General features: G+C 49.1%; 48 protein-coding genes and 2 tRNA genes. 46 read left to right on the forward strand and 4 right to left on the reverse strand.

Annotation, left to right across the window (positions count from 1 at the left end):
* The first annotated feature begins 29 nt into the window (after positions 1–29).
* From lgt to ACLTOH_RS00650, 10 genes are all read left to right on the forward strand, one after another.
* Positions 30–905 carry a prolipoprotein diacylglyceryl transferase gene (gene lgt, locus ACLTOH_RS00605; RefSeq protein WP_118668725.1) on the forward strand — a complete coding sequence of 292 codons (876 nt, stop codon included), beginning with the start codon at positions 30–32 and terminating at the stop codon, positions 903–905.
* A gap of 299 nt (positions 906–1204) precedes the next feature.
* The gene (gene mraZ / locus ACLTOH_RS00610; protein ID WP_178047695.1) at positions 1205–1636 is read left to right on the forward strand and encodes a division/cell wall cluster transcriptional repressor MraZ; all 432 of its coding nucleotides are present in this window, start codon (positions 1205–1207) and stop codon (positions 1634–1636) included.
* Positions 1637–1671: 35 nt separating this feature from the next.
* Entirely contained in the window at positions 1672–2601 is a 930-nt protein-coding gene (gene rsmH, locus ACLTOH_RS00615; protein WP_117464807.1) for a 16S rRNA (cytosine(1402)-N(4))-methyltransferase RsmH, read from the forward strand.
* A gap of 33 nt (positions 2602–2634) precedes the next feature.
* Complete coding sequence (locus tag ACLTOH_RS00620) at positions 2635–3090, forward strand: cell division protein FtsL (protein WP_117464753.1); 456 nt, start codon at positions 2635–2637, stop codon at positions 3088–3090.
* Between the two features lie 18 nt (positions 3091–3108).
* Positions 3109–5370: a penicillin-binding protein 2 gene (locus ACLTOH_RS00625; protein ID WP_337536575.1), complete on the forward strand. Its 2262-nt coding sequence runs from the start codon at positions 3109–3111 to the stop codon at positions 5368–5370.
* A 72-nt stretch (positions 5371–5442) separates the two neighbouring features.
* A complete protein-coding gene (locus tag ACLTOH_RS00630; RefSeq protein WP_412223089.1) occupies positions 5443–7242 on the forward strand; it encodes a peptidoglycan D,D-transpeptidase FtsI family protein in 1800 nt (599 codons plus the stop codon).
* Between the two features lie 124 nt (positions 7243–7366).
* Positions 7367–8275 (forward strand): sigma-E processing peptidase SpoIIGA, encoded by a 909-nt coding sequence (locus ACLTOH_RS00635; RefSeq protein ID WP_412223091.1) that lies wholly within the window; start codon positions 7367–7369, stop codon positions 8273–8275.
* Positions 8235–8972 carry an RNA polymerase sporulation sigma factor SigE gene (gene sigE, locus ACLTOH_RS00640; RefSeq protein ID WP_337417477.1) on the forward strand — a complete coding sequence of 246 codons (738 nt, stop codon included), beginning with the start codon at positions 8235–8237 and terminating at the stop codon, positions 8970–8972. The genes ACLTOH_RS00635 and sigE overlap by 41 nt, the downstream gene beginning before the upstream one ends.
* A 147-nt stretch (positions 8973–9119) precedes the next feature.
* On the forward strand, positions 9120–9428 hold the full coding sequence (locus ACLTOH_RS00645; RefSeq protein ID WP_412223093.1) for a hypothetical protein: 309 nt from the start codon (positions 9120–9122) through the stop codon (positions 9426–9428).
* 39 nt (positions 9429–9467) lie between these two features.
* The gene (locus tag ACLTOH_RS00650) at positions 9468–10016 is read left to right on the forward strand and encodes a VanZ family protein (protein ID WP_412223094.1); all 549 of its coding nucleotides are present in this window, start codon (positions 9468–9470) and stop codon (positions 10014–10016) included.
* On the opposite strand, the gene sigG is transcribed toward ACLTOH_RS00650, so the two are convergent.
* Positions 10006–10785, reverse strand: a complete 780-nt coding sequence (gene sigG, locus ACLTOH_RS00655; RefSeq protein WP_118502548.1) for an RNA polymerase sporulation sigma factor SigG — start codon at positions 10783–10785, stop codon at positions 10006–10008. The two genes, ACLTOH_RS00650 and sigG, sit on opposite strands and share 11 nt — an antisense overlap.
* Before the next feature lie 162 nt (positions 10786–10947).
* Between sigG and ACLTOH_RS00660 the strand changes: the two genes are divergently transcribed.
* Both ACLTOH_RS00660 and nrdR read left to right on the forward strand, forming a co-directional pair.
* Positions 10948–11181: a YlmC/YmxH family sporulation protein gene (locus tag ACLTOH_RS00660; protein WP_118546063.1), complete on the forward strand. Its 234-nt coding sequence runs from the start codon at positions 10948–10950 to the stop codon at positions 11179–11181.
* Between the two features lie 53 nt (positions 11182–11234).
* Positions 11235–11699, forward strand: coding sequence for a transcriptional regulator NrdR (nrdR, locus tag ACLTOH_RS00665; protein WP_022313475.1), 465 nt, complete (start codon positions 11235–11237; stop codon positions 11697–11699).
* Positions 11700–11788: 89 nt separating this feature from the next.
* Here the strand turns inward: nrdR and ACLTOH_RS00670 are convergent, their stop codons facing one another.
* Positions 11789–13129 carry an oligosaccharide flippase family protein gene (locus tag ACLTOH_RS00670; protein ID WP_412223096.1) on the reverse strand — a complete coding sequence of 447 codons (1341 nt, stop codon included), beginning with the start codon at positions 13127–13129 and terminating at the stop codon, positions 11789–11791.
* Positions 13130–13265: 136 nt separating this feature from the next.
* Here ACLTOH_RS00670 and nifS point away from each other — a divergent pair, with 136 nt between their 5' ends.
* From nifS to ACLTOH_RS00705, 7 genes are all read left to right on the forward strand, one after another.
* Positions 13266–14444, forward strand: a complete 1179-nt coding sequence (gene nifS / locus ACLTOH_RS00675; RefSeq protein WP_022313477.1) for a cysteine desulfurase NifS — start codon at positions 13266–13268, stop codon at positions 14442–14444.
* 26 nt (positions 14445–14470) lie between these two features.
* Positions 14471–14908, forward strand: coding sequence for a Fe-S cluster assembly scaffold protein NifU (nifU, locus tag ACLTOH_RS00680; protein ID WP_022154150.1), 438 nt, complete (start codon positions 14471–14473; stop codon positions 14906–14908).
* Between the two features lie 5 nt (positions 14909–14913).
* Positions 14914–15993 (forward strand): tRNA 2-thiouridine(34) synthase MnmA, encoded by a 1080-nt coding sequence (gene mnmA, locus ACLTOH_RS00685; RefSeq protein ID WP_022313478.1) that lies wholly within the window; start codon positions 14914–14916, stop codon positions 15991–15993.
* Positions 15994–16169: 176 nt separating this feature from the next.
* Positions 16170–16709 (forward strand): hypothetical protein, encoded by a 540-nt coding sequence (locus ACLTOH_RS00690; protein WP_022313479.1) that lies wholly within the window; start codon positions 16170–16172, stop codon positions 16707–16709.
* 374 nt (positions 16710–17083) lie between these two features.
* Entirely contained in the window at positions 17084–18664 is a 1581-nt protein-coding gene (gene cls / locus ACLTOH_RS00695; protein WP_412223127.1) for a cardiolipin synthase, read from the forward strand.
* A 31-nt stretch (positions 18665–18695) separates the two neighbouring features.
* Entirely contained in the window at positions 18696–19112 is a 417-nt protein-coding gene (locus ACLTOH_RS00700) for a DUF523 domain-containing protein (RefSeq protein WP_412223098.1), read from the forward strand.
* A complete protein-coding gene (locus ACLTOH_RS00705) occupies positions 19112–19480 on the forward strand; it encodes a DUF3783 domain-containing protein (protein ID WP_022154145.1) in 369 nt (122 codons plus the stop codon). Before ACLTOH_RS00700 ends, ACLTOH_RS00705 begins: the two co-directional genes overlap by 1 nt.
* Positions 19481–19493: 13 nt before the next feature.
* Here the strand turns inward: ACLTOH_RS00705 and ACLTOH_RS00710 are convergent, their stop codons facing one another.
* On the reverse strand, positions 19494–20315 hold the full coding sequence (locus tag ACLTOH_RS00710; protein ID WP_412223100.1) for a histidinol-phosphatase HisJ family protein: 822 nt from the start codon (positions 20313–20315) through the stop codon (positions 19494–19496).
* Between the two features lie 236 nt (positions 20316–20551).
* Between ACLTOH_RS00710 and gap the strand changes: the two genes are divergently transcribed.
* The 12 genes from gap to ACLTOH_RS00770 all read left to right on the forward strand — a co-directional run bounded on the left by gap (position 20552) and on the right by ACLTOH_RS00770 (position 36038).
* Positions 20552–21565: a type I glyceraldehyde-3-phosphate dehydrogenase gene (gap, locus tag ACLTOH_RS00715; protein WP_022154143.1), complete on the forward strand. Its 1014-nt coding sequence runs from the start codon at positions 20552–20554 to the stop codon at positions 21563–21565.
* A gap of 93 nt (positions 21566–21658) precedes the next feature.
* Positions 21659–22882: a phosphoglycerate kinase gene (locus tag ACLTOH_RS00720; RefSeq protein WP_337770101.1), complete on the forward strand. Its 1224-nt coding sequence runs from the start codon at positions 21659–21661 to the stop codon at positions 22880–22882.
* Between the two features lie 103 nt (positions 22883–22985).
* Positions 22986–23735, forward strand: coding sequence for a triose-phosphate isomerase (gene tpiA / locus ACLTOH_RS00725; RefSeq protein ID WP_022154141.1), 750 nt, complete (start codon positions 22986–22988; stop codon positions 23733–23735).
* 330 nt (positions 23736–24065) lie between these two features.
* Positions 24066–25367 (forward strand): amidohydrolase family protein, encoded by a 1302-nt coding sequence (locus tag ACLTOH_RS00730; protein WP_412223102.1) that lies wholly within the window; start codon positions 24066–24068, stop codon positions 25365–25367.
* A 144-nt stretch (positions 25368–25511) separates the two neighbouring features.
* A complete protein-coding gene (locus tag ACLTOH_RS00735) occupies positions 25512–26048 on the forward strand; it encodes a DUF3877 family protein (protein ID WP_412223103.1) in 537 nt (178 codons plus the stop codon).
* Between the two features lie 133 nt (positions 26049–26181).
* Complete coding sequence (locus ACLTOH_RS00740) at positions 26182–27276, forward strand: hypothetical protein (protein ID WP_262593362.1); 1095 nt, start codon at positions 26182–26184, stop codon at positions 27274–27276.
* A gap of 27 nt (positions 27277–27303) precedes the next feature.
* Complete coding sequence (locus tag ACLTOH_RS00745; protein ID WP_412223104.1) at positions 27304–28236, forward strand: TPM domain-containing protein; 933 nt, start codon at positions 27304–27306, stop codon at positions 28234–28236.
* Positions 28237–28455: 219 nt separating this feature from the next.
* Positions 28456–29499, forward strand: a complete 1044-nt coding sequence (locus ACLTOH_RS00750) for a C40 family peptidase (RefSeq protein ID WP_118668714.1) — start codon at positions 28456–28458, stop codon at positions 29497–29499.
* Positions 29500–29677: 178 nt separating this feature from the next.
* Positions 29678–31600, forward strand: a complete 1923-nt coding sequence (locus tag ACLTOH_RS00755; RefSeq protein ID WP_118668713.1) for a GGDEF domain-containing protein — start codon at positions 29678–29680, stop codon at positions 31598–31600.
* Between the two features lie 111 nt (positions 31601–31711).
* On the forward strand, positions 31712–33166 hold the full coding sequence (locus tag ACLTOH_RS00760; protein WP_118540114.1) for an ISLre2 family transposase: 1455 nt from the start codon (positions 31712–31714) through the stop codon (positions 33164–33166).
* Positions 33167–33399: 233 nt separating this feature from the next.
* On the forward strand, positions 33400–33666 hold the full coding sequence (rpsO, locus tag ACLTOH_RS00765) for a 30S ribosomal protein S15 (RefSeq protein WP_022311806.1): 267 nt from the start codon (positions 33400–33402) through the stop codon (positions 33664–33666).
* 281 nt (positions 33667–33947) lie between these two features.
* The gene (locus ACLTOH_RS00770) at positions 33948–36038 is read left to right on the forward strand and encodes a polyribonucleotide nucleotidyltransferase (protein ID WP_117464775.1); all 2091 of its coding nucleotides are present in this window, start codon (positions 33948–33950) and stop codon (positions 36036–36038) included.
* 330 nt (positions 36039–36368) lie between these two features.
* On the opposite strand, the gene rpsT is transcribed toward ACLTOH_RS00770, so the two are convergent.
* Positions 36369–36632: a 30S ribosomal protein S20 gene (gene rpsT / locus ACLTOH_RS00775; protein WP_022311808.1), complete on the reverse strand. Its 264-nt coding sequence runs from the start codon at positions 36630–36632 to the stop codon at positions 36369–36371.
* A gap of 188 nt (positions 36633–36820) precedes the next feature.
* Here rpsT and gpr point away from each other — a divergent pair, with 188 nt between their 5' ends.
* From gpr to codY, 15 genes are all read left to right on the forward strand, one after another.
* Positions 36821–37741, forward strand: coding sequence for a GPR endopeptidase (gpr, locus tag ACLTOH_RS00780; RefSeq protein WP_117464776.1), 921 nt, complete (start codon positions 36821–36823; stop codon positions 37739–37741).
* A 152-nt stretch (positions 37742–37893) separates the two neighbouring features.
* Positions 37894–39048: a stage II sporulation protein P gene (gene spoIIP / locus ACLTOH_RS00785; protein WP_412223107.1), complete on the forward strand. Its 1155-nt coding sequence runs from the start codon at positions 37894–37896 to the stop codon at positions 39046–39048.
* A 111-nt stretch (positions 39049–39159) separates the two neighbouring features.
* Positions 39160–40977 carry a translation elongation factor 4 gene (gene lepA, locus ACLTOH_RS00790; RefSeq protein ID WP_118502524.1) on the forward strand — a complete coding sequence of 606 codons (1818 nt, stop codon included), beginning with the start codon at positions 39160–39162 and terminating at the stop codon, positions 40975–40977.
* A 21-nt stretch (positions 40978–40998) separates the two neighbouring features.
* Positions 40999–42162 (forward strand): radical SAM family heme chaperone HemW, encoded by a 1164-nt coding sequence (gene hemW, locus ACLTOH_RS00795; RefSeq protein WP_022311812.1) that lies wholly within the window; start codon positions 40999–41001, stop codon positions 42160–42162.
* Positions 42163–42241: 79 nt separating this feature from the next.
* Positions 42242–42877 (forward strand): RNA polymerase sporulation sigma factor SigK, encoded by a 636-nt coding sequence (sigK, locus tag ACLTOH_RS00800; protein WP_022311813.1) that lies wholly within the window; start codon positions 42242–42244, stop codon positions 42875–42877.
* Positions 42878–42953: 76 nt separating this feature from the next.
* Positions 42954–44027, forward strand: a complete 1074-nt coding sequence (locus tag ACLTOH_RS00805) for an HD-GYP domain-containing protein (protein WP_412223108.1) — start codon at positions 42954–42956, stop codon at positions 44025–44027.
* Positions 44028–44039: 12 nt separating this feature from the next.
* Positions 44040–45092: a type IV pilus twitching motility protein PilT gene (locus ACLTOH_RS00810; RefSeq protein ID WP_022311815.1), complete on the forward strand. Its 1053-nt coding sequence runs from the start codon at positions 44040–44042 to the stop codon at positions 45090–45092.
* 309 nt (positions 45093–45401) lie between these two features.
* Positions 45402–46946 carry a YifB family Mg chelatase-like AAA ATPase gene (locus tag ACLTOH_RS00815; RefSeq protein ID WP_412223109.1) on the forward strand — a complete coding sequence of 515 codons (1545 nt, stop codon included), beginning with the start codon at positions 45402–45404 and terminating at the stop codon, positions 46944–46946.
* 105 nt (positions 46947–47051) lie between these two features.
* Complete coding sequence (dprA, locus tag ACLTOH_RS00820; protein WP_412223111.1) at positions 47052–48221, forward strand: DNA-processing protein DprA; 1170 nt, start codon at positions 47052–47054, stop codon at positions 48219–48221.
* 66 nt (positions 48222–48287) lie between these two features.
* On the forward strand, positions 48288–49355 hold the full coding sequence (gene ispG, locus ACLTOH_RS00825) for a flavodoxin-dependent (E)-4-hydroxy-3-methylbut-2-enyl-diphosphate synthase (protein ID WP_412194272.1): 1068 nt from the start codon (positions 48288–48290) through the stop codon (positions 49353–49355).
* Between the two features lie 5 nt (positions 49356–49360).
* Positions 49361–53962, forward strand: coding sequence for a PolC-type DNA polymerase III (locus ACLTOH_RS00830; protein WP_412223112.1), 4602 nt, complete (start codon positions 49361–49363; stop codon positions 53960–53962).
* Between the two features lie 240 nt (positions 53963–54202).
* A tRNA-Glu gene (locus ACLTOH_RS00835) sits at positions 54203–54274 on the forward strand.
* A gap of 88 nt (positions 54275–54362) precedes the next feature.
* Positions 54363–54434: transfer RNA gene (locus ACLTOH_RS00840), tRNA-Glu, on the forward strand.
* A 231-nt stretch (positions 54435–54665) separates the two neighbouring features.
* Positions 54666–56741: a type I DNA topoisomerase gene (topA, locus tag ACLTOH_RS00845; protein WP_118502677.1), complete on the forward strand. Its 2076-nt coding sequence runs from the start codon at positions 54666–54668 to the stop codon at positions 56739–56741.
* Between the two features lie 123 nt (positions 56742–56864).
* A complete protein-coding gene (gene codY / locus ACLTOH_RS00850; protein ID WP_022311840.1) occupies positions 56865–57653 on the forward strand; it encodes a GTP-sensing pleiotropic transcriptional regulator CodY in 789 nt (262 codons plus the stop codon).
* Positions 57654–57671 lie beyond the last annotated feature (18 nt).

Consider the following 57671-nt stretch of genomic DNA (forward strand, 5'->3'; position numbering starts at 1 on the left):
GGATAGTACCAAGAAAGGAAATAAATATTATGATGAATGCAGGAGATATTGCATTTCCCCATTTAGGCATTTACCTGGAGAATGTTCCCAGAAGCTTTTCCGTATTCGGTTTCGAAATCGCCTTTTACGGCCTGATCATCGGAATCGGGGTACTGGCAGGCATTCTGATGGCGGTGCATCAGGCAAAGGTGACAGGAGAAAATCCGGATACGATCTGGGATTTCGCCATTTATGCCGTGATCTTTTCCGTGATCGGAGCCAGAATCTATTACGTGGTCTTTGCCTGGGACTATTACAAGGACAATCTGTTAAGCATCTTCAATACCCGTAACGGCGGTATGGCGATCTACGGCGGTGTGATCGGAGCATTCCTGACACTGCTCATTTATTGCAGGATCAAGAAGATCAACCCGTTCCGGCTGGGAGATCTGTGTGTGCCGGGGTTGATCCTGGGACAGATCATCGGCCGCTGGGGTAACTTTATGAACCGTGAAGTATTCGGGGAATATACGGACAGTTTTCTGGCCATGCGGCTTCCTATCGAAGCTGTGCGCAGCCGGGATATTTCTGAGAATGTAGCAGCTCACATTATCGATGGGACCAATTACATTCAGGTACATCCCACTTTCCTCTACGAGAGCCTGTGGAATCTGATGATCCTGATCCTTATGCTGGTGTACCGCAAGCACAAAAAGTTCGAGGGTGAGATCTGTCTGCTGTACTTCGGAGGCTATGGTCTTGGCAGATTCTGGATCGAAGGTATCCGGACAGATACCCTGTTTATCCCCGGAACGACCCTCGCCGTATCACAGGTATTATCCTTGTGCATGGTGATCTTCGCAGTGGTGACGGACGTTGTGGTACGTATCCGCCTGGAAAAACAGCCGAAAGTGGAAAAATATTAAAAATTTTTAAAAATTTATTAAGAATATCGAAACAGGAGCAAATACATAGATATTGTGTTTGCTCTTATTTTTATACCAGATATTGTAGTAAAAAGCGCCTTTGCCGTATGACAAGGCGCTTTTTTGCGTGGTGCTGTCGAAAAAAGCCACTTGATTTCTCTTGTAAAATACCCTATTTTAGTATAAAATCATAATAAAAGTGGGAGAAAGTGGAGGTAAGTGCCACAAAGTGGTAGATTTTTAGAAAAATGACCTCCTTTTCGTGGCAGTCCCATTTTGGATGAATGGTGGTGAGTGCGATGTTTATGAGCGAGTACAACCATACGTTAGATACGAAAGGCAGGTTGATCATTCCGGCGAAATTCCGAGAAGTCTTAGGAGAGGAATTTGTGATTTCCAAGGGAATGGATGGCTGCTTATTTGTGTATGCCAACGATGACTGGAATGCTTTTGAACAGAAGCTGACCTCATTACCTCTGATCAATAAAGAAGCAAGACAATTTGCCCGTTTCTTCCTGGCCGGTGCAGCTACGGTAGAAGTGGACAAGCAGGGAAGAATCCTGTTGCCGGCACACTTGCGAGAATTCGCTGGACTGGAAAAGGACGTGGTACTGGTCGGCGTCGGCAGCCGTGTGGAGATCTGGAGCAAGGATAAGTGGGAGAACATGAACTCCGATGCCGATATGGATGAGATCACCAGTGCCATGGAAGGACTGGGACTGACCATTTAACGGGTGAAAAACGTGACCGAGAAAGGATGACCGTCGTGGAATTCAATCATTATTCTGTGATGTTGCATGAGACCATTGAACAACTGAATATTAACCCGGACGGCATCTATGTGGACGGAACTTTAGGTGGAGGAGGACATGCCTACGAAGTATGCAGCCGCCTGAAAAACGGACATTTCTACGGCATTGATCAGGATGATGCAGCAATCGCGGCAGCATCCGCAAGATTGCAGCCGTTTGGAGATAAAGTGACCGTGATCCGCAACAATTATGTGAATGCAGTGGAGGCCCTCAGAGAATATGGTGTCACCGGCGTGGACGGGATCGTGCTGGATCTGGGAGTATCTTCCTATCAGCTGGATACCGAAGACCGAGGATTTTCCTATCGGTTTGATGCCCCTCTTGACATGCGGATGGATCGCAGGCAGACCCTGACAGCGAGAGATATCGTCAACAATTATTCCGAGATGGAACTGTATCACATCATCCGGGATTACGGTGAAGATCCTTTTGCCAAGAATATAGCGAAACACATTGTGAAAAACAGGGCAGACAAGCCCATTGAGACCACCTTTGAATTAAATGAGATCATCAAAGCCGCAGTCCCGGCAAAGATGCGACAGAACGGACATCCTTCGAAGCAGACTTTCCAGGCAATCCGTATCGAATGTAATCAGGAACTGGAAGTACTGAAAAAGGCGCTGGACGAGCTGATCGATCTGTTGAATCCCGGCGGAAGGTTCTGCATTATTACCTTCCATTCCCTGGAGGACCGGATCGTGAAGAACGCATTCCGCAGGAATGAGAATCCCTGCACCTGTCCGCCGGAATTTCCGGTGTGCGTATGCGGTAAGGTCTCCAAGGGAAAGGTGATCACCAGAAAACCCATTCTTCCCAGTGTGGAAGAACTGGAAGTAAACAGCAGATCCAAGAGTGCAAAGCTCAGGGTATTTGAGAAAAAATAAAAGACTTTAGTAGTGAAAGTGGGGAGAAAGAGTATGGCACAGAGAAGAAGAGTAAGCAATACTCCTTACATATATGATAATACAGCAAGAGACTTACAGATCCGCAGGCAGATGGAGGAGCCCCGGAGACAGATGTCTCATGAGACGAGAAAAAACAGAGAAAAAGCAAGACATATGAGCATCGGCTACGTCACCTTTCTGATGGGAGCATTGATTGCCTGTGCCTTCTGTCTGGTAAATTATATCCAGATGCAGTCGGAGTTGACCACCAAGATCACTGAGGTGTCCAGAATGGAGAGTGAACTGAACTCTCTGAAGCTGTCAAACGATGAAGAGTACAGCCGGATTACCAGCAATATCAATCTGGAAGAAGTCAAGAGAATTGCCATCGGCGAACTTGGAATGACCTATGCTGCCGAAGGACAGGTAATCACCTACGCAAACAGCAGCAACGACTATATGCGTCAGGCGGATACCAGCCAGAACTAAGTCTGGGAGGCAGAAAGCGTGAAGGAACAGAAGCCTAAGAAATTTTCCATAAAGATGCAGAAAAAACTTTTATGCCTGTATGCCCTGATCATACTGGCATTTATTCTGCTGTCTGTCCGTCTGTCCTGGATTGTGAAAGCGGATGGAGCAACCTACGAAAAACAGGTTTTGTCACAGCAGAAATACGACTCCGTGACATTGCCGTTCCGCCGTGGAGACATCGTGGATACCAAGGGAACAAAACTGGCAGTCAGCGAGAAGGTATATAATCTGGTCATTGATTCCTATGTAATGTTAAGCCGTGAGACTTATCTGGAACCGACGATGGAGGCGCTGTCCGCAAATTTCCCGGATCTGGATATGACGGCAGTGAGACAGTATGTGATCAGTCATCCGGATTCTTCCTGGTATGTCCCTCTCAGAAGGCTGACCTATGATCAGATCAGCGGTTTTCAGGCGGCAGCACTGGAGGACAGCAAGATCAAGGGCGTCTGGTTCCAGGAAGAATACAAGAGAGTCTATCCCAATGGTTCCCTGGCGGCGGACGTGATCGGATTCTCCAGATCGGACAACGAAGGACAGTACGGACTGGAAGAGTATTACAATGATGTGCTGAACGGAACCACCGGAAGAGAGTATGGATATCTGAATGATGATGCCAACCTGGAGCGGACCATCAAACCGGCCGTGGACGGCAATACGATACACAGTACCATTGATGCCAATATCCAGGGTATTGTGGAGAAATATCTGAAGCAGTTTAACGAGGAACATAAGGATGCGGTACATCCCGGTAACGGTGCGGAAAATGTGGGCTGCATCATTATGGAGGTTAATACCGGTAATATTCTGGCCATGGCAAGTTATCCGACCTATGACCTGAACGATACCAGGAATACGGACGCCCTTTTGGGATCCCGTAAGATCGAGATGGTGACCAATGCCAACGGTTATGATGTTCTGACCAAGACAGATACCTATTTTACGCAGGAAGACATTGCTGCCTTAACGGATGACGAATTGCTGGACAACCTGAATTACCTGTGGAAGAATTATTGTATCTCCACTACTTACGAGCCGGGTTCCACAGCAAAACCGTTTACTGTGGCGGCAGCACTGGAGAGCGGTGCTATCACCGGCAACGAGCACTATCAGTGTAACGGATCTCTGGAAGTCGGCGGACATACGATCAAGTGTCACAGCTACCGTTCCGGCGGTGAAGGAGATGTATCCGTACAGGATTCCATTGCCTGGTCCTGCAACGTGGCGCTGATGAAGATTGCAGCTACTTTGGGAAAAGAAGAGTTTGCCAAATTTCAGCAAACCTTTAACTTTGGATTAAAGACTAACGTGGATCTGGCAGGAGAAGCGAGAACGGCAAGCCTCCTGTTCCCGGTGGATCAGATGGGCAGTGCCGATCTGGCTACCAACAGTTTCGGACAGAACTTTAATGTAACAATGATCCAGATGATCACGGGATTCTGTTCCCTGATCAACGGCGGTTACTATTATGAGCCTCATATGGTGGATAAGATCACCAATTCCAGTGGAGCTACGGTACAAAACATTGAGCCCAGAGTGTTACGGCAGACCATTTCTGAGAGTACCTCGGCGAAGATCAGACAGTACTGCCGGGCTACCGTAATGGAAGAGGGTGGTGACCGCAGAACCGGTAGAACCGCAAGACCTGCAGGTTATGCCATCGGTGGCAAGACCGGTACCGCAGAGACCATTCCCCGTAAAAACGGTGAGTATGTCGTATCCTTTATGGGATATGCACCGGCGGATGATCCCCAGATTGCTATCTATGTGGTCGTAGATCGTGCCAATGCATCACCGCAGGATGATGCGAAGTTCGCAACCGGTATTGTACGAAATGTTCTGACGGAAGTATTGCCGTACCTGAATATTTTCATGACGGAGGAGCTGTCTGAGAAGGAGATCCAGGAGCTGGCAGAAAAACAGATCGAGATCACCAATCAGTATACCCAGAAGCCCGAGGACGGTGAAGATCAGAATAACGGTGACGGAACCGGTGATGGACAGACCGGAGACGATCAGACGGGCAGTGGAGATGGAACCGGCGACGCTCAGGGCGGTGATAATACAACGCCTTCCGAGGATTGGAGAAATTATCCGGTGGATCCGGCCACCGGTTATCTGGTAAGCCCGATTGACGGTGGACTGATCGATCCTGTTACGGGAGCGGATGTCGGCGGCGATGATTCCCTGGGGGACAGCCCGGTCAACAATAATCTGCTGAACCAGCAGAATGAATAGTAAGGTAATCTGACGAATAGCCTCACAGCAAGAGCAATAAAATGTAAAAAGCTCTTGTTGTGAGGTTTTTTTATGGCAGATCATCAGAATCGTTTCTTTCATCGGAAGAAGATCATGACCATATTTTTCGTATGTGCGGCAGTGCTCTGCGGACTGTTGGGAAGACTATTGTATCTGATGGTATGGCGGGCGGAATATTATGAGGAAGCGGCCACAAGGCTGCACGAAAGAGAGCGCAGCATCAAGGCGGCGAGAGGACGGATTCTGGATCGCAACGGGGTCGTGCTGGCGGACAACAAGATGGTCTGTACGGTATCGGTGATCCACAATCAGATCGAGGAGCCGGAGCAGGTGATCGCCATACTGGTGAAGGAACTGGGAATCTCCGAGGAAGAGGCCAGAAAGCGGGTGGAGAAATATTCCTCCATCGAGCGGGTGAAAAGCAACGTGGATAAGACCGTGGGAGACCGGATCCGGGAATATGATCTGGCCGGGGTAAAAGTGGACGAAGATTACAAGAGATATTATCCTTACGGGGATCTGGCCAGCAAGGTGCTGGGTTTTACCGGAGGAGACAATCAGGGAATCATCGGACTGGAAGTGGTATATGAAGAGATCCTGCAGGGGGATCCGGGAATGATCCTGACGATCACGGACGCCAAGGGGATCGAGGTGGATACGGCAGGGGAGCGTCGGGTGGAACCGGTGCCGGGCATGGATCTTCGTATCAGCATCGACCGGAACATCCAGGAGTATGCTACACAGCTGGCGGCGCAGGCCTGTGCCACCAAGGAGGCGGACAGTGTTTATATAGTGGCTATGAATCCGCAGAACGGCGAGATCCTGGCTATGGTGAATTATCCGGAGTTTGATTTGAATGACCCTTATACCTTACCGGAGCTGACGGAAGTGAAGGAGGACGGCAGCATTGTGGCGGTGGACCCGGCCACACTGACGGCGGAACAGAAACAGGAAAAGCTGAATGCCATGTGGCGAAACGGCTGTATCAACGACACCTACGAACCGGGATCCACCTTCAAGATCATCACGGCCGCTGCGGGACTGGAGGCGGGAGTGGTGACCCCGGAAAGCACCTTTTCCTGCCCCGGATTTATCATCGTGGATGACCGTAAGATCCGCTGCCACAAGATTGCCGGACATGGCGGCCAGACTTTTGTACAGTGCATGGAGAACAGTTGTAACCCGGCATTGATTTCCGTAGGCCTGCGGCTCGGTGTGGACAATTACTACCATTATTTTGAACAGTTCGGCCTAAAACAGCGCACCGGCATCGACCTGCCGGGAGAAGCTGGGACTATCATGCATAAAAAAGAGGATATGGGAAATGTGGAGCTGGCTACCGTGGCTTTCGGGCAGTCTTTCCAGATCACAGCAATCCAGCTGCTGACCACGGCGTCCTCCATTATCAACGGCGGCAACCGGATCACCCCGCATTTCGGCATCGAGGCGTTGGATCGGGACGGGGAGGTGGAAGAGACCTTTTCCTATCCGGTGCAGACGGGGATCGTCTCGGAGGAGACTTCGGCCACCATGCGCTACATTCTGGAAATGGTAGTGGCGGAAGGCTCCGGCAGAAACGGTCAGGTACAGGGCTTCCGCGTCGGCGGCAAGACTGCAACCAGCCAGACCCTGCCCAGAGGAAGCGGACGTTACATATCTTCCTTTATCGGCTTCGCTCCGGCGGATGATCCCCAGGTCATCGCCATTGCTATTATCAATAATCCCCAGGGCATCTACTACGGGGGGCAGGTGGCAGCACCGATCATAAGGCAGCTGTACGAAAATATTCTGCCCTATCTGGGACTGGAGAAGACCGAAGAGCCGGAGGAGACAGCGGAGTCCGGGGAGTGATGGCGGTCGCAGACTTCCCCAGGGACGATGTCGAAAACGATGGAAAGAAAAAGGTTCCGGCGGATGAAAATTTGACAAAATCCGCTGATGCCACCCTTTATAATGTTTCTGAAGGAGGGGTGCGATGCATTATGAACTCTACTTAGACAGTCTGTTCCTCCTCAATTTCGGGATGAATCTGCTGCTGCTTTGCCTGGTGGATCACAGCATGGGCCACACTGCCACGTGGTACCGGCTGCTTGCGGGAGCCGTGGTCGGAGCGGCCTGGTATCTGTTTCCTTTTTTATGGAAAGGAACAGCCGCCGGGAAGCTGTTGCTTTGTTTTCTGCCGGGGACAATACTTATGCTGTATGTGACATTTCACATTCGCAGCCTTGGGACGTTGTGGAACTATTTCCGAAAACTGATGCTGTCCACCTTCCTGATCGGAGGCATTCTGGCGGCACTGCTTCGGGGATTCCCAATGGGAAGAAATTATCTGCCTGGGATCGGTATGACCCTGGGAGTCGGAGCATTCTCCGGCTGGATACTTGTGCGGGGGCGCAAAAAGGAAGCGGAACAAGCCTGCTATTGTGAGGTTGTGTTACAGGGAGCGGAGGGACCGTTGCGCATTCATGCATTGGTAGACTCCGGCAATACCCTGACCGAACCTATCAGCGGAGCACCGGTATCGGTGCTGGACGCACGGATATTTTATCGGCTGTGGCCGGAGGGACTGTCTGGATTCCGGGTGATTCCTTATCACAGTGTAGGGAAAAAGAGCGGGATCCTTAAGGGATATCCGGTGCCGCAGATGACGCTCATACAGCAGGGTGTGGAACGAGAATACAGAAATGTATACCTGGCAGTGAGTGAGGAGATCGCGGGAGAAGAGATCCCGATGCTGTTACCTCCTGCGCTGTTGCAGGAGACGAACAAAGCACGAAGGAAGAAGGAAAAAATAAAAGAGCCGGACGATCCGGCAAGGCACAATGTGGCAGATAGGAGTAAATATGGTCTTAAAGATAGCAATACCGGGAAAAATGCAGTTTAAAATGATGCGCAGGGAGCCTTATCTGCTGCACCGGAAAGGAGATGTCCACTATATCGGTGGCGCGGAGGTACTGCCGCCGCCCCTGCCCAGTGAGCAGGAGAATCAGGTGATCGGTGATCTGGGGACGGAATACGAGGATGAGGCGAAAGCCATCCTGATCGAACATAACCTGCGTCTGGTGGTCTACATAGCCAAAAAATTCGATAACACCGGTGTAGGGGTGGAGGATCTGATCTCCATTGGCACCATCGGACTGATCAAGTCTATCAACACCTTCAATCCGGAGAAGAATATCAAGCTGGCAACCTATGCTTCCCGGTGCATTGAAAATGAGATACTGATGTATCTGCGCCGGAATAACAAGACGAAAATGGAAGTCTCGATTGACGAGCCGTTGAATGTAGACTGGGACGGCAACGAGCTGCTGTTGTCGGATATTCTGGGGACGGATGAGGATGTGATCTATCGCGGTATAGAGAATGAGGTGGAGCGGAAGCTTCTCATGAATGCCGTGAGCAAGCTGTCCAAGCGGGAGAAGACCATCATCAGACTTCGGTTCGGACTGGGGACAGTGGACGGACAGGAGATGACCCAGAAGGAAGTGGCCAATCTGTTGGGTATCTCACAATCCTATATTTCAAGACTGGAGAAAAAGATCATGCGGCAGCTGAAAAAGGAGATCAGCCTGCATATTTGACTTTGCATTCGGGACGGATACATGATACTATATAACATGTGCAGAATTGTGGGAGCTGCGTGGCAACAGAGCAGTTCGTGAACCATATAATACAGACAGGATAGTTTTCAGGTAACGGAATCGGAAGTAACCAAAAAGGACAAATACATGATACAGCGTGATGATATATTATCAATGGAATATTTAAAAAAGACGGAATTCACCGGATGCCACCAGGGGATGCGTTACCGTCTGGAGCAGACTGAGGACCCGGAGGGCGGCAAAAAGCTTCTCGTGACGGTCTGGCCGGAGCCCTTTAATTATTTTAAGACACCGGAGGAGAAGAAGCAGAGAGCCCTTTTTTCCTTTGACGAGGACGGTGTGGTGGACGCGGTTGGCTGGATGAACGACAGATTATTTGAGAATAAAAAGCTATGGGACGAGGCGCCTTCCCGCTGGGACACTTACCAGATGTAAAACGGGAATTTTAAGAGACAGATATAGGATGAAGAAAGAATGATTTGGAAATATATAATAAGGGATCTGAACGGTGCCATACAATATCTGCCCTATGGTGTGATGGCCGGTGCCGTCATGGGACTGATCCTGAATGCAATGAATGCCAGGAGGGAGCGGAAGGGAAAAGAAGCCTTTCCGATGGCAGGTCTCATGGTGTTTTCTTTGTACCTTATGATCATACTGGTGATTACTTTTTTCTCCAGAGAGGATGGCAGCCGGAACCGTGCCATGGATCTGGAGCTTTTCTCCACCTGGGGGATCAATACGAGAAATAACGCCTTCGTGGTGGAAAACGTGCTGCTTTTCATCCCGTATGGCTTTGCATGCCCCTGGGCATTTCCCTGGCTGAGGGGATTTTTCAGGAACATCTTTGCGGCTTTTGTGACCAGCCTGGGAGTGGAGACTTTCCAGCTCATTACCGGCAGAGGTTATTTTCAGATCGATGATATCCTGACCAATGTGCTGGGAGGAGTCATCGGATACTGGATGTTTTGGCTGGTGTATCATACGTTACAGAGAATACGAGGATCAAGGTCTATGCGGTAAGATAGCCCCGCATAGCTTTCAATGCATTTTTTTCCAGACGGGAGACCTGGGCCTGGGAGATGCCGATCATATCGGCCACCTCGGTCTGGGTCTTTCCTTCGAAAAAGCGCAGGGAGATGATATGGCGTTCTCTGTCGTTCAGACGTTTCATGGCCTCACTGAGGGAGAGATGTTCCACCCACGTCTCTTCCTTATTTTTTTTGTCACTGATCTGGTCCATGACGTAGAGGGTGTCACCACCGTCGGTGTAGACCGGTTCGTAGAGGCTCATGGGATTCTGCATGGCATCCAGGGCATAGACGATGTCCTCCTTGGAGATACCTACTTCTGCGGCAATCTCTTCCATGGTGGGCTCCTTCAGATTTTTCCTGGTCAGGGTATCGCGGGCGTAGATTGCCTTGTAGGCGGTGTCCTTCAGAGACCGTGAAACACGGATACTATTGTTATCCCGTAAAAATCTGCGTATCTCACCGATAATCATTGGAACCGCGTAGGTGGAAAATTTTACACCCAGCGTGGAATCAAAATTGTCGATGGCCTTGATCAGACCGATACAGCCGATCTGGAACAGATCGTCCACATTTTCCGCACTGCCGGAAAAGCGTTTGATCACGCTCAGGACCAGACGCAGGTTGCCTTCGATGTAGGTCTCTCTGGCGGCGGTATCTCCCTCCCGGATCTTTGCGAAGAGAGCTTCCTTGTCCGCTGCCTTTAGCAAAGGCAGTTTTGCTGTATTGACACCGCAGATTTCTACTTTTCCCTGTACCATAGAGACCTCCCAAGTTTTCTGAATCGTTGCTGATTTTTGATAACTACAGTATTCACAGGAGAGTCAGTGACTATACCGGCAAGAAAGATTTTCCAGTTTTTCCCGAACGGGAAGCGGAGAGGTATCATATAATAAATAGAAAGAAAACGGGAGGAGCAGAGTATGCTTTTTTCCGAGTTAAAATGCAAAGATGTGATCAATGTCAGAGACTGTAAAAAGCTGGGGCATGTATGTGATCTGGAGTTCGATGAGTGCAGCGGATGTATCTGTAAGATCATGGTGCCGGGTGGAAACCAGTGGCTGGGATTCCTGCGCTGTGAGCCGAATATCGTCATCCCGTATAAGGACATCAGACAGATTGGACCGGACATAATTTTAGTTGACATTAACTGCTGAATCTTCTATAATCTTAACATAAATAACACGTGGTTTTTATAAGGAGGATGCCTATGAAATGTCCGTTCTGTAGCCATGAAAATACCAGAGTCATCGATTCGAGACCGGCGGAAGATAACAACTCCATTCGCCGCCGTCGTGTATGTGATGAATGCGGTAAGCGATTCACCACTTACGAGAAGATCGAGACGATTCCGCTGATCATTATTAAAAAGGATAATAACAGAGAGGCCTATGACCGTGCCAAGATCGAGGCAGGGGTGCTCAGAGCCTGTCATAAACGTCCGGTCAGCGCACAGCAGATCACGACTTTGGTGGATGAGGTGGAGAACGAGATTTTCAACAGGGAAGAACGGGAGATCCCCAGCGGCACCATCGGTGAGCTTGTGATGAATAAGTTAAAGGATCTGGATGCGGTTGCTTATGTGAGATTTGCGTCCGTGTACCGGGAGTTCAAGGACGTGAATACCTTCATGGATGAGCTGAAGAGTGTTCTCAACGATAAGAATCACAATTAAAATCAGAACAGGACTTCTGTATTTACGGAATAGCACACCTCCGTCTGCCCGGCATAAGTTGGACAGGGAGGTATTTTTATGCGATAAATTCAGAAAACTGTGTTTTGGCGGAAGAAACGGTACAGACAGAAAAAATAGATTCCGGCAAGTACCAGCTGGCTGACCAGAATCCCCCACAGATATCCCTGCATACCGATCACGGGAATGGCAAAAAATACGAACAGGAGCCGGATCAGAAGACAGACCACGTTGGAGACAAAGATCCGCCCCGCCATTCCCAACCCCTGCAAAATGCTAGAGAGCGTGGTATCCAGATACAAAAAAGGACAGATGAATCCCAGCGTCACGATGAAATGCCCGGCCAGTTCACTGTGGAACAATTCGGTTCCCATCCAATCCCCCAGAAAAAGAAAACCGCACAGACAAAGAAAGCCCATGAGACTGCAGTATTTTACGGTACGCAGAGTGTCGTTCCATACGGCTTCCCGGTCACCTTTTGCATGATTTTCGGAGATGGTGGGGAGGAGAAGGACTGCCACGGAACCGGTGAGAGCATTGGGAAAAAAGATCATGGGCATGGCCATACCGGTGAGTACGCCGTATACACTTAAGGCTGTGGTGGTATCATAACCGTAGAGCAGAAGCTTCTGGGGAATGGAGACAGCTTCGATGCTCTGCAAAATATTCAGAACGATACGATTGGCGGTCAGGGGCAGTGCCATGCCCAACAGATCCCGGTAGACCGCGGAAGAAGGACAGATATTTTGCAGGGAAAGAACAGAGGCATCCGGATACAGGTGTATGTACAGGCAGATCAGAGCGATCAGCATGGACAGAAGCTCGCCGACGGTCAGACCTAAGACGGCCGCATTGATGGAGGGGGTGCGCCCCTCAGACAGATCGGCTCCGGTGACGAGAAAGACACAGCCGACTCTGGCCAGCTGCTCCAGAAGCTGCGTGAGGGCAGGAACGGAAGCTTTCTTTTTTCCATAGAAATAGCCGTTGATGCAGGCATGCAGCGCGGCAAAAGGAATAGAGAAGGACAGAATCCGCAGCATGGATATGGTACGGGCTTCTTTTAACAGGAAGGTTCCTATGGGTTCTGCGGCGAGAAACAGGACAGCATTGACTCCAAGGGACAGAGGGAGCGTGATGCTTGCCCCGGTCAGCAGCGTTTTCAGGTCATCGGAACGCCGCCCCGCAGTATTGGCGGCAACGAATTTGGAGATGGCGGTCTGGTAGCCGGCAGCTGTCAGGGAAAAGGAGAGAGACAGTGCGGGACTGAGCAGCTGATAGATCCCCATTCCTTCTTCTCCGAAGAGCCTGGACAGGTAGATCCGGTAGAAAAAACCGATGATGCGGGTGATAAGACCGGTGATCGTCAGAATCAGAGTACCGAAGATCAGAGGATGACGTTTGGCATGCTTCATAGCTTTTCGTTGGATCCTTTGCAGATAAAAGATCTTGCAAAAGTATATTCCATCCACCTTGTTGACAGAACTGCGCGGTGAATGCTATCATGAATAACAGTGAAATAAGCATGAAAATATGCGGAAATGAGGCAGTATGATATATTTAGATAATGCAGCAACTACCAAAACGGCACCGGAGGTCGTGGATGCGATGCTTCCGTACTTCAGTGAATACTACGGCAATGCCAGCACCATCTACAGTCTGGGTGCCGAGAGCAAGAAGGCCATGGATCATGCCCGCCAGACCATCGCAGACAGTCTGGGTGCGAAGCCGGAAGAGATCTATTTTACTGCCGGCGGTTCTGAGTCCGACAACTGGGCATTAAAAGCCACCGCAGAAGCCTATGCTTCCAAGGGAAAACATATCATTACCACGAAGATCGAGCATCATGCCATTCTTCATACCTGTGAGTATCTGGAGAAGCGAGGCTTTGAGATCACTTATCTGAATGTGGACAGAGACGGACTGATCAGTCTGGACGAGTTGAAGGCAGCCATTCGCCCTGACACGATTCTGATCAGTGTAATGTTTGCAAATAACGAGATCGGTACCATCGAACCCATTGCCGAGATCGGTGAGATCGCGAAGGAGCACGGTGTATTGTTCCATACCGATGCGGTACAGGCGTATGCACAGGTTCCCATCAATGTGGATGAAATGCACATCGACATGCTCAGTGCCAGCGGCCACAAATTAAACGGGCCCAAGGGTATCGGCTTCTTATATATCCGCAAGGGTGTGAAGATCCGTTCCTTTGTACACGGCGGAGCACAGGAGAGAAGCCGCAGAGCCGGTACAGAGAACATTCCTGGTATCGTGGGACTGGGTGCTGCTGTAGAGCGCGCTATGCGTATTATGGATACCAAGACTCGCAAGGAGATCGAACTGCGGGATTATCTGATCGGACGTCTGGAGAACGAGATCCCTCACTGCTGGCTGAACGGTCACCGCACGAAGAGACTTCCGAACAATATCAACTTCTCCTTCCTGTTCATCGAAGGAGAATCCATGTTGATCATGCTGGATATGAAGGGTATTTGCGCTTCCAGCGGTTCTGCATGTACTTCCGGATCTCTGGATCCTTCCCATGTACTGCTGGCTATCGGCTTAAAGCATGAGGAAGCACACGGCTCCTTGCGTCTGACCTTATCTGAGGAAAGCACGAAGGAAGAGATGGACATCGTGGCGGAAGAAGTGAAGAAAATTGTACAGAGACTGCGGGATATGTCTCCTTTATATGAAGATTTCCTGAAAAGCCAGAAGAACAACTAAGTGAGAAAGAAGAGGATAACAGATACATGTACAGTGAAAAAGTAATGGACCACTTTCAGAACCCCAGAAATGTAGGGGAGATCGAGGATGCCAGCGGCGTAGGTACCGTGGGCAATGCAAAGTGCGGAGATATTATGAGAATGTTCCTGGACATTGACGAGAACGGGATCATCCGGGAAGCAAAGTTCAAGACCTTCGGCTGCGGCGCTGCCGTAGCTACCAGCTCCATGGCTACCGAACTGGTAAAGGGTAAGACCATTCAGGAAGCATTACAGGTAACGAACAAGGCTGTAATGGAGGCTCTGGACGGACTGCCGCCCGTAAAGGTACACTGCTCACTGCTTGCAGAGGAAGCGATTCATGCAGCACTGTGGGATTATGCAGAGAAGAACCATATCACCATCGAAGGACTGCAGAAGCCCAAGAATGACATCAGTGAGGGCGAAGAAGAGGAAGATTATTAAGATCTATGAAGAAAAAAGTAGTAGTAGGCATGTCCGGGGGAGTAGATTCCTCCGTGGCAGCCATGTTATTGAAGGAACAGGGCTATGACGTGATCGGCGTCACTATGCAGATCTGGCAGGACGAAGAGGAAGCAGCCAAGGAAGCCAACGGCGGCTGCTGCGGACTGTCGGCGGTGGATGATGCCAGAAGAGTAGCACAGAGACTGGAGATTCCTTATTATGTCATGAACTTTAAGAAGGAATTCAAATGCCATGTCATGGACTATTTTGTGGCAGAGTATTTAAGAGGCCATACCCCCAATCCCTGTATTGCCTGCAACCGTTATGTGAAGTGGGAATCCCTGCTGCAGAGAAGCCTGGAGATCGGGGCGGATTATATTGCCACGGGACATTATGCGAGGATTGACAGGCTGCCGAATGGCCGTTTTGCCATCCGTAATTCCGTTACCGCAGCCAAGGATCAGACCTATGCGTTGTACAATCTGACCCAGGAGCAGCTGGCACATACCCTGATGCCGGTGGGTGAATATACCAAGGATGAAATCCGCGTCCTGGCAGAGGAGGCGGGACTTCCGGTGGCGCATAAGCCGGACAGTCAGGAGATCTGTTTCGTGCCGGACAATGATTATGCTTCCTTTATTGACAGAGAAGCCGGCGAAAAGGTGCCGGGACCGGGCAATTTTGTCACGGAGGACGGCAGGATCTTAGGCCGGCATAAGGGCATTACCCATTATACACTGGGACAGCGCAGAGGACTGGAACTTCCTATGGGGGAAAGAGTGTTTGTCACCGCCATCCGTCCCGAGACCAATGAAGTCGTCATCGGTTCCAATCAGGAACTCTTTACGGATAAAGTGCTGTGCGATCATGTGAATTATATGACAGTGGAAGATCTGACAGAGCCCACCAGAGTATTGGCGAAGATCCGTTACAACCATAAGGGAGAATACGGAACTCTGACAAAACAGCCGGACGGTAAAGTGCTCTGTACCTTTGACGCACCGGTACGTGCCGCAACACCGGGGCAGGCCATGGTATTTTATCAGGATGAGCATGTACTGGGCGGCGGAACCATTATTCTGTAGGAAAGCGCTCAAAGAGGAGGTCTCTGTGTCCTACGGATACAAAGATTTGTATAGCGGAAAAGATCGGGATCACTATTGTTACAATAGTGGTCCTGCATTTTTATCACGGCGTATGACAACAGTGGCACCGACGTGCATATAATAGTAGAAAGCTTTTAACAACAGCAGGAGTGTTTATGGATTATCGTTTTTCATTTCAGAGACCTATGAGAAGAAGCAGTTTCGGCTCCATGAAGGGAACCATTGTGGATCTGGTACCGGCAGGACAGGGTGGCCGCAGAGCCGATGGATGCCTTTTGTTCGCTACAATCGAGGATACGGACGGCAACACGGTGAACTTTTTCATCAACCCGGATACGTATGTGGTGGATTTCACTACACTGTCGGTTGGAATGATGGCAACCTTCTGGTATCGCAACGATGCGCCCATGCCCCTGATCTATCCGCCTCAGTATACGGCAGTGGTAGTGGCTGAAGAGAGAAGCGACCGGAATGTGGATGTGAGCTACTACAGCAATTCCCTGGTCAATGAGGAGCAGACATTGCAGCTGAATCTGGATGGCACAGTGGATGTGCGTACCGTGAACAACCAGTATTTCCAGGCGAGTCCCGCGAACCATAATCTGGTGGTCATCTATTCCTCTTCCACGAGAAGCATTCCTGCCCAGACCACGCCGTCTACAGTGGTGGTACTGTGTGACAGAAACTGTGGTTAGGCAGACAAAAGAGGACAGTTGTAGTCCATTGACCTATTGAGATTTTTGCAAAAATGTTATACCATAAAATAATCCCCTATAGAATGATGTCGGGGGCAAAAGTCCCCGACTTTGATGCCTACGGATTGTTCCGTGCTGCGCACTCCCACAATCCGCCCCAATATTCGCATATCGTGGGATTATCATCCCACTTTATGCTCATATCGGGGCGGGTCCCAAGGTCTTTCGCCCACATATGAGCAAGCTCATGTGTGCTTAGACCTTTTGACCCTGGCACCATAGAATATACCCATGGCTGTCTGTGCGCAGTGCAGGCAGCCTGTAAGGGGGAGATTACTTATGATCTGGCAGAACGAAAGAGAAAAGAGGACATTATGGGTAAGAAAAAGCAGATGCGTTCTGAAGTAAAAGGGAATGTGAAAAACAGTATAGGAAGAATTGCGTTTGCAGCATTGGCTGTGCTCTTACAGATCGGCTGGATACTGGTATTAATGATCAAACTGTATCAGTATTCTTCAGTGATCTCTCTGCTGACCAGCCTGTTTGCGCTGGCGGTGGCACTCAGGATTTATGGGAAACATACCAATGCCGCATTTAAGATGCCCTGGATCATCGTAATATTGGCATTTCCTGTGTTCGGTCTGTGTATTTACGGATTGTTCGGACATAAAGAGGCTATGCATAAAATCATCCGGAAATTTGAGGATGTGGATGCACAACTGATTCCTCTGAATGTGCAGGATGAGACCATATTGCAGCAGCTGGAGCAGGAAGATCCTCTGCTGGCAAATCAATGCCATTATATCTGGAAGTATGGTAATTATCCGGTGTATGACACGACAGCTGTGAAATTCTATCCGGAAGCTTATCTGGGATACGAGGAACAGCTTAAGGAGCTGGAGAAGGCAAAGCACTTTATATTCCTGGAATATCATGCCATAGAGGAGGCAGAGGCTTTTGCACGGCTGAAGGATGTATTGGCAAGAAAGGCTGCCGAGGGCGTGGAAGTCCGTATTCTGTACGACGATGTGGGCTGTATCGGCTTTTTGGATAAAAGCTTTATAGACCGCATGAATGCCATCGGTGTACAGTGCCGGGTATTTAACTATGTAGTGCCCTTTTTAAATATTTTCATGAATAACCGCGACCATCGTAAGATCATGGTCATCGACGGAAAAGTAGGATTCACCGGTGGATATAACCTGGCGGACGAGTATTTCAATATCACGCATCCTTACGGTTACTGGAAGGATACTGGAGTGAAGCTGACCGGCAGAGCGGTACAGAACTTTACCATGATGTTCTTGGAAATGTGGAATGTTATGGGACAGGCGGACACGGATTATGAAAAGTATCTGAAGGCGTCGCAGGAAGGTGTGGAAGACGGAAATGTGCAGAAGGCGTCCGGCTATGTACAGCCCTATGCGGATTCTCCTCTGGACGGAGAGCCGGTGGGAGAGAATGTCTACCTGAACCTGATCAAGACAGCGAAAAAACGCCTCTATGTGGCAACTCCTTATCTGATCATCAGTGATGAGATGACGAGAGAGCTGGGACTGGCGGCAAAACGTGGCGTGGATGTACGGGTATTTACCCCCGGTATTCCGGATAAAAAAGTAATCTACGGTGTGACCAGATCCTATTATTCCGGACTGGTGCGCCAGGGTGTGCGGGTTTATGAATATACCCCGGGTTTCCTGCATGCGAAGCAGATGCTCTGCGATGAGGATACGGCGACCGTCGGTACCATCAATATGGATTACCGGAGCCTGTATCATCATTTTGAAAACGGTGTGTGGATGCACGGCTGTGATGCCATCCGGGATATTGAGGCGGATTTTGATAAGCTGATACAGGATAGTGAGGAAGTCACCGATAAATACCGGGATGGAAGGAAAAATATGGCAGTGAGAGGCTGGCAGTGTATCATGCGGCTGATCGCGCCGTTGCTGTAACAGACATCATAACGGAAAGCTGGAGATTACGATGAAAATACTGGTCAGTGCTTGTCTGCTGGGCGAAAACTGTAAATATAACGGGAAAAATAATTACAGCGAGTGTGTGGCAAAATATCTGGAAGGGCATGAGGTGATCCCGGTATGTCCTGAGGTGCTGGGAGGACTTCCGACCCCGAGGGATCCGTCGGAGATCGTGAGCGGCGAGGTCATAAACTGTAAAGGCATAAATGTGGACAGGCAGTTTCGGGAAGGCGCAGAGGAGGCTCTGCGGATCGCCAAAGAGAATGGCATCGATCTGGCAATCTTACAGTCACGAAGCCCCAGCTGCGGCGTAAAGCAGATTTATGATGGAAACTTTACCGGTAAACTCATCCCCGGACAGGGAGTATTTGCACAATTGCTGGAAAAGAACGGCTTCCGGGTGATGGACTGTGAGGAAATATAATGGCAAAAATATTATTGTTTGGCGTGAGTACACAAAAAGACCGGGCTGTGCGTGTGGCAGCGGAGAAAATAGGTGTGGATGTGACGGCGGTGAACCGCAGGGACTATGGACAGAAGATCGGAACACTGGCGGAAATCAGCGGTTTTCATAAGAATGGAAAAATATATAACGGTCCTGATTTTGCAATGGAAATGCTGGTGTTTTCCGGAATGGATTCGCAACAGGTGGATGCATTCCTGGCAGAATATAAGGCAACCGGCTTACCACCGGTTGCCCTGAAGGCGATTGTGACACCGTATAATGTCTCATGGACAGCGGATGCGTTGCTTCGCGAGCTGATGAAGGAACACATTCAGCTTGGAGGATAGGGAATAAAGAAAATTACAGCTTGTGATATTCCGGGCTGCGCTTTTCGTAGATTGTGTAATATTTGAAACCGCACAGCTGCAGGATCTCGGAGGCAAGATCCAGATAGGATCCCACATCCTGAGGTTTGTGGGCATCGGTTCCTACGGTGATGATCTCACCGCCCAGCTCATGATAGCGGCGCAGAACATCGGTACAGGGATGAGGCTGTCTGAGACCGTAGCGGAAGCTTCCGGTGTTCAGTTCCAGACCTTTTCCCTGCTGCACTAAAAGCTCCAGGATCGGATCAATGGCATCCTTATATTTGTCATAGGAATAGTTCTTGTCCTTGGTGGGAGCCACACGGACGATATAGTCCAGATGTCCCAATACATCATAATCGTCATGGCATTTCAGATTCTCCAGTGTCTCTGCAAAATAAGCCCGGATGGCTTCTTCCTCGGAGGAGAATTTCTCGAAATATTCCGGATAATAGGGATCCATTCCTTTGCAGAGATGAGTGGAGCCGATGACGAAATCAAAATCATAGGCGGAAATAAAATCTTCGTTGCGGTCAGTCAGATGAGGCTGCAATCCCAGCTCCACGCCGAAGAGGATCCGCATTTTCCCTTCATATTTCGCGCGGCAGCGGAGCACGTCGTACAGATAGGAATCCGTATTTAGTAAAAAGATCGTTCCCGGTCCTTCCTCGGTGCGGGGATAATCAAAATCGTTATGCTCGGTAAAACACATGGTCTCCAGTCCCAGAGCGAGACCTTTATCGATCATCTCCGGCATGGGAGCCTGGGAATCTCCCGAAAAAGAAGAGTGAAGATGACAATCTGCTTTGATAGACATATTTTTCATCCTTTCTGGTTATCATAATACGAACCTATTATAGCAAAAATGAAGGGAAAAACCATAGCATTTCTAAACAAACTGTAAAATTTACCACAAAATCACAAATATTTTTCATTTACATCTTGAATTATAATCAGGAATTAGGTAAAATGTCTTTGCTGATAAAATTTTGACAATCTGTGAATAACGGAAAGCCAAAAGATATAAAATTAAAATTTTAGGAGGAAACTAAAATGGCAGTAAGAGTAGCAATTAATGGTTTTGGCCGTATTGGTCGTCTTGCATTCAGACAGATGTTCGATGCAGAAGGATATGAAGTAGTAGCAATCAACGATTTAACCAGCCCTAAGATGCTGGCACATCTGTTGAAGTATGATTCTTCTCAGGGTGTTTACAAGTATGCAAGCACCGTTGAGGCTGGCGAGGACAGCATCACCGTTAACGGCAAGACCATCACCATCTACAAAGAGGCTGACGCAAGCAAGCTTCCTTGGGGTGAATTAAAGGTTGATGTAGTTCTGGAGTGTACCGGATTCTACACCTCTAAGGAGAAGGCTTCCGCACATATCACTGCCGGTGCTCGTAAAGTTGTTATTTCTGCTCCCGCAGGTAACGACCTTCCTACCATCGTATACAATGTTAACCACAAGACCCTGAAGCCCGAAGATACCGTTATCTCCGCAGCTTCCTGCACCACCAACTGCTTAGCACCTATGGCTAAGGCTCTGAACGATTGCAGACCTATCATGAGCGGTATCATGACCACTGTTCACGCTTATACCGGTGACCAGATGATCCTTGACGGACCTCAGAGAAAGGGCGATCTGAGAAGAAGCCGTGCAGGCGCTTGCAACATCGTTCCCAACTCTACCGGTGCAGCTAAGGCAATCGGCCTGGTAATTCCCGAACTGAACGGCAAGCTGATCGGCTCCGCTCAGCGTGTTCCGACCCCTACCGGTTCTACCACCATTCTGGTAGCAGTAGTTAAGGGCGCTGTAACCAAGGAAGAGATCAACGCAGCAATGAAGGCTGCTTCTACCGAGTCCTTCGGTTACAACACCGATGAGATCGTATCTTCCGATATCGTAGGCAGCACCTACGGTTCCATCTTCGATGCAACTCAGACCATGGTTGCTCCTATGGAAGATGGCAATACTCAGGTACAGGTTGTATCCTGGTATGATAACGAGAACAGCTACACCTCTCAGATGGTTCGTACCATCAAGTACTTCAGCGAGTTAGCATAAGCCGACAGGCGTTAACGCGTAAAGACCTATCAGGGTCCGGTCTTACAAGGACCGGGCCCTTTTTAGATACTAAAATAATTGGAGGTTAATACCATGGGATTAAATAAGAAATCTGTAGATGACATTAACGCAAAGGGAAAGAGAGTCCTGGTAAGATGCGACTTTAACGTTCCCTTAAAGAATGGTGAGATCACTGACGATACCCGTATCGTTGCAGCTCTGCCTACCATCAAGAAGCTGATAGGCGATGGCGGTAAGGTAATTCTTTGCTCTCATCTGGGTAAGGTAAAGAATGGCCCCAACGAAGGCGAATCTCTGGCACCTGTTGCCAAGAGACTGTCCGAGAAGCTGGGCAAAGAGGTTACTTTCGTAGCTGACTACAATGTAACCGGCGAAGCAGCTACCAAGGCTGTTGAGAACATGAAGGAAGGCGACGTTGTTCTGCTTCAGAATACCCGTTTCCGTGGCGCAGAAGAGACCAAGAACGGTGAGGAATTCAGCAAAGAACTGGCTGACCTGGCTGATCTGTATGTATGTGATGCATTCGGCTCTTCTCACAGAGCACATGCTTCCGTAGCAGGTGTTACCAAGTTCATCACCGCTAAGGGTGGTCAGAACGTAGTAGGTTACCTGATGGAGAAGGAGATCAACTTCTTAGGTAAGGCTGTAGAAGATCCCGTAAGACCTTTCGTAGCTATTCTGGGCGGTGCAAAGGTTGCAGACAAGCTGAATGTTATCTCCAACCTGTTAGAGAAGTGCGATACCCTGATCATCGGTGGTGGTATGGCTTACACCTTCTTAAAGGCTCAGGGCTATGAGATCGGTAAGTCTCTGGTAGATGATACCAAGATCGACTACTGTAAGGAAATGATGGAAAAGGCTGAGAAGCTGGGCAAGAAGCTGTTACTGCCTGTTGATTCCGTAACCATCGCTGATTTCCCTAACCCGATCGATGCTCCTGTTGAGGTTCAGGTATATGATGTTACCAACATGCCCGCAGACAGAGAGGGATGCGATATCGGACCCAAGACCGCAGCTCTGTATGCTGAGGCTGTTAAGACTGCTAAGACCGTTGTATGGAACGGACCTATGGGCGTATTCGAGAATCCTACCCTGGCAGCAGGTACCATCGCTGTAGCTAAGGCTCTGGCTGAGACCGATGCAACTACCATTATCGGTGGTGGTGACTCTGCAGCAGCTGTTAACCAGCTTGGTTTCGCTGACAAGATGAGCCATATTTCTACCGGTGGCGGTGCTTCCCTGGAGTTCCTGGAAGGCAAAGAGCTTCCCGGCGTGGCAGCAGCAGACGACAAATAAATAGAAATAATAAAGCTTTCCCACGGAATGTATTCGAACCTGCCTGCAGGCACAGATGCATCCTGTGGGAAACACAATATAAGAAAAGAAGAGGTGTATGATTATGGCAAGAAAGAAGATCATTGCCGGCAACTGGAAGATGAATATGACTCCCAGCCAGGCAGTAGAGCTGATCAATACATTAAAGCCCCTCGTAGCAAATGATGAAGTAGACGTACTTCTGTGCGTTCCCGCAATCGACATCATTCCCGCTATGGAGGCAGCAAAGGGTTCCAATATCATGATTGGTGCGGAGAATATGTATTTCGAGGAGAAGGGTGCTTTCACCGGCGAGATTTCTCCCGCAATGCTGGATGATGCAGGCGTGAAGTATGTGATCATCGGACACTCCGAGAGAAGAGAGTACTTTGCAGAGACCGACGAGACCGTGAATAAGAAGGTTCTCAAGGCTTTCGAGCATGGCATTACTCCCATCATCTGCTGTGGTGAGACTCTGACGCAGAGAGAGCAGGGTGTTACCATCGACTTCATCCGTCAGCAGATCAAGATCGCATTCCTGAACGTAACTGCTGCACAGGCAGCAACTGCTGTCATCGCATACGAGCCTATCTGGGCTATCGGTACTGGCAAGGTAGCTACTACCGAGCAGGCACAGGAAGTATGTAAGGCAATCCGTGAGTGCATCGCTGAGATCTATGATGATGCAACCGCAGCAGCTATCCGTATCCAGTACGGCGGATCCGTATCTGCTTCCAGCGCTCCCGAGCTGTTTGCACAGGCAGACATCGACGGTGGTCTGGTAGGCGGCGCTTCCCTCAAGGCTGACTTTGGGCAGATCGTAAACTATAAGTAATAGAACAATTGCACAAAAAATAAGGGCTCAAAACCCTTGCAAAAAGAGGATTCTTTGTTGAAAGCCAACAATGGAATCCTCTTTTGTTATGTTATATAATTTAATAAGTATCACCTTTTTCTATCACTAAACTATCATCAGGAATGATGGGTTATGTCATTTTCTTACGTAGATTATGACAGATAGATTAAAATGAATGTGGTTGGTCGGGTGTTTATAAGGTATAATTTTATATTATAGCATGACTCGCTTTTGGCTATGGAATAAGGCTATGATTTCTGTTTTAGGTTTTTGAAGGTCTGAGACACATGGAAAGTCAGGAAACACTATATGAAATATGTATTTACCAATGGAAAAATATTAAACGGTACAAAAGACATGCAGGTACAGGAGGGGCAGGTTATTCTGGTGGAAAATGAGAGGATTACAGAGATCCTGCCTGCGGAGGAAGCCGGGAAAAGGAATCTGACAGCATCCGGATATGAAGAAATCGACTTACAGGGAAAATATATCCTGCCGGGGCTGATCAACATGCATGTCCATCTGGCAGGCAACGGAAAGCCCCAGAAGAAACAGCGTGACAATGAAGCACTGGTCAAAAAGATCATGAGCAATGGCCTGACAAAGGCTATCGCCTACAATATGGTCTGCGGTTTTGCAAAAGACGAACTGTACAGCGGTGTGACTACGATCCGTACTGTGGGTGGACTGGGAGATTTTGACACCAGACTGCGGGACGACATTGCCGCTGGTAAAAAGCCCGGCCCCAGAATTCTGGCTGCCAATGAAGGAATCTCTGTGCCCGGCGGACATATGGCAGGCTCTGTAGCTATCGCCGCAGACAGCGTGGAAGAAGCGCTGCAGCACTTAGAGACTTCGAAGGCACAAAAGGTGGATCTGGTGAAACTTATGATCACCGGCGGCGTGCTGGATGCGAAGGAAAAGGGTGTGCCCGGCGAACTGAAGATGGCCCCTGAAATGGTAAAGGCAGTCTGTGACAAGGCCCACACCATGGGGTATATGGTGGCAGCCCACGTGGAATCTCCGGAGGGGGTAAAGGCAGCTCTGAAAAACGGGGTGGATTCCATTGAACATGGTGCAAAAGCAGATGAAGAAATGATTTCACTTTTCAAGGAACATAATGCATTTTTGTGTACCACATTGTCTCCAGCACTTCCTTATGCATTGTTTGACCGATCCATTACCAATGCCTCTGAAGTGGAGCAGTTTAATGGCAATGTTGTATTTGAAGGTATTATCGACTGTGCGAAGGCAGCCATTGCCAATGATATTCCGGTGGTGCTGGGCAATGATGTGGGATGCCCCTGGATCACCCAGTACGATTTCTGGCGGGAGCTGTACTATTTCCACAAGTATGTGGGAGTATCCAACGCTTTTGCACTGTATACCGCAACCTGCCGCGGCGCCGAGATGGCGGGTATCGGAGATATCACCGGTACACTGGAACCCGGCAAATGCGCGGATATGATCGTGGTGGAGAAGAATCCGTTAGAAGATCTACTGGTGCTTCGAAATGTGGATATGGTCATCGTACAGGGAAAAGTGATCCGTGCTCCCAAGGTGAAGAAAAAGCAGATCGTAGAGACGGAGCTGGACAAATTTCTGAATTAGAATGGAACGGCAATGTCTGTTTCCGTAGAATAGAATTGTATTCTGATGCGTGAATATTGTATAATAAAAACTATGCAGGACAGGAAAACTCCGCTGCATAGTTTTTATTTTTGACAGATTATGGGAAATTATAGGAAAAAGAAAATGACATTTGAAAAATTAGAAAAAAACCTCATGGATGTGGTTCTGGAGGAGCAGGCAAAATTAGGCTTCCGCAGAGAGAAGATCCGCCTGTATTATCCGTTATCTACACTGAATCACTTGCTGGGTACACAGGATACGGCGGAACAGATGGAAGTTACACTGGCCGGACAGCCGGAGAGCATGACAATAAAGCTTGGAAAACTGGCTGTGAGCCGTAAGGAAGATCGTTTCTGCCTCTGTATTCCAGAGGAAGGCAGTGCTTATGTCCATGAGCATTTTGCAGAGAAGGGATTCATCTATGAACTGATCCGCCTGATCGGGCAGCATGACTGTAAGATGGAGGATATCCGACAGTTATTTTTGCGGTACAGTGAGAATATTTATGTGGAAGAGATGCGGGGCGAGGACTTTGATGTCATGATCCGTTTCCCGGAGGAAATGGGAGATCCCTACTGTTATTGTTTTCGGGAGGAAGGGTGCCATGTGATCTATCACCGATTCCTGCTGGAGGATTACGCAGACCTGATGAAAGCATGAGACAATCATGGTAAACGAACGATAAGAAAAGATTATGTGTATTTTACGATATGGAAATACGATGGAATCTATGGTAGGATAAAAAAGGTTCTACGAAGAAAAATGTCGTAAAAGGCAGAAGGCGAGGGGTAAAATGATCTTTAGATGTAAAAACTGCGGCGGTAATGTAGTTTACAGCCCGGAGAGAAAGAAGATGTTCTGTCCTTTCTGTGAGAGTGAGGACAGCGAAGAACGCGAGGACGGCGTGATCGAGACAAGCGGTGAGGAAAACGGCACTGCGGAAGGAACGGTCCAGGCAGCGGGAGCCGGACAGCCGGTCAGCAGAATGGCAGCAGCCGAGGGTGCTGCGCAGAAAAAGGTGACAAAGGTATGTCCCAACTGTGGTGGCGAGATTCCCATGACGGTAAACACCTCCGCTACACAGTGTCCTTATTGTGACAATTATGTGATCGTGGATGATCAGATTTCCGGGGCCTACACACCGCATATGCTGATTCCATTCCATATGGGCAAGGAAGTCTGCAAGAAGCTGATCCGTGATAAATTTGAGAAATGTATTTTTGCACCGACGGATTTTCTGTCGGAAGTAAGAATGAACGGTATTTACGGTGAGTATGTACCGTTCTGGTTCTACGATTACAATACCAACTGCACGTTCCACGGTGAAGGTACCAAGGTGCGTAGCTGGACGACCGACAATACACAGTATACCGAGACCTCATATTATGATATTGTCCGTGATATGGACATTGATTTTGTGAAGATTCCTGTGGATGCTTCCGTGGAAATGCCGGATGATGTCATGGATCTGATGGAGCCCTTTGATTACAAGGAACTGCAGGAATTTAAGCCAGAATATCTGTCTGGATTTCATAGTGAACGCTACAATATGACTTCCGATCTGGTGGAGAGCCGTGCCAAAGCCAAGATGCAGGAGGATGCACAGAAGATGCTGCATGACAGCTATTCTGGATATTCCAGTGTCCGCAAAATGGGAGAAAACATCAACGTGACGGACAGTTCTGTAAGTTATGGTCTCCTGCCAGTATGGAAGTATGACTATAGCTACAAAGGCAAAGAATATCCTTTCTATGTAAACGGACAGACCGGTAAACTGGTAGGTACTGCACCGATTTCCAAAGCAAAGGTGTGGGCTTATGCGGGAACACTTGGTGTGACACTGGCGGCAATTCTATGCATGGTGAATGCAATCGCCAGTCTGGTGTAGAGATTATGAGGGAAGGATAACGGGACAATGGAAAAAGATATTAAGAAAGAAGCACTGAGACAGTACCTGAAATATTTTAAGGTATGGTTCATCATTGCCGGAGTGCTGGCGGTTATTACCATCGGAGCGGCAGTCGTTCATCTGCTTACACCGAAGACTGTCCGGGGCAACAGCCAGGATCCCACAGAGCGTGTGTTTGACTATGCGGATATGCTGACAGACGAAGAGGAGCAGAGCCTGCGGGAATATATAGCAGAGTGTGAGGAAAAGATCCAGGCGGACATCGTGATCGTAACGATCTCCGAATCCGTAGAGTATGATCTGCAAAATCCGGGTCTTGCGGAGGCATTTCATGCGAAGGAAGTCGGCAGTACCGACTGGAGTACAGCCATGAGAGATCTGGCGGATAACTTCTATGATTACAACAATTTCGGTTATGACAAGGTACACGGCAACGGAGTTCTACTGCTGGACAATGCCTATGAAGGACAAAAGGGAAGCTGGCTGTCTACCTGTGGAAATGTCTATGATTATTTTGGCGATTACGAGATCGACCAGGCCCTGTACGCAGTGGATGATTACATAGACGAAAGCCCCTACAAAGCGTATAAGAATTGTATCAGTTATGTGACCAGGACCATGGAGGAAAGTAAGGAAAGCATGCCGATGACCTTTTCTCCCTGGATCCTGACAGGTCTTGTCGTTGCACTGATCTATGCCGCAGTGAACCTGCATCAGAGAAAAGCAAAGGATACTACTACGGTCAATCAGTATCTTGATGGCAAAAAGCCCAAGATCAACAATACCAGAGACCAGTATCTGCGTAAGAACGTGGTGACCCGCAGGATCGAGACCAGCAGTAGCAGTAGCGGACACAGCAGCGGACACAGCGGCGGTCACGGAGGAAGTCATCGGAGCAGCAGCGGTGTCAGCCATGGCGGCGGTGGCCATAGAAGATAAAATAACAAGTTCCATTCCTGGAACAAGAGATCCGGCGTATCGGGTGCAGACAGACACTCATACGCCGGTTTTTTCGTTTTACGGAGGAAGGAGCGACGGCGGGAAACAGTAGTGGAAAATTTTTCCATGGGTTGACAGGAAGCCTGCAGACAGGTATAATCAGACTTGTGATGTAACAATTCTGTAATATATTTGTAAAAGGATTTTAAAGAAGAATTTATGATAAAACATACAAGAGAAAAACAAGTAAAGATCGTAGCCACCGGCCTGGCATTGTGTATGCTGGCGGCACCGCTTTCCGCTTCCGCTGCAGAAAGCAGTGTCCTCATGGCATCCGGCGGTGTGGCTTCTGTCCTGGAGACGGAGCGTACACTGGAGGAATACATCCAGATCGCACAGGATGCCCAGGGAGCTTCCTGGGGCTATACCAATATCGGTGTGGCCAATGTGGAATCCGGTAATCTGAATGTGAGAGCGGTATCTTCCACAGACGGTAAGTTGGTAGGTAAGCTTCCCAAGGATGCGGCCTGTGAAGTGGTCGAGACCGTAGATGACTGGGCACATATCAAGTCCGGTGAAGTGGAAGGTTATGTCAGCAAGGAATTCCTGCTGACTGGACCGGAAGCCAGAATCCGAGCCATGGAACTGGTTCATACGGTAGCCATTGCCAATACCGATGGCCTGAATGTACGTCAGGAGCCCAATACCACCAGTGAGATCGTGACTCAGGTGGGACAGGGAGAAGAGATGGAGTATGTGGAGACCGGTTCCGACGGCTGGGTGAAGATTTCTATTGATGGCGAAGATGCTTATGTATCCCAAGATTATGTCACAGTGGAAGAAAAGCTGGATACCGCCATCACCATGACAGAGCTTCTCTACGGACAGGGGGTATCCGATGTCCGCGTAGATCTGGTAGAATATGCAAAACAGTTCATAGGTAACCCTTATGTCTGGGGAGGCACCAGCCTTACCAAGGGTGCGGACTGCTCCGGTTTCGTTCTCAGCGTATTCAAGAAATACGGCATTACCCTGAGCCATTCCTCCAGAGCACAGGCCAATGAGGGCACCAAGATCAGTGCATCCGAGCTAAAGCCCGGTGATCTGGTATTCTATGGTAACGGCAAGGGTAATATTAATCACGTAGCTATTTATATCGGTGGAGGACAGGTAATTCACGCCAGCAGCCCGAAGACCGGTATCAAGATCAGCAGCTATAAGTATCGTACACCTGTGAAATGTGTCCGTGTCATTCACGACTGATAAAAAGCATTGCTTTCGCAAAAGGGCGGGGCAATGCTTTTTTGCATTCGGAGACATGCGAGTGCCTTTTCTTTTACAATTGCGTTTCACGGGGAACTATGATACTATTTTTGTATATATCGGCGGTCCCTGAACGAAAAAAAGGGGCTTCGTACAGAGACGAAAATGGGTGAGGAATATGCGGAAAGTAGCTTTGATCACCGACGGCTGGAGAAGGTTGTTTACCTATGCCTGGCCGGCAGGTATTTTACAGAGAATAAAAGAAACGAACGAAGAGGTAAATCTATATATTTTCAATAGTACTGGCAACTGGAGCAGAGATGCTGGGTACAACAGGGCAGAATATAATATTTTTAACCTTCCGGATCTGTCAGAGTTCGACGGCATTATTCTGGAATTGAACAATATCAGCTCTCCGGCAGTGCTGGCGGAAGTGATCCACAAGGCGAAGCAGTCGCACCTTCCGGTAGTCTCTATTGCCAACGAGCTGGAAGATTTTTATTATGTGGGTATTGACAATTATTCTGCCATGAAGCAGGTGATCGCACATATGCATGAGGTGCATAACTGCAAAAAATTCTGGCTGCTGGTGGGGGCTGACAGCAATTATGAGAGCAGCTGCCGACTGCAGGGAATGCTTGACTATGCCAAAGAACACAAGATCAAAATAGATAAGAATGACATCTGGTACGGCTCTTTTGACTACAAGAGCGGATTGGAAGGCTACAGGCATCTGTGGGATACTCACAAAGAGCTGCCGGATGCTATTATCTGTATCAATGATAATGTGGCTGTAGCGGTATGCGAAGCGGCGGCCCAGATGGGATTTACAGCACCGAAGGACTTCCGTATCACAGGCTTTGACAACTTCGACAAGGCCGGATTTTACACGCCGAGTATTACCACTGTGGGACATATCAGAGAGGAAGCTGCATACAAGGGAATGGATATTCTCCTGAAAATCTGGGCGGGAGAAAGTGTCCCCCGGTACAATTTCACCAATACTGAGATGCTGTGGCAGGAGAGCTGTGGCTGCGGCAAAGGAAGCAGCAGGGATGCCAGAGCCCATCTGAAGGATCAGATCATGTACAGCGTGGAAAGTGAGGAATTCGACGAGGAAGTCCTGTCCATGGAGGCAGAGATGATGCAGTGCAATACCGTAGAGGAAATGATGTACTGCATTCCCCAGTGCATTCCGTCCCTGAAATGCGATGCCATGTATCTGGTGCTGGACGATCACCTCAATGCCTATAAAAAAGAAACGGAGAAGAGTATTCATCTGGATGCCACCCCTTCGGACGAGGGATTTTCCTTGCATGGTTATCCGAGACAGATGCAGATGACCTTTGCATACGAGAGGGACCAGAGACTGGATCTGGACAGACAGGAAGTGGATGGCATCTTCCCGACCTTCGATTATCCGAAGCCGGGACAGGACTTTTTGTTCCTGCCGTTACATTTCGGAGAGCGTACCGTTGGCTATGTAGCTATCCGTAATGCGGTATACCTGATGGAGAAACAGTACCTGTTCCAGATCATGAACGCACTGACCCGCTCCATGGAGAACCTTCACAAAAAAGAAATGTTGGCCTATATGAACCGCAAGCTGTCTTCCCTGTATATTATGGATACGCTGACAGGTATGTATAACCGTATGGGCTACCAACAGCTGGGAGAGGAGTCCTTCCGTATTTCCGGTCTGAACAAACGCAAACTTCTGATCTTGTTCGTGGATCTGGATCGTCTGAAATACATCAATGACACCTTCGGACACGAGTATGGGGATATGGCCATCTGCGCTGCAGCCAGAGCATTGATGCAGTGTAGCAGCCGGGACGCTGTGCCGGCCAGAACCGGCGGTGATGAATTCGTCCTGATCCAGAGTTACCAGTCCGATGAGGTTTCCAGAGAACTGGTGCTGCGCATCCGCAGAACACTGGAGGCGGAGGGAAAAGCCCAGAAGCTTCCGTTCCCGTTGTCCATGAGTATCGGAACTGTCGTGACGGATCCGGAATCCGCACTGTCTTTTGCAGATTATGTAAAAATTGCAGACAGCCGGATGTACGAGGAAAAGGTACAGAAGCGGGCCGCAAGAAAATAGAACGTAGGGTAAAGTTTTTGTAGGAAAAGTTAATAGAAAAAAGAAAGAAAGCACCGGGATCCTGTGTTAGGATTGAAGTTGACGAGACAAAAATCCAAGGAGGGTGCTTTCATGATTACCAGTATACAACACTTTTGCGAGAATGGGGTAAAAAGATTAACAAATGTTTTCAAAACTTATACAGATGACCTGACAAAGATTGCAGAAATGGTCTATGGTGTGACGGATGAGGTGACCAGACTTGGATGCAGCATGATAGCGGAAGAATGGGAATCCTATGATGAATTGCTGCGGGAAAGAAAGGATCTGCGCCAGGGCTGGTACATTGTCAGAAGAGATGAAACTTCCCTGCTGACCAGTCTTGGAGAAGTGGTATATCACAAAACTCTGTTCAAAAATGTTGCTACCGGTGAATCCTGTTACCTTCTGGATCAGCTGATGGGGCTGGGGCATCATGCCAGGATAACCGAAGATGCAGAAGCGAGAATTCTACTGGAAGCATCCGAGAGCAGCTATCGAAAAGGCGGTGCCAGTGCCAGCATAAACGGTGAATCCATAAGCAAAGAAGCTGTAATGAACAAGTTGCACAGGCTGGAGTTCCCTGCCCTGAAGACTGTGGAAAAGAAAGAACTGAGAACACTTTACATAGATGCGGATGAAGACCATGTGGCCCTTCAGTATCTGGAGAAGAAAGGGGATATCAGGAATCCCCGCATAAATACCGTAATGCCCTGGATCATATACGTTTATGAAGGTGTAGAAGGTGATGAGGAAGGACGTCCCCACTTGATAAATCCGAAGTATTTCGGAGGTGTTTATGATGGGCAGGAAGCAGGCGGTAGACTATGGACAGAAGTATTGGAGTATCTGGATGAAGCTTATGATCTGGATGCTGTTGAGAGGATTTATATCAACGGGGACGGAGCAGCATGGATACGCACAGGAGAAAAGATCATTCCGAAGTCCAAGTATGCCCTTGATAAATATCATATGCATAAATACATCATAGCGGCAACATCCCACCTGGAAGACTCAGCGGAGGATGCCAGGGGTGAAATATACAGAGCCATTCACAGAAAGAAAAAGTGGATGGCAGAGGGAGCCTTTGACCGGATCATAGGAATCACAGACAAAGAAACAAAGCGAAAGGCAGTGGAACAGGCGAAGGCATACATACTGGGGAACTGGTCTGGAATCATGATTGCCATGAAATCCGGGGACAGCAATGTAAGATGTTCCGCAGAAGGGCATGTGAGCCATGTGTACGCAGACAGGATGAGTTCAAGACCATTGGGATGGTGCAGAACCGGGGCAGATAAGATGTCCCGGTTAAGAATCTACCGTCAAAATCAGGGAAATATGCTGGAACTGGTAAGATATCAGAAAAAAGAAATGAAACAGGTATCGGGTGCAGAGGAGATCATCTATTCCGCCACAGAAATGATAAGAATGGAAAAAGCCAACAAACGAAAACTGGGAGTACTGGCAGATCTGCCAGTGTATGACATTCCCTATCCGCAGATCAAAAAGATAGCGGCGCTGAAAAATCACATTTGGGGTTTGTAAAAAGGGACAAAAAGGTTATAATGATGGAGAAAACTTTGATTCTGAAACATATCTCAAGGATGCTCTGTCTATTAATTTCCTACAGTAAATTTACCCGAACAAAATAGAAAAATATATTTACAACCGATAGAAACTATGATATATTGAAATAGTATGATTAGCCGATGCCCAGATTACGGACACTCCGACCTTAGTCTTGGTATCTGGCGTTTAAAAAACAGGAGGAAAAAGAAATGATTTCTAAGGAAAAGAAAACAGCCATCATGAACGAGTATGCAAGAACCCCCGGTGACACCGGTTCACCTGAGGTACAGGTAGCAGTCCTGACCGCAAGAATCCAGGAGCTTACCGAGCATCTGAAGGAGAACCCCAAGGATCATCATTCTCGTCGTGGTATGCTGAAGATGGTAGGTCAGAGACGTGGTCTTCTGGAGTACCTGAAGAAGAAGGATATTGAGAGATATCGTGCATTAATCGAGAAGCTTGGCTTAAGAAAATAATGCTGACTGGTGAGCGGGGTCTGCCGATTACATCGGCGCTCCGCTTCTCTTGTTTCTCATTACATCCATATGCACGGTGAAAATCTAATTCACCGCGCCTGAAAAGGTAACACACGGGATGGAAGTGAGCCCCGAGACCGCTGAAAAGATTATGTTGCGGATCATGGGAGCGACATGGAATTTTCAGTAGTTTCGGTAATCCTCCAGCCCGTAGAATAATAATTCATATCGTAGCGTGGCACCAAAGATAACAGTCACAGTACGATGGATAGGAGGAATTTATGTATCAAAGTTACAAGATGGATCTTGCAGGCAGACCTCTGGTGGTTGATATCAACCGTGTAGGTAAGCAGGCAAACGGATGTGCATTCATGCATTATGGTGATACCACGGTTCTCTGTACCGCAACCGCTTCCGAGAAGCCCAGAGACGGTATCGATTTCTTCCCTCTGAGTGTAGAGTATGAAGAGAAGATGTACGCTGTGGGTAAGATCCCCGGCGGTTTCAACAAGAGAGAAGGAAAGGCAAGTGAGAATGCTATTCTGACCAGCCGTGTCATCGACAGACCCATGCGTCCCCTGTTCCCCAAGGATTACCGTAATGATGTAACCCTGAACAACATGGTAATGAGCGTGGATCCCGAGTGTCGTCCGGAGTTGGTGGCTATGATCGGTGCAGCTATCGCTACCTGCATTTCCGATATTCCTTTCGATGGCCCCTGCGCTATGACCCAGGTAGGCATGATCGATGGCGAGTTCATCATCAATCCCAGCCAGGAGCAGTGGAAGAAAGGTGATCTGAACCTGACCGTTGCTTCCACCAGAGAAAAGGTGATCATGATCGAGGCAGGAGCGAACGAGATTCCTGAAGCAACCATGATCGAAGCAATTTATAAGGCTCACGAAGTGAACCAGACCATCATTGCTTTCATCGACAAGATTGTAGCAGAAGTAGGCAAGAAGAAGCATGAGTACACCAGCTGTGCAGTGCCCGCTGAAATGTTCGAGGAGATGAAGAAGATCGTATCTCCCGCTGAGATGGAAGAAGCTGTATTCACCGATGATAAGCAGACCCGTGAGGAGAATATCCGTGTGATCACCGACAAGCTGACAGAGGCTTTCGCTGAGAACGAAGAGTGGCTGGCTATCTTAGGTGAGGCAGTATACCAGTATGAGAAGAAGACCGTTCGTAAGATGATCCTGAAAGACCACAAGCGTCCCGATGGACGTGCAATCACCCAGATCCGTCCTCTGGCAGCAGAAGTAGACATCATCCCCCGTGTACATGGTTCCGCTATGTTCACCCGTGGACAGACCCAGATCTGTAACGTATGTACTCTGGCACCTCTGTCCGAGCAGCAGAAGATCGATGGCCTGGATGAGAACGAAGTAAGCAAGAGATATATGCATCACTATAACTTCCCTTCCTATTCCGTAGGTGAGACCAAGCCTTCCCGCGGACCCGGAAGACGTGAGATCGGTCACGGCGCTCTGGCTGAGAGAGCCCTGATCCCCGTACTGCCCAGTGAGGACGAGTTCCCTTATGCAATTCGTACCGTATCTGAGACTTTTGAATCCAACGGATCTACCTCCATGGCATCCACCTGTGCTTCCTGCATGTCCCTGATGGCAGCAGGCGTACCCATCAAGAAGATGGTAGCAGGTATTTCCTGTGGTCTGGTAACCGGCGAGACCGATGACGATTTCGTTCTGCTGACCGATATCCAGGGACTGGAAGACTTCTTCGGAGATATGGACTTTAAGGTAACCGGTACTACCGAAGGTATTACCGCGATCCAGATGGATATTAAGATCCACGGTCTGACCAGACCTATCGTAGAAGGCGCTATTGCGAGATGCCGTGATGCAAGACTGTTCATCATGGATACCTGCATGAAGCCCGCTATCTCTGCTCCCAGAACAGAGGTTGGCAAGTACGCTCCCAAGATCATCTCCATTCAGATCGATCCCGACAGAATCGGTGATGTAGTAGGACAGCGTGGTAAGACCATCAATGAGATCATTGCCCGTACCGGTGTGAAGATCGATATCACCGATGATGGTAAGGTATCTATCTGCGGTACTGACAAGGAAATGATGGATAAGGCTCTGGAGATGGTGAAGATCATCACCACCGATTTCGAAGAAGGCCAGATCTTCAAGGGTAAGGTAGTCAGCATCAAGGAGTTCGGTGCATTCATCGAGTTCGCACCCGGCAAGGAAGGCATGGTACACATCTCCAAGATCGCCAAGGAGAGAATCAACCGTGTAGAAGATGTTCTGACTCTGGGCGATGTAGTGACTGTAGTATGCCTGGGTAAGGATAAGATGGGCAGAATCAGCTTCTCCATGAAGGATGTAGCACAGCAGTAAGCTGTAAGAACGCAAGGCATAAGAATATAAGATGTAAAAAATAAGAAAGGATCGCTGCATAGTGTACTGTGCAGAGGTCCTTTTTTGTGTATACGATGAGCCAGGTACAGATTTGTGCTTGCACAAGAATCGGTATTTGGCAAATGTACACCATCGAGCTTTTAAGCGAGATGGTGTATAAAGTATATGAAACGGGCGGAAGACAGTCAGCCGGATCTGCCTGGAATGAGGCAGCAAGAAGTGACATTTGAAAAAGGGCACAAAAAAAGCACCTACATGACGGTATAGGCGCTTTTGTATGTCTTAAATTCTGTACCAGTGCAAGAAAAATTAAGCCATTCCGTTGACAGCTTTGCTCAGACGGGAAACCTTTCTTGCAGCGTTGTTCTTGTGGTAAACGCCCTTAGAAGTAGCCATCTCGATGGTCTTGGTAGCAGCGGTTAATTCAGCCTTAGCTGCTTCCTTGTCACCGGTCTCGATTGCAGCGTATACCTTCTTGATAGCGGTCTTAACGCCGGATCTGATAGCTTTGTTTCTGTCAGCTCTTGTGCGGGATACTAAAATTCTCTTTTTTGCAGATTTAATGTTAGCCAAGTCGTACACCTCCATAATGTATACAATAAAATTATAATTTACAAGAAATGTTTCACTTTAGCCAGACACGGAAGACTAACGTAAACATACTATTGTAGTTTAGACAATCTGGGAGCTTTTGTCAATACATATTTTGCGGATTTTTGTAAAAAATGTATTGATAAGAAAGGCAGACAGAGGGTGAAAAAATGGAAACTTTTCAGATCAGAACAGACCTGGCCCTGGAGGCAAGAGAAAGTGTCAATGAAGAGGAAAGCAAACTGCGGGGTGTGTCGGTGGACGAGCACTATGAGGAAGAGACGGATATCCGCATTACCAAGGTGACCATCGATACGAAAAATGCGGAAAAAACACTGGGAAAGCCCATGGGTGTCTATGTGACCATGGAGGCACCGGCCATGGTGGAACCGGATGACGATTACCACAGGGAGATCTCGGAGGCGTTAGCGGAGGAACTTTTGAAAATGATGCCCGGGGAAGCGGAGGAACTGTCGGTATTGATCGTGGGGCTGGGAAACCGGGAAGTGACGGCAGACGCTCTGGGACCGCAGGTGGTGGACAATCTGCTGATCACCAGACACGTGGTCAGAGCCTACGGCAAAGCAGCCTACAACTGTACCCGTATGAATCTGGTCAGCAGTATTGAGCCGGGGGTAATGGCGAAGACCGGTATGGAGACGGCAGAAATCATAAGCGGTGTGGTGAAGGAGACGCAACCGGATGTGCTGATCGTGGTGGATGCGCTGGCGGCTCGCAGCACCAGAAGATTGAACCGTACGATCCAGATCACCAATACCGGCATTCAGCCCGGCTCCGGCGTGGGCAATCACCGCAATGCCCTGACCGAAGAGACCCTGGGCGTACCGGTAATTGCCATCGGGATCCCCACGGTGGTGGATGCCGCCACGATTGTGGGAGATGCACTGGAGAAGCTGATGAGCGGGGAAAAGGAGTTCGATGCGGTCAAATATATGGGACAGCACCGCATGGCTTTTGCAGAACTGAACAATATGTATATGACCGGAAAGGATATCGATTCTGTGATCAAACGGGTCAGCTACACGGTCTCCGAGGGAATCAATATTGCCATGGAAAAAAACTGGGCGTAACTGCATATATATAGGGTAACAGTTCATGAGTTGAGCACCGGATTACGAGCAAAGGTAGTCACGAAGTGACGTAAGAGCAGGTCAAGGCGACTTTGTGACTGACGAGGGCTGAACTGTCGTAACAAAAAAAGTGCGGAAGGAGAGCGCGGACCGTGAAGAATCCGAAAAATACTGTCTGGCGGATCGCACTGTTTTTGCTGACAGTTATCTGTGGGCTTTTGATGGCGGATCGGGGAGAAAATGAGTTTCCGGTATTTGCCTGTTCCGAAGCTTTGTCAGGAGAAAGCGGCAGTACCGGATTACTGCTGCAGCAGAATATGTGGGAAGTAGTACCGCTGTTAGGCTATGGTATTGTGGAGCAGCAGGGGACACAGAATCCGGAGGAGGATGAGACTACCTGCCGGACCCTGACCACCGAAGATCTGATCAGCGAAGAACTTCTCCTTCCGCAGCCGGAGGAAACGCAGCAGACGGCCCTTATCCCGGAGAGTGTGGAGGCAACAGCCGGGACTGCATTGAGCAATTTTCGTCCGGCGGTACAACAGGTGCAGATTGACCGCACACAGCTTGCGGATTATGAGACACTGGTACGGAATTTTTATGCCATAGATGCCAATACCATGGCAGGCAGCGATCAGTTATCCGTGGAAAAACTGCTGGGAATGGATATGACGTTGCCACAGGAAGGTGACGGACCACAGATCCTAATCTACCACACCCATTCCCAGGAGGCTTTTGCGGATTCGGTTCCGGGAGATGTGAACACCGGTATCGTGGGAGTGGGAGAGTGCCTGACCAAGATCCTGACAGAACAATATGGTTACCGGGTGCTGCACAATACCGGTCAATATGATGTGGAGACCAGAGACAATGCGTATTCCCGGGCACTTCCGGCAGTGGAACAGATCCTTGCGGAGAATCCCTCTATCCAGGTGATCATCGATCTGCACCGGGATGAGGTGGCGGAAGAGACAAAGCTGGTGACGGATATTCAAGGGAGACCCACGGCAAGATTTATGTTCTTTAACGGTCTGAGCAGGACCCGCAAGACGGGAGATATTGATTACCTGGCCAACGAGAACCAGGAGGCCAATCTGGCATTTTCTTTTCAGATGCAGTTGAAGGCGGCGGAGTATTACCCGGGACTGACCCGCAGGATCTATCTGAAGGGCTACCGCTACAATATGCATCTGCGTCCCCGGACACTTCTGGTGGAACTGGGAGCCCAGAACAATACTGTGGAGGAGGCCATAAATGCCTGTGATCCTCTGGCACATATTCTGGATATGGTGCTTAAGGGAGAGTAGCGATACATAAAAGCAGGATAAGACAACGAATCGAAGTAAAATCATAGACAAGAATGCGGAATTTATGCTACAATCGTTAGATGCAAGAATATGTCAGGAAAGGACAGTAGTATGGCAGTAATAGATCAGAGCAAAATCCGCAATTTTTGTATTGTGGCACACATAGATCACGGCAAATCCACCCTGGCGGACCGTATCATTGAGAAGACCGGTCTGCTCACCAGCAGAGAGATGCAGGCACAGGTCCTGGACAATATGGACCTGGAGAGAGAGCGTGGCATTACCATCAAGGCACAGGCCGTGCGTACCGTATATAAAGCACAGGACGGAGAGGAATACATTTTCAACCTCATCGATACTCCGGGCCATGTGGATTTCAATTATGAGGTCAGCCGTTCTCTGGCGGCCTGCGACGGCGCCATTCTGGTGGTGGATGCGGCACAGGGCATTGAGGCACAGACACTGGCCAATGTCTATCTGGCACTGGATCATGATCTGGATGTTTTCCCGGTCATCAACAAGATCGATCTGCCCAGCGCAGATCCCCAGAGAGTCATTGAAGAGATCGAGGACGTCATCGGTATCGAGGCACAGGATGCTCCGCTGATCTCCGCGAAAAACGGCATCGGTATTGAGGAAGTCTTAGAGCAGATCGTGAAAAAGATCCCATCCCCCAAGGGGAATCCGGACAACCCTTTACAGGCACTGATCTTTGACTCTGTATATGATTCCTATAAGGGTGTTATCATTTTCTGCCGTGTCATGGAAGGCACAGTGAAAAAGGGTACCATGATCCGCATGATGGCTACCGGAGCGAAGGAAGAGGTCGTGGAGGTCGGTTATTTCGGAGCGGGACAGTTTATCCCCTGTGACGAGCTTTCTGCCGGAATGGTAGGCTACATCACGGCTTCCATCAAGAATGTAAAAGATACAGCAGTGGGTGATACCGTAACGGACGACAACAATCCCTGCGCAGAACCTCTGCCCGGTTATAAAAAGGTACAGTCCATGGTATATTGTGGATTATATCCCGCAGACGGTTCCAAGTACCCGGATCTGAGAGATGCGTTGGAGAAGTTACAGTTGAACGATGCGTCCCTGTTCTATGAACCGGAGACTTCTGTGGCACTGGGATTTGGCTTCCGGTGCGGATTTCTGGGACTGCTGCATCTGGAGATCATTCAGGAACGACTGGAGAGAGAATACAATCTGGATCTGGTGACTACCGCCCCCGGCGTTGTCTATAAGGTGCATAAGACCAATGGGGAAGTAATTGAGTTGACCAATCCTTCCAATCTGCCGGATCCCTCCGAGATCGAATATATGGAAGAACCGGTGGTAAATGCAGAGATCATGGTGACTTCCGAATTTATCGGTTCCATCATGGAACTGTGTCAGGAGCGCCGAGGCAAATACCTCGGCATGGAATACATCGAGGGCACCAGAGCGTTGTTGAAATACGAACTGCCCCTGAACGAGATCATTTATGATTTCTTTGATGCTTTAAAATCCCGTTCCCGTGGTTATGCATCTTTTGATTACGATCTGAAGGGTTACGAGAGATCGAATCTGGTGAAGCTGGACATTCTGATCAACCGCGAGGAAGTGGATGCCCTGTCCTTCATCGTCTGTGCAGATTCCGCTTACGAGAGAGGACGTAGGATGTGTGAAAAGCTGAAGGACGAGATTCCCAGACACCTCTTCGAGATTCCTATCCAGGCAGCCATCGGCGGCAAGGTCATTGCCAGAGAAACGGTAAAGGCCATGCGTAAGGATGTGCTGGCGAAATGTTACGGCGGTGATATTACCCGTAAGAAGAAGCTGTTGGAGAAGCAGAAAGAGGGTAAAAAGCGTATGCGTCAGTTCGGCAATGTAGAGATCCCGCAGAAGGCATTTATGAGTGTTCTGAAGCTGGATGATAAAAACTGATGAAGTAATTGAAGGAGCAATATGAATAAAAAGGAACTGGAATTATACATTCATATTCCCTTTTGCGTAAGAAAGTGCAGCTATTGTGATTTCCTGTCTGCCCCTGCCACGGAGCAGACAAGGGAAGCCTATATGGCTGCACTTTTTGCAGAGATCGGGGGAAGAGCAAAAGATTACAGTGACCGTACCGTGACCAGTATATTTATCGGAGGAGGTACGCCGTCGCTGTTGTCCGGGGAACAGATTGGGCAGTTGATGGACCGTATCAGAGAGCAGTTCGCAATGGCACAGGACGCGGAGATCACCATGGAGGTGAATCCGGGGACGGCCAGCGCAGAGAAACTTCGGAATTTTTACACGGCAGGAATCAACCGTCTCAGTATCGGTATGCAGTCTGCCCAGGCAGAAGAACTGAAAAATCTGGGCAGGATCCATGATTTTGAAGGTTTCTGCCAGGTGTACCGGGAGGCCGTGGAGGCAGGATTTACGAATATCAATGTGGATATCATGAGCGGACTGCCGGGACAGACGCTTGCAAGTTATCGGGACACGCTGGAAAAGGTGCTGCACTTAGAACCCATGCCGCAGCATATCTCTGCCTACAGCCTGATCGTGGAGGAGGGAACCCCTTTTGCGGCCATGGCAGAGAGGGGAGAATTGCCCTTGCCGGAGGAAGAGACGGAGCGTGCCATGTATGAGGAGACCATAGAGGTGCTGGCAAAGTACGGGTTCCATCGGTATGAGATTTCCAACTATGCCAGGGATGGTTATGAATGCAGACATAATGTGGGCTATTGGATCCGCAGGGATTACCTGGGATTCGGTATCGGTGCGGCATCCCTTATCGATAATGTGCGGTTTCAGAACGAAAAGAGTCTGGGAGCTTATCTGGCACATCCGCTGGAAAGCAGGGAAGAGGAGCAGACACTGACGGTACAGGACCGGATGGAGGAGACCATGTTTCTGGGACTGCGGCTGACAAGAGGAGTATCCTGTGTGGATTTTGCAGAACAATACGGCAGGACTGTGGAGGAAGTCTACGGAGAAGTGATCGCCCGGAATGTGGCGGATGGTCTTTTGACCGTTACGGAGAGGAAAGAGAATCAGAAAAAAGACCGGCTCCTGGCACTGACAAAGAGAGGGCTGGATCTGAGCAATTACGTGATGGCGCAGTTTTTATTCTGAGGAACGTGGGAGACTGACAGGCACTTGTGGACAGAAAATCACATAAACTATCATAAGCAACTGTCCACGGAGGGATTTTTTGAAGACCTTTCAGCAGCCATTAACCGCAGGAGAAGAAGCGTATTATATCCGCTTGCTCAGGGAAGGTACCGTGGAAGAATCCAGACAGGCCAGGGAGATCCTGGTGGAGAGGAATCTGCGCCTGGTGGCACACATTGCCAAAAAATACCAGAATGTTGAGGAAGACATGGAGGACCTGATCTCTATCGGATGTATCGGACTGATCAAAGCAGTGAATTCTTTTGACTCAGGAAAAGGAAGACTGGCTACCTATGCCTGCAGATGCATTGATAACGAACTTCTGATGATGCTGCGCAGCCGCAAAAAACTTTCCAGGGAAGTCTCCCTGTATGAACCTATCGGACAGGATAAGGAAGGAAATGCCATCCATCTGTTGGACGTGATCGAAGAGAAGCAGAAGGACGTGGTGGAGGATCTGGAGCTTGACAGAAATATCAGGCGCCTGTTCCTGGCTCTGGACCACTGTCTTACGGAGCGGGAGTATCGGATTCTGGTGATGCGCTATGGGATCCTGGGCTGTAAAGAACACACACAGCAGGAGGTGGGAGATGTTCTCGGAATTTCCAGAAGCTATGTCTCACGCATGGAAAAAAGAGCATTGCATAAGCTGGCGGAGGCTCTGCGTGAGGACTAAACATCACCTTGTCAATTAAGGAACACTGTGATATATTTATTTCTATAAGTGACTAAAGATAAGGGGGGGGACAGGGATGCATTTTGTAAGAACGGAAGACTTGAAGACGGGAATGCGTCTGGCAAGACCTGTTTATAATAAGAAGAGTATTCTTTTGTTTGACAGAAATTCCCTTTTGTCATTACAGGCAATAGAAAGTATTCGTAATTTCGGATTGATCGGTGTCTATGTACTGGAACCGGCAGAACCGCTTCCACCCCTGACTCAGGAGGACCTGGAGTTCGAACGGTTTCAGATTCAGGCGGTCAGTGCCATCGAAGAGGAACAGGATCGTATCCTGAAGACCAGAAAGCAGAACCGTACCCAGTCCATCGCAGATATGGTCATCCGCAATTACGGACACTTGGATGAGAAAATCAATTTCTACCAGAATCTGAGAAGCCGGGAGGATTATTTCTCCAGACATTCCCTGAACGTGGCAATACTCTGTGCCATGATTACCCATGTGATGAATATCAGACGGGAAGAACAGTATCATACCGTATGTGCTGCCATCCTTCACGATATGGGAAAAGTGAAAAAACATGATGATGTGTATTACGGGGCACCTTATACCAGAGAGGATATGCTGCGGAACTGCGAGACGCAGGAAGAGGCCTACGGTATCATCGAGGAGGCTTTTGCCACCGACGGATCCGGCATCCGCAGGATCTGCCAGCAGGCAGCCAGAAAACAGCTGGACCTGTTCCCGGAAGACGGAGAGAAGAGCAGGTATAAAATGCTGGCCGGAGCCAATGTATTGCTGGTGGCGAACCGTTATGATGAGATCACGGCCATGACATTACAGGGAACGGCACAGTCTGAGGTGAAGGCTCTTCAGGAACTTCTGGAGCACCCGGAGGTATATGATCCGGAGACGGTACGGGCATTGATCCGTTCCATCAATATCCTTCCGCCCGGTGCCAGCGTGGAACTCAGTACGGGAGAGAAAGCACTGGTATTGAATGAAAATGAAGAAAGTGTACTGCGGTCGACAGTGGTAAGCTTCCGGGATAACAGTATCCTGGATCTGTCCCTTCCCGGGAATGAGGACATCCAGATCGTGGATGTCATGAAGACCATGGACAACCGGTACATATTCAATAAATAGTGAGGAGCAATTATGCCAACAATCGAAGAAATACTCAGAGCCGCCAAGGAAGCGGGAGCAAGTGATGTACATCTGACGGTAGGTATCCCACCCAAAATGCGTGTAAACGGCAATCTGATCACCATGGATTATCCCAGGATGCTTCCGGCAGACACGCTGGAAGTACTAGTCAATATCATGACGGAAGTGCAGAGAGAACGTTTTGAGGAACGGGGAGAATACGATATGTCTTTCTCTATTCCCAACTGCGGACGTTACCGTGTCAATGCCTACAAGCAGAGAGGTTCCGTGGCTCTGGCGTTCCGACTGGTAGGAACCGTGGTGCCTTCTCCGGAAGAGCTGGGTGTACCGGAATCCGTGGTGGAACTATATCAGCGCAAACGTGGTCTGGTACTGGTCACCGGACCTACCGGAAGCGGTAAATCCACGACGCTTGCCGCCATCATCGACAAGATCAACAACAACAGAGATGCCCATGTCATCACTCTGGAGGACCCTATCGAGTATCTGCATCAGCATAAGATGTCCATGGTCAACCAGCGTGAGATCGGCATAGATTCCAATAATTATGCCAATGCTTTAAGAGCGGCACTCCGTGAAGATCCCGATGTCATTCTGGTAGGAGAGATGCGTGACTTCGAGACCATCAGTGTAGCTATTACGGCAGCGGAGACCGGACATCTGGTATTGTCCACCCTGCATACGATCGGTGCAGCCAGCACCGTAGACCGTGTGATCGATGTCTTCCCACCACATCAGCAGCAACAGATCCGTGTCCAGCTGTCCAACACACTGGAAGCAGTCATATCCCAGCAGCTGATCCCGACAGCGGACGGCAAGCACCGTGTGGCAGCTTTTGAGGTCATGCATGCCAATCATGCGGTCCGCAACCTGATCCGTGAGGGCAAATCCCACCAGCTGGCCAGCGTCATGCAGACCAACCGGAAACTGGGTATGATCACCATGGATGAGGCTATTGTTCAGTTGTATTTTGAAGGCAAGATCGACAGGGAACATGCGATCCAGTTCGCTCAGGATCCCGACAGCATGGAAAATAAAATTTAAAGGAATGATCCGGAACCGGCTATATAGGAGCAGACCAGACGACGCAGCGGAAAGCGTACGGTTTTGTGAATCTGTAGTGAGGTTCCGGAGGATTTTTCACCAAAAGACATTTTCATTTAAAATTTCTGATATTAATTCTAAGAAGATTCCGGTAGTTTCACTGCCCTTTTGCGGGCTCTTATGATTACCCATTGTATGAATTGTTTTGTTAAGTCTGATTATTTTTGTCAGATTCATTCGTTTTATCTGTTTCTGTTTTGTTTCACTGTTATTTCCATAATAAATAAAACATTTTAAAGGAGGTATTTTATGTTTACTACAGTTTGTTCGGCTGCAGTCTATGGTCTGCAGGCATATCTGGTCCGCGTGGAAGTGGATCTGGCAGGGGGACTACCATCGTTTCAGCTGGTGGGGTCGCTGGGGAGTGAGGTGAAGGAATCCCGGGAGAGGGTGAGTGTGGCCATGAAAAATTCCGGTTTCCAGATCCCACCGGCACATATCACAGTAAATCTGGCTCCGGCAGGTCGACGTAAAGATGGTACCGCCTTTGATCTGCCTATAGCTGTGGGACTTTTGCGGGATATGGAACTGGTACCGGAGGAAGCGCTGCAGGATACATTGTTTTTGGGAGAACTGGGCCTGAATGGGGAGATCAAGAAGGTGAAGGGTGTACTTCCCATTGTTCAGGAGGCGGCAAAAAGCGGTATCCGAAGGGTGGTGGTGCCCGGAGAAAATGCCATGGAGGCTGCGGTGATACCGGGGATCACGGTCTGGGGTGTGAACTGTCTGAACGATCTGCTGGCGGCACTGAATCATCCGGAGCTGGAAACTGAAAAAGTGTATCAGCCGAGGATCCGGGCGGAGGACTTGCTAAGGGAAGGAACCGGACAGGATACGGGAGATTTCCGGGAAGTGGCGGGACAGGAGAATGCTAAACGGGGTGCCGAGATTGCTGCGGCGGGATTCCACAATCTGTTGATGATAGGGCCGCCCGGGGTGGGAAAAACCATGGTCGCCGGGCGAATCCCCGGAATCCTGCCGCCTCTGACACTGAAAGAAAGTCTGGAGGTGACAGGAATCTTCAGTGTGGCGGGACTTCTGCCGCCGGGACAGGCACTGATCACAAGGAGGCCTTTTTATGCACCACACCATACTGTGACACAGGCAGCACTGATCGGCGGGGGAAGCGGCATCCCAAGACCTGGGATGGTATCGCTGGCCCATCGGGGTGTACTGTTTCTGGACGAACTTCCGGAATTCCGGAAAAACGTGCTGGATGGCATGCGACAGCCTATGGAGGAGCGTAAAGTGCAGATCGCCAGAAGTGCCGGGATGGTCACTTATCCGTCGGACTTTATTCTGGTGGCGGCTATGAATCCCTGTCCATGCGGGTATTATCCGGACCGGAATAAATGCCGCTGTACCCAGCCCCAGATCGAGAAATATCTGGGAAAGATATCGGGACCGATTTTAGACCGGATTGATCTGTGTGTGGAACTGCATCCCGTGGATATTCTGCATCTGCAGAAAACGAAAACGGAAAAAAGCAGTGAAGATATGAAGCGGCAGATCCGGCATGCAAGAGAACGGCAGGCGGAGCGTTTTGCAGGAACGGATTGCCGTTTCAATGGGGACATCCGGTCTGCACAGGTGGAAGAATATTGCCCGTTGGGAGAGGAGGGTCAGAAAGTCATGGAACAGCTGTATCGTACGCTGCAGCTCAGTGCCAGAGTTTATCACCGGATTCTCAAAACTGCCCGAACCATAGCTGATTTGGAGGACCGGGAAGAGATCACGGGGGAACATTTGCTGGAGGCGGCGTGTTATCGACCTTCGGAGACGTATTGGAATTAATTGTGTGCCGGAACCGGGTACATTAAGTGTCCGGCAAGAAAAAGGGGCCGGTACGAAAATCACGGAAAACGTGCGGGCTGTGTGAAAACAGGGAAAGGGACAGGTATGTTTATGGCGGAGGAAGAGAGAAAATATGCATATTTTTTGTGCAGCACCTATACAATCGGGGGCGTGCGGGCAGAACGGCTGCTTGCACGCTTCGGGTCACCCCGGGCGGTATATGAGGCGGAGGCAGAGGAATGGAGGGAGTGCGTGGGCAATTCTGCGGCGGAAGCCTTGGAACGGCAGAAGAAAAGCGGAGAGTGGGAACGGGAATATGGACAGCTTTCGGAACAACAGATCCACTTTCTTTTGCGGGAGGAGAAAGGATTTCCCGGGAAACTGGCAGAAATTCCGGATCCGCCTTACGGCATTTTTTACCGGGGAAAACTGCCGGATGAGAACGAACCGGCGGTGGCGGTCATCGGTGCCAGAGAGTGTTCGGAATACGGCAGATATGTGGCCGAGGAACTGGGACAGTATCTGGGAAGAGCGGGAATACAGGTCATCAGCGGAATGGCCCGGGGGATTGACGGGATCAGCCAGCAGGCAGCGTTATCTGCGGGTGGAACTTCCTATGGTGTGCTGGGATGCGGAGTGGATATCTGTTATCCCGCACAGAATCGAAGATTGTATGAAGAACTGTTGGAAAAAGGGGGATTGCTTTCCACCTATGCGCCGGGAACAAAGCCGCTGCCCCAGTATTTTCCACCAAGAAACCGTATTGTCAGCGGACTGTCGGATGCTCTGATCGTCATTGAGGCCAGACAGAAGAGCGGGACGTTGATCACGGTGGATATGGCACTGGAACAGGGCAGGGACGTCTATGCGGTGCCGGGCAGGCTTACGGACAGGCTCAGCGACGGCTGCAATCATCTGCTGACGCAGGGAGCGGGAGTGTTTTTATCTCCGGAGAGTTTTGCAGAGGATTTTTTGCGGAGCTGGGAGGAAAAACAGGGACTTTCCGCAGATGGCTCCGGAGGAAAGAACAGGCGGAAAAATAATAGGGAAACCGGCAGAAATACGGCAAAAGTAAAATTGCCCAAAGAATCCCTGCAAAAGATCTTGGAATGTCTGGAACCTGTGCCAAAGACATCGGAGACGCTGTTGCAGGAACTTTGGGAGAAGGGAGAATATACGGACATTTCCGCACTGAACCGGGCACTGATGGAACTGGAACTTTTGGGATATGCCAGACAGAACAGTCCGGGACATTTCAGCACTTCTGCGAATTGACAAGGCTTTCGGAAAAGGGGTATAGTAATAGACATATGAGAATGACGAGAAAGGTCAGGTGCCCTTATGAACGATAAAGATACTTACAGAATGCATACCAAAGTAATACAGATCGGAGACCGGAAGATCGGCGGCGGCAATTCTATCGCCATCCAGTCCATGACCAATACGAAGACCGAGGATGTGAAGGCAACCGTAGAGCAGATCCTGCGTCTGGAGAGGGCAGGCTGTGAGATCATCCGCTGCACAGTACCGACGCTGGAGGCGGCAGCAGCTATCCGGGAGATCAAGAAGCAGATCCACATTCCTTTAGTGGCGGATATCCATTTTGACTACCGTATGGCACTGGCAGCCATTGAGAACGGTGCCGACAAGATCCGCATCAATCCTGGGAATATCGGAAATCCGGAGCGGGTAAAGGCTGTGGTAGATGCAGCAAAAGAGAGGAATATCCCGATCCGTGTGGGAGTGAACAGCGGTTCCCTGGAGAAGCCGCTGGTGGAAAAATACGGTGGAGTGACTGCGGAAGGTATTGTGGAGAGCGCACTGGACAAGGTACACATGATCGAAGATCTGGGATATGACAATCTGGTCATCAGTATCAAATCTTCGGATGTGCTGATGTGCGTGAAAGCCCATGAACTGCTGGCAGGCCGTACGGTGTACCCTCTGCATGTGGGCATTACCGAATCCGGTACTGTGAACAGCGGTAATATCAAGTCAGCCATCGGTCTGTCCCTGATCTTAAGCCAGGGCATCGGTGACACCATCCGGGTATCCCTGACAGGAGATCCCGTAGAGGAGATCAAATCCGCAAAGCTGATCCTGCGTACATTAGGATTGCGCAAGGGCGGCATTGAGGTCGTATCCTGTCCCACCTGTGGAAGAACCCAGATCAATCTGATCGATCTGGCCACTAAAGTGGAGAAAATGGTAGAGGATTACCCGCTGGATATCAAAGTGGCTGTCATGGGCTGCGTGGTAAACGGCCCCGGAGAAGCAAAAGAAGCGGATCTGGGAGTTGCGGGCGGTATCGGAGAAGGTCTGCTGATCAAGCATGGCGAGATCGTAAAAAAGCTTCCGGAGGATCAGCTGCTCCCCGCCTTGAAAGAGGAATTGGATCATTGGAGTTAAAATAAATGAGTAAACCGTTTTTTGAGGTATTTCCTTCGTTACAGTTGAATACGGACATTCGTGACCTGATGGGGCAGACAGAAGTGGAGAGAGTCTCGGCGACAAAACGCAGAGACTTTCTTCGGGTGTACTTAAAAAGTACCCGCCTGATCCAGAAAGCGGACATCTGGACCACGGAACAGGAGATCAAGAAGCAGCTGTTCCCTCAGGCCAACCTGACAGTGAAAATATACGAAAAGTTCGAATTGTCTTCCCAGTACAATCCGGAAAAGCTGATGGATATTTATAAGGAAAGTATTCTGGAGGAATTCCGGGAGTACAGCCATATCCAGTATAATGCCCTGAAGACGGCGAAAATCGAGTATCCTTCGGAAAATGAAATGCTTTTAACGCTGGAAGATACGGTATTAAATCACAGTATGGAAGGGGAGATCCTGCAGATTCTGGAGAAGATCCTGGTGGAACGTTGTGGATTCTCCGTGAAGATCCATACGGCTTATGTGGAAAAAGAGACCGGGCGTTTCCAGGAGGAAGAGGAAGCAAAGATCCGTCTGAAGGTGGATGCCATTTACAGTCGTACGAAAGGCAGAAGAGAAGAAGGAGAGCAGACTGCATCGGCGGAAGGAAGCGGGCAAAGTACAGCACAGGATCCGGAAACCGGCAAGGCTGCAGAGACCGCACAAAAGCCGAAGACCGAGAATGCCGGTGGCGTGACCAAGAGCTTTCAGGGTGGCAGCCGCGGTGAATTCAAGCGTGGAGAATTCAAAAAGGGCGAGTTTCGTAAGGGTGGTAACTTTGAAAAAGGTGCGTTGAAGAGATCAGACAATCCGGATGTCATCTACGGGCGTGATTTCGAAGAAGAGGCCATGAAGATTGAGGAACTCATCGGAGAGATGGGTGAGGTGGTCATCCGCGGTAAGGTACTGTCCGTGGATACCCGTGACATCAAGAACGAGAAGACGATTATTATTTTCAATATCTCTGATTTTACCGATACCATGACCATCAAGATGTTCGTGCGTACCGAGCAGGTGAAGGAAGTGACCGGGGACATCAAGCCGGGAGCTTTCTTAAAGGTCAAGGGAATCTGTATGATGGATAAGTTCGACCACGAGCTGGCCATCGGTTCCATCGCGGGAATCAAGAAGATCCCTGATTTTACCAATACGAGAGTGGATACCTCCGCCAGAAAGCGTGTGGAGCTGCACTGTCATACAAAGATGAGTGATATGGACGGTGTCTCCGAGGCCAAGGACATTGTAAAGCGCGCCTACAAATGGGGACATCGGGCCATTGCCATCACGGATCACGGCGTGGTACAGAGTTTTACCGATGCAAACCATGTCTGGGATGACCTGTGGAAAGCGGAAAAAGGCAAGCGGAAAGAAGCTGGAGACGAGAATCCGGACAAGCAGGATTTCTTCAAGATCATTTACGGTGTGGAAGCCTATCTGGTGGATGATCTGAAAGAGATAGTGACGAATGATAAGGGACAGAGTCTGCATGAGGATTATGTGGTATTCGATATCGAGACCACGGGATTTTCCCCGGTCAACAACCGCATTATCGAGATAGGTGCGGTAAAGGTATCCGGTGGAGAGATCGTGGATCGTTTTTCCACCTTTGTCAATCCGGATGTGCCCATTCCCTTCGAGATCGAAAAGCTGACCAGTATCCGGGATGAGGATGTCATGGATTCCCCTCAGATCGACGTGATCCTGCCGCAGTTTCTGCAGTTCTGTGAAGGCTGTATCATGGTGGCTCACAATGCCAGTTTTGATATGAGTTTCATTATGGAGAATTGCAGAAGACTGGGCTATCCGCAGGAGTTTACCTATGTGGATACCGTGGGCATTTCCAGAGTACTTTTGAAGAACCAGTCGAAGCATACGCTGGATGCGGTGGCCAAGACCCTGGGGATTTCCCTGGAGAATCATCACAGAGCCGTGGATGATGCGGAGTGCACGGCCCATATTTTCGTGAAATTTATTAAAATGCTGGAAGAGCAGGACATTCATAATCTGACGGAAGTCAATGCACTGGGAGCTTCCAGTGTGGATGCCGTGAAGAAGATGCCCTCTTACCATGCCATTATTCTGGCGAAAAATGATCTGGGGCGTATCAACCTGTATCGTCTGGTGTCCCAGTCGCATCTGACCTATTTTAGCAAACATCCCCGGATTCCCAAGAGTCTGGTGATGAAGTACAGAGAAGGACTGATACTGGGAAGTGCCTGCGAGGCGGGAGAACTGTACCGGGCACTGTTGGACGGACAGTCGGATGCCCAGATTGCCAGACTGGTGAAATTCTATGACTATCTGGAGATCCAGCCCTGCGGCAACAACAAATTCATGATCGCTTCGGAACGTGTGAGGAATGTAAATTCCATTGAGGATATTCAGAATATCAACCGGAAGATCGTGTCCCTGGGAGAACAGTTCCACAAGCCGGTAGTGGCTACCTGTGATGTGCATTTCCTGGATCCAGAGGATGAGGTCTACCGCCGTATCATCATGGCGGGACGAGGATTCGATGATGCGGATGATCAGGCACCATTGTATTTACATACCACGGAAGAGATGCTGGAAGAATTCTCTTATCTGGGAAGTGATAAGGCCGAAGAAATCGTTATTACCAATACCAATATGATTGCAGACATGATCGAGACTATTGCACCGGTGCGCCCGGACAAATGTCCTCCGGTCATTCCCGACAGTGATAAGACACTGACGGAGATCTGTTATAACAGAGCCCATGAAATTTACGGACCAGATCTGCCTCAGATCGTAGAAGCAAGACTGGAGAAGGAATTGAACTCCATTATCAAGAACGGATTTGCCGTAATGTACATCATTGCGCAGAAGCTGGTATGGAAGTCGGTGGAGGATGGATACCTGGTAGGCTCCCGTGGATCCGTAGGAAGCTCCTTTGTGGCGACTATGGCGGGAATCACGGAGGTTAACCCCTTGAGCCCCCATTATTATTGCAGCAAATGCCATTATGTGGACTTTGACAGTGATGAGGTTAAGGCCTATGCCGGTAAGGCGGGAATCGATATGCCGGACAAGGTATGTCCGGTGTGCGGAGAAAAGCTTCACAAGGACGGATTTGATATTCCTTTCGAGACGTTCCTGGGATTCAAGGGAGACAAGGAGCCGGATATCGACCTGAACTTTTCCGGTGAGTACCAGTCCAAGGCTCATAAATATACTGAGGTTATCTTCGGCGCGGGACAGACCTTCCGTGCCGGAACCATTGCAACCCTGGCAGATAAGACGGCCTTCGGTTACGTGAAGAATTATTTTGAAGAACGTGGCATTCACAAGCGGACCAGTGAGATTGACCGTATTGCTTCGGGATGTACCGGAGTACGACGCAGTACCGGTCAGCATCCCGGTGGTATCGTCGTACTGCCCTTAGGACAGGATATCAACTCCTTCACCCCGGTGCAGCATCCTGCCAACGATATGACCACGGATACCATAACCACACACTTTGATTATCATTCCATCGACCACAACCTGTTGAAACTGGATATTCTGGGACACGATGATCCTACCATGATCCGTATGCTTCAGGACCTGACAGGGAGAGATCCTCTGACGATTCCCTTAGACGGACAGGATGTCATGAGTCTGTTCCAGAATACGGATGCGCTGGGCATTACTCCGGAGCAGATCGGCGGAACAAAGCTGGGGGCATTGGGTATCCCGGAGTTTGGTACCGATTTCGCCATGCAGATGGTTATCGATGCCAAGCCCAAGGCATTTTCCGATCTGGTGCGTATTTCCGGCCTGTCCCACGGTACCAACGTATGGCTGGGAAATGCACAGGATCTGATCATGAGCGGCGTGGCAACGATTTCCACCGCCATCTGTACCCGTGACGATATCATGCTGTATCTGATCCAGATGGGTGTGGAATCGGAGAAGTCCTTCAAGATCATGGAGGCCGTGCGTAAAGGCATGGTGGCGAAGGGTAGATGCGCCATGTGGGAAGAGTGGAAAGAAGACATGCTGGCCCACAATGTACCCCAGTGGTATATTGAATCCTGTCAGAAGATCGAGTACATGTTCCCGAAGGCCCATGCGGCGGCATACGTTATGATGGCATGGCGTATTGCATATTGTAAGATCCATTATCCGTTAGCCTATTACGGAGCGTTTTTCAGTATTCGTGCCAAGGCATTTTCTTATGAAATTATGTGTCAGGGACAGAAGCACTTGGAGAGCGTTATGGTGGATTACAAAAAGCGACAGGATACGCTTTCCAATAAGGAGAAGGATGCCATGGGTGATATGCGTATCGTGCAGGAAATGTATGCACGAGGCTTTGAATTCGAGCCAATTGATATCTTTAGAGCCCAGTCCAGATCCTTCCAGATCGTGGATGGCAAATTAATGCCTTCCTTAAACAGTATCGACGGACTGGGAGAGAAGGCGGCGGATGCCATCGTGGAAGCGGCAAAAGACGGCCCCTTCCTGTCTAAAGATGATTTCCGCCAGAGAACCAAAGTCTCCAAGACCATCATCGACCTGATGGATTCCCTGGGATTATTGGGAGACCTCCCGGAGTCCAATCAGATCAGTATATTTGACCTGGTGTAACAGCTCAGCCATGGGACAGCCGAAACGGGGGCGTGGGTGCTTGCACACAAAGCACCGTTTTGGCTAGCCCATGAGCGGAGCGCCCAATCCATGAAGCAAAAGATGAGCCGCGCAAGCGGCGTCGACTGCGCAGCAGCCGCTTTTGCGAATGGCCGTGGGCCGAGCTGGTCTAAAAATTTTTAAAAAAAGTGCTTGCATTTTTTCGACAACTCGATTATACTATGCAAGTACTGTTTTTGTGGCTGATTGGTCAAGCGGTTAAGACGTCGCCCTCTCACGGCGAAAACAGGGGTTCGATTCCCCTATCAGCTGCTCTTTGAAAATTGTAGAAATTTTTCAAAAAATACTTGCAATTTTCAAAAGAATGTATTATACTGAACAAGGTTCGTAAGTAACCTATGGCTGATTGGTCAAGCGGTTAAGACGTCGCCCTCTCACGGCGAAAACAGGGGTTCGATTCCCCTATCAGCTGCTTATTCTTTAATAGAATAGCCCAACCCTGAAAAGTGTCGGAAAGCATAGAAAATTGCTTTTTGGCTCTTTTTTTATACTGTCTGGGGCTGGGTAAATGAAAAATCTTCTTGCCATTCCCATTTTTTTGTTGTATAGTGGTTCACGATTACTCAAAGCAGGGGAAAATACGGCAAAGAGGCGGGAACCGGATGCCGTAGGTCCGTAGACAGACGGATAGATGGGAGTGCATATGGCAAAATATTTAGTAATTGTAGAGTCACCGGCCAAGGTGAAGACAATCAAAAAGTTTTTGGGAGCAAATTATGAAGTTATGGCCAGCCAGGGGCATGTGAGGGACCTGCCCAAGAGTCAGCTGGGATTTGATCCGGAACATGATTATGAACCGAAATATATTACCATCCGCGGAAAGGGAGACCTTCTTGCTTCTTTGCGCAAAGAAGTAAAAAAGGCAGATAAGATTTATCTCGCAACCGACCCGGACCGTGAAGGAGAAGCTATTTCCTGGCATCTGTATTATGCCTTGAAACTGGAAAGCAAAAAAGTATATCGTATTACCTTCAATGAGATCACCAAGAATGCGGTAAAGGAATCTCTGAAAAACGCCAGAGAGATCGATATGAATCTGGTGGATGCCCAGCAGGCAAGACGTATGCTGGACCGTATGGTGGGCTATCGGATCTCCCCACTTCTGTGGGCAAAGATCAAGAGAGGCTTAAGCGCCGGCCGTGTACAGTCTGTGGCACTCCGTATCATCTGTGACAGAGAGGACGAGATCAACGCATTTATTCCGGAAGAGTATTGGTCTCTGGATGTGAATCTGAAAGTAAAAGGCGAGAAGAAGCCTATTTGTGCAAAATATTACGGTACCACCGAAAAAAAACAGGGAATTACCAGCAAGGAACAGGCAGACAGCATTATGGATTCCCTGAATGGCGCAAAATTCGAAGTAAAAGAAGTGCGTCACGGCGAACGTGTGAAAAAAGCGCCGCTTCCCTTTACGACTTCCACATTGCAGCAGGAAGCCAGCAAGGTATTAAATTTCTCTACCCAGAAGACTATGCGTCTGGCACAGCAGTTATATGAAGGTGTGGATATCAAGGGAGAGGGCACTGTTGGTCTGATCACCTACCTGCGTACCGATTCTACCCGTGTATCCGAAGAGGCGGAGACACAGGCAGCGGAATTTATTGATGTTCATTACGGTGAAAAATACAAGACCGCTGCAGCAACGGAGAAGAAGAACAGCCAGAAGATTCAGGATGCCCACGAAGCTATCCGTCCCACGGATCTGAACCGGATGCCTATTGCTATCAAGGAGCAGCTTCCCAGAGATCTGTTCCGTCTGTATCAGCTGATTTGGAAACGATTTGTGGCAAGCCGCATGAGTGCTGCACAGTATGATACCACTTCTGTGAAGATTCAGGCAAAGGACCAGATTTTTACTCTGGCAGCTTCCAGAATGCGTTTCGATGGATTCATGAGTGTCTACACCCAGGAAGATGATAAGGAAGAAGAAAATGTGCTCGGCGGTAATCTGGACGAGAACAGCGTGCTGGAATTCCAGAGCTTTGATCCGAAACAGCATTTTACCCAGCCCCCTGCACATTACACCGAAGCCAGTCTGGTGCGTGCCATGGAAGAACTGGGCATCGGACGTCCCAGTACCTATGCGCCTACCATTACCACCATCCTTGCCAGGAGATATATTGCCAAGGAGAACCGCAATCTCTACGTTACGGAACTGGGGGAAGTGGTCAACAATATGATGAAGGAAGCATTCCCCTCCATCGTGGATGTGAATTTCACGGCCAACATGGAAGCTCTGCTGGATGGTGTGGAAGAAGGCACGGTAAAATGGAAGACCATCGTGTCCAATTTCTATCCTGATCTGGATGAAGCAGTAAAAAAAGCGGAGAAGGACCTGGCAGAGGTGACCATTGCGGACGAGGAATCCGATGAGGTCTGTGAACTGTGCGGCAGACGGATGGTGATCAAATACGGACCCCACGGCAGATTCCTGGCATGTCCTGGATTCCCGGAATGCCGTAATACCAAGCCTTATTTTGAAAAGATCGGTGTAGCCTGCCCCAAGTGTGGCAAGGATATTGTCATGAAAAAGACCAAAAAAGGCAGAAAATATTATGGCTGTATCGATAATCCGGAGTGTGATTTCATGGTATGGCAGAAGCCTTCGGGAGAGAAGTGTCCCCGCTGTGGCAAGCTGCTGCTGGAAAAAGGCAACAAACTGGTCTGCATGGACGAACAGTGCGGCTATGTGAAAAATAAACCGACGGAAGAGAAGTAGTTTTATATACTGTCAGAATTTTCTCATAAATTAACGCTATTTTCATTGTAATCTGAAATTACATGTGCTACAATGTGCATAACATCTGGTAGTTTCTTAGTATGTGTAGACGGAGGAAAATAGATGAGTAGCGTACAACTGTTGGACAAAACACGTAAAATCGGGAAATTGTTACACAACAATAACTCCAGCAAAGTGGTATTCAGCGACATCTGTAAGGTGATGCGGGAAATTCTGAATTCCAATGTACTGGTGATCAGCCGGAAAGGAAAGGTCCTCGGCGTAGGAAAATCCGATGGAATTGAGCCGATCACAGAACTGCTGGATGACAATATCGGTGGATTTATTGATCCGATGTTAAACGAGAGACTGCTGGGCGTATTATCCACGAAAGAGAACGTCAACCTGGAGACTCTTGGCTTTGAAAATACCGATACGAGAAAATTTCAGGCGATCATCACTCCGATCGAGATTGCCGGAGAGCGTTTGGGAACCCTCTTCATTTACAAATGCAATGAACAGTATGATATTGATGATATTATCCTTTGCGAATATGGTACCACAGTGGTGGGACTGGAAATGTTGCGGGCTGTGAATGAAGAGAGTGCGGAGGAGAGCCGTAAGGTGGCTGTCGTAAAATCTGCAGTCAGCACTCTTTCTTTCTCAGAGATGGAAGCCATCACCCATATTTTCGACGAACTGAACGGCATGGAGGGAATCCTGGTGGCCAGCAAGATCGCTGACAGAGTCGGTATCACCAGATCTGTGATCGTCAATGCCCTGCGGAAGTTCGAAAGTGCCGGTGTGATTGAATCCCGTTCCTCCGGTATGAAAGGAACCTATATTAAAGTTTTGAATGATGCCGTATTCGATGAGATCGAGGAACTGAAGCGTCAGAACGGCAGAAATTAAATGAAAAATGTAAGAATT

The organism is Waltera sp., assembly GCF_046969025.1.
GTDB classification, from domain to species: domain Bacteria; phylum Bacillota; class Clostridia; order Lachnospirales; family Lachnospiraceae; genus Acetatifactor; species Acetatifactor acetigignens.

Coding starts and splice junctions, on each gene's coding strand:
- lgt (WP_118668725.1), top strand. CDS start 30: ATGATGAATGCAGGAGATATTGCATTTCCCCATTTAGGCATTTACCTG.
- mraZ (WP_178047695.1), top strand. CDS start 1,205: ATGTTTATGAGCGAGTACAACCATACGTTAGATACGAAAGGCAGGTTG.
- ACLTOH_RS00620 (WP_117464753.1), top strand. CDS start 2,635: ATGGCACAGAGAAGAAGAGTAAGCAATACTCCTTACATATATGATAAT.
- ACLTOH_RS00630 (WP_412223089.1), top strand. CDS start 5,443: ATGGCAGATCATCAGAATCGTTTCTTTCATCGGAAGAAGATCATGACC.
- ACLTOH_RS00635 (WP_412223091.1), top strand. CDS start 7,367: ATGCATTATGAACTCTACTTAGACAGTCTGTTCCTCCTCAATTTCGGG.
- sigE (WP_337417477.1), top strand. CDS start 8,235: ATGGTCTTAAAGATAGCAATACCGGGAAAAATGCAGTTTAAAATGATG.
- ACLTOH_RS00645 (WP_412223093.1), top strand. CDS start 9,120: ATGATACAGCGTGATGATATATTATCAATGGAATATTTAAAAAAGACG.
- ACLTOH_RS00650 (WP_412223094.1), top strand. CDS start 9,468: ATGATTTGGAAATATATAATAAGGGATCTGAACGGTGCCATACAATAT.
- sigG (WP_118502548.1), bottom strand. CDS start 10,785: ATGGTACAGGGAAAAGTAGAAATCTGCGGTGTCAATACAGCAAAACTG.
- ACLTOH_RS00660 (WP_118546063.1), top strand. CDS start 10,948: ATGCTTTTTTCCGAGTTAAAATGCAAAGATGTGATCAATGTCAGAGAC.
- nrdR (WP_022313475.1), top strand. CDS start 11,235: ATGAAATGTCCGTTCTGTAGCCATGAAAATACCAGAGTCATCGATTCG.
- ACLTOH_RS00670 (WP_412223096.1), bottom strand. CDS start 13,129: ATGAAGCATGCCAAACGTCATCCTCTGATCTTCGGTACTCTGATTCTG.
- nifS (WP_022313477.1), top strand. CDS start 13,266: ATGATATATTTAGATAATGCAGCAACTACCAAAACGGCACCGGAGGTC.
- nifU (WP_022154150.1), top strand. CDS start 14,471: ATGTACAGTGAAAAAGTAATGGACCACTTTCAGAACCCCAGAAATGTA.
- mnmA (WP_022313478.1), top strand. CDS start 14,914: ATGAAGAAAAAAGTAGTAGTAGGCATGTCCGGGGGAGTAGATTCCTCC.
- ACLTOH_RS00690 (WP_022313479.1), top strand. CDS start 16,170: ATGGATTATCGTTTTTCATTTCAGAGACCTATGAGAAGAAGCAGTTTC.
- cls (WP_412223127.1), top strand. CDS start 17,084: ATGGGTAAGAAAAAGCAGATGCGTTCTGAAGTAAAAGGGAATGTGAAA.
- ACLTOH_RS00700 (WP_412223098.1), top strand. CDS start 18,696: ATGAAAATACTGGTCAGTGCTTGTCTGCTGGGCGAAAACTGTAAATAT.
- ACLTOH_RS00705 (WP_022154145.1), top strand. CDS start 19,112: ATGGCAAAAATATTATTGTTTGGCGTGAGTACACAAAAAGACCGGGCT.
- ACLTOH_RS00710 (WP_412223100.1), bottom strand. CDS start 20,315: ATGTCTATCAAAGCAGATTGTCATCTTCACTCTTCTTTTTCGGGAGAT.
- gap (WP_022154143.1), top strand. CDS start 20,552: ATGGCAGTAAGAGTAGCAATTAATGGTTTTGGCCGTATTGGTCGTCTT.
- ACLTOH_RS00720 (WP_337770101.1), top strand. CDS start 21,659: ATGGGATTAAATAAGAAATCTGTAGATGACATTAACGCAAAGGGAAAG.
- tpiA (WP_022154141.1), top strand. CDS start 22,986: ATGGCAAGAAAGAAGATCATTGCCGGCAACTGGAAGATGAATATGACT.
- ACLTOH_RS00730 (WP_412223102.1), top strand. CDS start 24,066: ATGAAATATGTATTTACCAATGGAAAAATATTAAACGGTACAAAAGAC.
- ACLTOH_RS00735 (WP_412223103.1), top strand. CDS start 25,512: ATGACATTTGAAAAATTAGAAAAAAACCTCATGGATGTGGTTCTGGAG.
- ACLTOH_RS00740 (WP_262593362.1), top strand. CDS start 26,182: ATGATCTTTAGATGTAAAAACTGCGGCGGTAATGTAGTTTACAGCCCG.
- ACLTOH_RS00745 (WP_412223104.1), top strand. CDS start 27,304: ATGGAAAAAGATATTAAGAAAGAAGCACTGAGACAGTACCTGAAATAT.
- ACLTOH_RS00750 (WP_118668714.1), top strand. CDS start 28,456: ATGATAAAACATACAAGAGAAAAACAAGTAAAGATCGTAGCCACCGGC.
- ACLTOH_RS00755 (WP_118668713.1), top strand. CDS start 29,678: ATGCGGAAAGTAGCTTTGATCACCGACGGCTGGAGAAGGTTGTTTACC.
- ACLTOH_RS00760 (WP_118540114.1), top strand. CDS start 31,712: ATGATTACCAGTATACAACACTTTTGCGAGAATGGGGTAAAAAGATTA.
- rpsO (WP_022311806.1), top strand. CDS start 33,400: ATGATTTCTAAGGAAAAGAAAACAGCCATCATGAACGAGTATGCAAGA.
- ACLTOH_RS00770 (WP_117464775.1), top strand. CDS start 33,948: ATGTATCAAAGTTACAAGATGGATCTTGCAGGCAGACCTCTGGTGGTT.
- gpr (WP_117464776.1), top strand. CDS start 36,821: ATGGAAACTTTTCAGATCAGAACAGACCTGGCCCTGGAGGCAAGAGAA.
- lepA (WP_118502524.1), top strand. CDS start 39,160: ATGGCAGTAATAGATCAGAGCAAAATCCGCAATTTTTGTATTGTGGCA.
- hemW (WP_022311812.1), top strand. CDS start 40,999: ATGAATAAAAAGGAACTGGAATTATACATTCATATTCCCTTTTGCGTA.
- ACLTOH_RS00805 (WP_412223108.1), top strand. CDS start 42,954: ATGCATTTTGTAAGAACGGAAGACTTGAAGACGGGAATGCGTCTGGCA.
- ACLTOH_RS00810 (WP_022311815.1), top strand. CDS start 44,040: ATGCCAACAATCGAAGAAATACTCAGAGCCGCCAAGGAAGCGGGAGCA.
- ACLTOH_RS00815 (WP_412223109.1), top strand. CDS start 45,402: ATGTTTACTACAGTTTGTTCGGCTGCAGTCTATGGTCTGCAGGCATAT.
- dprA (WP_412223111.1), top strand. CDS start 47,052: ATGTTTATGGCGGAGGAAGAGAGAAAATATGCATATTTTTTGTGCAGC.
- ispG (WP_412194272.1), top strand. CDS start 48,288: ATGAACGATAAAGATACTTACAGAATGCATACCAAAGTAATACAGATC.
- ACLTOH_RS00830 (WP_412223112.1), top strand. CDS start 49,361: ATGAGTAAACCGTTTTTTGAGGTATTTCCTTCGTTACAGTTGAATACG.
- topA (WP_118502677.1), top strand. CDS start 54,666: ATGGCAAAATATTTAGTAATTGTAGAGTCACCGGCCAAGGTGAAGACA.
- codY (WP_022311840.1), top strand. CDS start 56,865: ATGAGTAGCGTACAACTGTTGGACAAAACACGTAAAATCGGGAAATTG.